This window comes from Sorangium sp. So ce321 (assembly GCF_051530195.1).
GTDB lineage: Bacteria > Myxococcota_A > Polyangia > Polyangiales > Polyangiaceae > Sorangium.
In genome coordinates this window covers 5620679-5677945 of the sequence record NZ_CP150329.1, presented here as the reverse complement: position 1 = coordinate 5677945, position 57267 = coordinate 5620679, and the positions used below count along the sequence as shown (strand labels likewise).

General features: G+C 71.9%; 48 protein-coding genes and 1 pseudogene (2 of these 49 only partly in view). 27 read left to right on the top strand and 22 right to left on the bottom strand.

Going from position 1 to position 57267, the window contains the following annotated elements:
- Together WME89_RS20880 and WME89_RS20875 are read right to left on the bottom strand one after the other, a co-directional pair.
- Positions 1-46 carry the beginning of an STAS domain-containing protein gene (locus WME89_RS20880; protein ID WP_438010882.1) on the bottom strand. 599 nt of this gene lie to the left of the window's left edge, so 46 of the gene's 645 nt are visible here — the first part of the coding sequence; the start codon lies at positions 44-46; its stop codon lies beyond the left edge, outside the window.
- 192 nt (positions 47-238) lie between these two features.
- Positions 239-1483, bottom strand: coding sequence for an MFS transporter (locus WME89_RS20875; protein ID WP_438010881.1), 1245 nt, complete (start codon positions 1481-1483; stop codon positions 239-241).
- A gap of 85 nt (positions 1484-1568) precedes the next feature.
- Here WME89_RS20875 and WME89_RS20870 point away from each other — a divergent pair, with 85 nt between their 5' ends.
- Both WME89_RS20870 and WME89_RS20865 read left to right on the top strand, forming a co-directional pair.
- Positions 1569-2708 carry a pirin family protein gene (locus tag WME89_RS20870; RefSeq protein ID WP_438010880.1) on the top strand — a complete coding sequence of 380 codons (1140 nt, stop codon included), beginning with the start codon at positions 1569-1571 and terminating at the stop codon, positions 2706-2708.
- A gap of 170 nt (positions 2709-2878) precedes the next feature.
- Positions 2879-3964 carry an endonuclease/exonuclease/phosphatase family protein gene (locus WME89_RS20865; protein WP_438010879.1) on the top strand — a complete coding sequence of 362 codons (1086 nt, stop codon included), beginning with the start codon at positions 2879-2881 and terminating at the stop codon, positions 3962-3964.
- Between the two features lie 218 nt (positions 3965-4182).
- Here the strand turns inward: WME89_RS20865 and WME89_RS20860 are convergent.
- From WME89_RS20860 to WME89_RS20850, 3 genes and pseudogenes are all read right to left on the bottom strand, one after another.
- Positions 4183-4395 (bottom strand): annotated as a pseudogene (locus tag WME89_RS20860) (GxxExxY protein); the annotation flags it as partial.
- A gap of 243 nt (positions 4396-4638) precedes the next feature.
- Positions 4639-6618, bottom strand: coding sequence for a serine hydrolase domain-containing protein (locus WME89_RS20855; protein ID WP_438010878.1), 1980 nt, complete (start codon positions 6616-6618; stop codon positions 4639-4641).
- A gap of 57 nt (positions 6619-6675) precedes the next feature.
- Positions 6676-7545, bottom strand: a complete 870-nt coding sequence (locus tag WME89_RS20850; protein ID WP_438010877.1) for a LysR family transcriptional regulator — start codon at positions 7543-7545, stop codon at positions 6676-6678.
- 74 nt (positions 7546-7619) lie between these two features.
- Here WME89_RS20850 and WME89_RS20845 point away from each other — a divergent pair, with 74 nt between their 5' ends.
- The gene (locus WME89_RS20845) at positions 7620-8636 is read left to right on the top strand and encodes a zinc-dependent alcohol dehydrogenase family protein (RefSeq protein ID WP_438010876.1); all 1017 of its coding nucleotides are present in this window, start codon (positions 7620-7622) and stop codon (positions 8634-8636) included.
- Between the two features lie 167 nt (positions 8637-8803).
- Here WME89_RS20845 and WME89_RS20840 read toward each other — a convergent pair whose 3' ends face one another.
- Positions 8804-9739 carry a LysR family transcriptional regulator gene (locus WME89_RS20840; protein WP_438010875.1) on the bottom strand — a complete coding sequence of 312 codons (936 nt, stop codon included), beginning with the start codon at positions 9737-9739 and terminating at the stop codon, positions 8804-8806.
- A gap of 82 nt (positions 9740-9821) precedes the next feature.
- On the opposite strand from WME89_RS20840, the gene WME89_RS20835 reads away from it, so the two are divergent.
- Complete coding sequence (locus WME89_RS20835) at positions 9822-10883, top strand: MBL fold metallo-hydrolase (RefSeq protein ID WP_438010874.1); 1062 nt, start codon at positions 9822-9824, stop codon at positions 10881-10883.
- 1009 nt (positions 10884-11892) lie between these two features.
- Positions 11893-13341 (top strand): glucose/sorbosone family PQQ-dependent dehydrogenase, encoded by a 1449-nt coding sequence (locus WME89_RS20830; protein WP_438010873.1) that lies wholly within the window; start codon positions 11893-11895, stop codon positions 13339-13341.
- Here the strand turns inward: WME89_RS20830 and WME89_RS20825 are convergent.
- The 5 genes from WME89_RS20825 to WME89_RS20805 all read right to left on the bottom strand — a co-directional run bounded on the left by WME89_RS20825 (position 13319) and on the right by WME89_RS20805 (position 18191).
- Positions 13319-14794 (bottom strand): pyridoxal phosphate-dependent decarboxylase family protein, encoded by a 1476-nt coding sequence (locus WME89_RS20825; RefSeq protein WP_438010872.1) that lies wholly within the window; start codon positions 14792-14794, stop codon positions 13319-13321. The two genes, WME89_RS20830 and WME89_RS20825, sit on opposite strands and share 23 nt — an antisense overlap.
- 90 nt (positions 14795-14884) lie before the next feature.
- Positions 14885-15373 carry an SsrA-binding protein SmpB gene (smpB, locus tag WME89_RS20820; protein ID WP_438010871.1) on the bottom strand — a complete coding sequence of 163 codons (489 nt, stop codon included), beginning with the start codon at positions 15371-15373 and terminating at the stop codon, positions 14885-14887.
- A 34-nt stretch (positions 15374-15407) separates the two neighbouring features.
- Positions 15408-16724, bottom strand: coding sequence for an RICIN domain-containing protein (locus WME89_RS20815; protein ID WP_438010870.1), 1317 nt, complete (start codon positions 16722-16724; stop codon positions 15408-15410).
- 280 nt (positions 16725-17004) lie between these two features.
- Positions 17005-17172, bottom strand: a complete 168-nt coding sequence (locus tag WME89_RS20810; RefSeq protein ID WP_438010869.1) for a hypothetical protein — start codon at positions 17170-17172, stop codon at positions 17005-17007.
- A 170-nt stretch (positions 17173-17342) separates the two neighbouring features.
- A complete protein-coding gene (locus WME89_RS20805) occupies positions 17343-18191 on the bottom strand; it encodes an SDR family NAD(P)-dependent oxidoreductase (protein WP_438010868.1) in 849 nt (282 codons plus the stop codon).
- Positions 18192-18535: 344 nt separating this feature from the next.
- Between WME89_RS20805 and WME89_RS20800 the strand changes: the two genes are divergently transcribed.
- Entirely contained in the window at positions 18536-19144 is a 609-nt protein-coding gene (locus tag WME89_RS20800; protein ID WP_438010867.1) for an acyl-CoA-like ligand-binding transcription factor, read from the top strand.
- A gap of 108 nt (positions 19145-19252) precedes the next feature.
- Here the strand turns inward: WME89_RS20800 and WME89_RS20795 are convergent, their stop codons facing one another.
- The 3 genes from WME89_RS20795 to WME89_RS20785 all read right to left on the bottom strand — a co-directional run bounded on the left by WME89_RS20795 (position 19253) and on the right by WME89_RS20785 (position 22813).
- Positions 19253-20260, bottom strand: a complete 1008-nt coding sequence (locus WME89_RS20795) for a helix-turn-helix transcriptional regulator (protein ID WP_438010866.1) — start codon at positions 20258-20260, stop codon at positions 19253-19255.
- A 322-nt stretch (positions 20261-20582) separates the two neighbouring features.
- Entirely contained in the window at positions 20583-21518 is a 936-nt protein-coding gene (locus WME89_RS20790) for an SMP-30/gluconolactonase/LRE family protein (protein ID WP_438010865.1), read from the bottom strand.
- A gap of 200 nt (positions 21519-21718) precedes the next feature.
- Positions 21719-22813 carry a hypothetical protein gene (locus WME89_RS20785; RefSeq protein ID WP_438010864.1) on the bottom strand — a complete coding sequence of 365 codons (1095 nt, stop codon included), beginning with the start codon at positions 22811-22813 and terminating at the stop codon, positions 21719-21721.
- 294 nt (positions 22814-23107) lie between these two features.
- Between WME89_RS20785 and WME89_RS20780 the strand changes: the two genes are divergently transcribed.
- From WME89_RS20780 to WME89_RS20755, 6 genes are all read left to right on the top strand, one after another.
- Positions 23108-24043 (top strand): PAS domain-containing protein, encoded by a 936-nt coding sequence (locus WME89_RS20780; protein ID WP_438010863.1) that lies wholly within the window; start codon positions 23108-23110, stop codon positions 24041-24043.
- Between the two features lie 317 nt (positions 24044-24360).
- Positions 24361-25233 carry an ABC transporter permease gene (locus tag WME89_RS20775; RefSeq protein ID WP_438010862.1) on the top strand — a complete coding sequence of 291 codons (873 nt, stop codon included), beginning with the start codon at positions 24361-24363 and terminating at the stop codon, positions 25231-25233.
- Positions 25230-26078, top strand: a complete 849-nt coding sequence (locus tag WME89_RS20770; RefSeq protein ID WP_438010861.1) for an ABC transporter ATP-binding protein — start codon at positions 25230-25232, stop codon at positions 26076-26078. Before WME89_RS20775 ends, WME89_RS20770 begins: the two co-directional genes overlap by 4 nt.
- Positions 26075-27124, top strand: coding sequence for an ABC transporter substrate-binding protein (locus WME89_RS20765; RefSeq protein ID WP_438010860.1), 1050 nt, complete (start codon positions 26075-26077; stop codon positions 27122-27124). The genes WME89_RS20770 and WME89_RS20765 overlap by 4 nt, the downstream gene beginning before the upstream one ends.
- Entirely contained in the window at positions 27121-27576 is a 456-nt protein-coding gene (locus WME89_RS20760) for a nucleoside deaminase (protein WP_437931515.1), read from the top strand. The genes WME89_RS20765 and WME89_RS20760 overlap by 4 nt, the downstream gene beginning before the upstream one ends.
- Before the next feature lie 453 nt (positions 27577-28029).
- Entirely contained in the window at positions 28030-29631 is a 1602-nt protein-coding gene (locus WME89_RS20755; protein WP_438010859.1) for an amidohydrolase family protein, read from the top strand.
- On the opposite strand, the gene WME89_RS20750 is transcribed toward WME89_RS20755, so the two are convergent.
- Complete coding sequence (locus WME89_RS20750; protein WP_438010858.1) at positions 29599-30582, bottom strand: asparaginase; 984 nt, start codon at positions 30580-30582, stop codon at positions 29599-29601. The two genes, WME89_RS20755 and WME89_RS20750, sit on opposite strands and share 33 nt — an antisense overlap.
- A gap of 302 nt (positions 30583-30884) precedes the next feature.
- Between WME89_RS20750 and WME89_RS20745 the strand changes: the two genes are divergently transcribed.
- The 9 genes from WME89_RS20745 (at position 30885) to WME89_RS20705 (ending at position 40332) form a co-directional block, all read left to right on the top strand.
- The gene (locus WME89_RS20745; protein ID WP_438010857.1) at positions 30885-31697 is read left to right on the top strand and encodes an SAM-dependent methyltransferase; all 813 of its coding nucleotides are present in this window, start codon (positions 30885-30887) and stop codon (positions 31695-31697) included.
- Positions 31698-31699: 2 nt separating this feature from the next.
- Positions 31700-31906, top strand: a complete 207-nt coding sequence (locus WME89_RS20740; protein WP_438010856.1) for a hypothetical protein — start codon at positions 31700-31702, stop codon at positions 31904-31906.
- Positions 31907-31925: 19 nt separating this feature from the next.
- Positions 31926-32117: a hypothetical protein gene (locus WME89_RS20735; protein WP_438010855.1), complete on the top strand. Its 192-nt coding sequence runs from the start codon at positions 31926-31928 to the stop codon at positions 32115-32117.
- A gap of 109 nt (positions 32118-32226) precedes the next feature.
- A complete protein-coding gene (locus WME89_RS20730) occupies positions 32227-32940 on the top strand; it encodes a DUF6796 family protein (protein ID WP_438010854.1) in 714 nt (237 codons plus the stop codon).
- A 401-nt stretch (positions 32941-33341) separates the two neighbouring features.
- Positions 33342-33992 carry an RNA polymerase sigma factor gene (locus WME89_RS20725; protein WP_438010853.1) on the top strand — a complete coding sequence of 217 codons (651 nt, stop codon included), beginning with the start codon at positions 33342-33344 and terminating at the stop codon, positions 33990-33992.
- Entirely contained in the window at positions 33983-35266 is a 1284-nt protein-coding gene (locus WME89_RS20720) for a FecR domain-containing protein (protein WP_438010852.1), read from the top strand. Before WME89_RS20725 ends, WME89_RS20720 begins: the two co-directional genes overlap by 10 nt.
- Before the next feature lie 156 nt (positions 35267-35422).
- On the top strand, positions 35423-35800 hold the full coding sequence (locus WME89_RS20715) for a hypothetical protein (protein ID WP_438010851.1): 378 nt from the start codon (positions 35423-35425) through the stop codon (positions 35798-35800).
- 411 nt (positions 35801-36211) lie between these two features.
- Positions 36212-39394, top strand: coding sequence for a DEAD/DEAH box helicase (locus WME89_RS20710; protein ID WP_438010850.1), 3183 nt, complete (start codon positions 36212-36214; stop codon positions 39392-39394).
- The gene (locus WME89_RS20705) at positions 39391-40332 is read left to right on the top strand and encodes an SWIM zinc finger family protein (protein WP_438010849.1); all 942 of its coding nucleotides are present in this window, start codon (positions 39391-39393) and stop codon (positions 40330-40332) included. Before WME89_RS20710 ends, WME89_RS20705 begins: the two co-directional genes overlap by 4 nt.
- 5 nt (positions 40333-40337) lie before the next feature.
- On the opposite strand, the gene minE is transcribed toward WME89_RS20705, so the two are convergent.
- Positions 40338-40655, bottom strand: a complete 318-nt coding sequence (minE, locus tag WME89_RS20700; RefSeq protein ID WP_438010848.1) for a cell division topological specificity factor MinE — start codon at positions 40653-40655, stop codon at positions 40338-40340.
- Positions 40656-40666: 11 nt separating this feature from the next.
- On the bottom strand, positions 40667-41494 hold the full coding sequence (gene minD, locus WME89_RS20695) for a septum site-determining protein MinD (protein ID WP_438010847.1): 828 nt from the start codon (positions 41492-41494) through the stop codon (positions 40667-40669).
- Between the two features lie 395 nt (positions 41495-41889).
- On the opposite strand from minD, the gene WME89_RS20690 reads away from it, so the two are divergent.
- Entirely contained in the window at positions 41890-45876 is a 3987-nt protein-coding gene (locus WME89_RS20690) for a protein kinase domain-containing protein (RefSeq protein ID WP_438010846.1), read from the top strand.
- Positions 45877-45934: 58 nt separating this feature from the next.
- Here the strand turns inward: WME89_RS20690 and WME89_RS20685 are convergent, their stop codons facing one another.
- Together WME89_RS20685 and WME89_RS20680 are read right to left on the bottom strand one after the other, a co-directional pair.
- A complete protein-coding gene (locus WME89_RS20685; RefSeq protein ID WP_438010845.1) occupies positions 45935-49249 on the bottom strand; it encodes a protein kinase domain-containing protein in 3315 nt (1104 codons plus the stop codon).
- A gap of 32 nt (positions 49250-49281) precedes the next feature.
- Positions 49282-50106, bottom strand: coding sequence for an FHA domain-containing protein (locus tag WME89_RS20680; RefSeq protein WP_438010844.1), 825 nt, complete (start codon positions 50104-50106; stop codon positions 49282-49284).
- Between the two features lie 331 nt (positions 50107-50437).
- Here WME89_RS20680 and WME89_RS20675 point away from each other — a divergent pair, with 331 nt between their 5' ends.
- Positions 50438-51253: a metallophosphoesterase family protein gene (locus WME89_RS20675; protein ID WP_438010843.1), complete on the top strand. Its 816-nt coding sequence runs from the start codon at positions 50438-50440 to the stop codon at positions 51251-51253.
- A 135-nt stretch (positions 51254-51388) separates the two neighbouring features.
- Here the strand turns inward: WME89_RS20675 and WME89_RS20670 are convergent, their stop codons facing one another.
- Positions 51389-52756 (bottom strand): serpin family protein, encoded by a 1368-nt coding sequence (locus WME89_RS20670; protein ID WP_438010842.1) that lies wholly within the window; start codon positions 52754-52756, stop codon positions 51389-51391.
- A gap of 573 nt (positions 52757-53329) precedes the next feature.
- On the opposite strand from WME89_RS20670, the gene WME89_RS20665 reads away from it, so the two are divergent.
- A complete protein-coding gene (locus tag WME89_RS20665; RefSeq protein ID WP_438010841.1) occupies positions 53330-54103 on the top strand; it encodes a S1 family peptidase in 774 nt (257 codons plus the stop codon).
- A 127-nt stretch (positions 54104-54230) separates the two neighbouring features.
- Here WME89_RS20665 and WME89_RS20660 read toward each other — a convergent pair whose 3' ends face one another.
- Together WME89_RS20660 and WME89_RS20655 are read right to left on the bottom strand one after the other, a co-directional pair.
- Positions 54231-55163, bottom strand: a complete 933-nt coding sequence (locus WME89_RS20660; RefSeq protein WP_438010840.1) for a hypothetical protein — start codon at positions 55161-55163, stop codon at positions 54231-54233.
- 56 nt (positions 55164-55219) lie between these two features.
- The gene (locus WME89_RS20655; protein WP_438010839.1) at positions 55220-55645 is read right to left on the bottom strand and encodes a hypothetical protein; all 426 of its coding nucleotides are present in this window, start codon (positions 55643-55645) and stop codon (positions 55220-55222) included.
- A 250-nt stretch (positions 55646-55895) separates the two neighbouring features.
- Here WME89_RS20655 and WME89_RS20650 point away from each other — a divergent pair, with 250 nt between their 5' ends.
- The 3 genes from WME89_RS20650 to WME89_RS20640 all read left to right on the top strand — a co-directional run.
- Complete coding sequence (locus tag WME89_RS20650; protein WP_438010838.1) at positions 55896-56267, top strand: hypothetical protein; 372 nt, start codon at positions 55896-55898, stop codon at positions 56265-56267.
- Positions 56264-56434: a hypothetical protein gene (locus WME89_RS20645; protein ID WP_438010837.1), complete on the top strand. Its 171-nt coding sequence runs from the start codon at positions 56264-56266 to the stop codon at positions 56432-56434. The genes WME89_RS20650 and WME89_RS20645 overlap by 4 nt, the downstream gene beginning before the upstream one ends.
- Before the next feature lie 194 nt (positions 56435-56628).
- Positions 56629-57267 carry the 5' portion of a YncE family protein gene (locus tag WME89_RS20640; RefSeq protein WP_438010836.1) on the top strand. It continues 600 nt past the right edge of the window, so the window shows 639 of its 1239 coding nt (coding positions 1-639); it begins with the start codon at positions 56629-56631; its stop codon lies off the right edge, out of view.

Here is a 57267-nt window from a genome sequence, read left to right as displayed (position 1 = left end):
CGCTCTCGCGAAGATCGTCCGGCGACACCCCGGGACGCTGGCTCATGGCGCTCTGGACAGGCGTTGCGCGGCCCCGTCAGCCTCTCCCGGCGGCTCGCTCCAGGGGCCTGCCCGGCGATCGCGTCGGGGGTCACGTCGGGGGCACATCGCGCGCACGAGATCGGGTGTACCTCGTTTCTGGAATGCGTGGCAATAAGGAAAGACAAATTACTTTGTATGCGAACGCGCGCCGGCAGGGCTAGGATCGCTGGGCGGCGGCGGCAGCGGCGACGGCGACGCGGCGCTCGATCCCGAGGAACAGGACCGGGAAGAGGAGCGTGAAGGCGATCGACAGCGCGGCCACCGTCGGCATGCCGTCGAGGCGCCGGTCCGGGAGCTCGTGGAGCATCCGCGCCGACGCGAACGAGGCGAGCGCGGCCGCCATGTGCTGCACGGCCGACTGGATCGAGGTGAAGCGCGCGCGCTCGGCGGGGCGCGGCACCTTCGATGTGAGCGTGTTGTACGAGACGTTGCGGAACGTCATGCCGAGCATGAACACGATGAAGATCCAGAGCACGGGCAGCCCCGGCACGTACGAGAAGAACCCCGCGTAGAGGACGGCCGCGAGCACCGCCGCCCCCACCGTGCCCGTCTGGAACGAGCCGAACCGATCGACGAGCGGGCCCACGGCGCGCATCGCCGCGAAGCTGACGAGGCCCCCGACGAAGTAGAGCAGCCCGAGCCGCTCGCGCGGGTACCCGAGGTTGTACTGCACGTACGCGGAGATGTTGGGGATCACCAGGAACGACGCCACGGTCACGATCGCGGTCGTCGCGAACGAGAGCATCACGATCGGCCGGCCGATGAGGGCGCGGAGCTCGCGCAGCGCGCCGCCCGACGGCCGCTCGCCGGCGAGGTGGCCTCGCATCGAGGGCAGGAGGAAGATCGCGAGCCCGGCGACGAGCAGGCCGAGCGCCGCGACGGCGAAGAACGGCAGCGGAAAGCCGCCGCGCCGGGCGAGCTCCAGCCCGGCGGGGATGCCGAGCACCGAGGCGACCGAGAAGGCGCCCATCACGACGCCCATCGCCTTGCCGCGCCGCTCGGGCGGGATGACGTCGGCGACGATGGAGAACGAGACGGACGTCGCGGGCCCGCCGAACGCCCCGGCGAGCACGCGCGCCGCCATGAGGCTCGGCAGGCCCGTCGCGAGGCCGCCGGCCGCGGTGCCGACGACGAGCCCGAGCATCGACACCGCGAGCGCGCTGCGCCGGTCGAACCGGTCGAGGAAGAACGCGCCCGCGAGGCCCGAGACCGCGGCCGCCGCCGTGTAGCTGCCGCCGATGAGGCCGATCTGGGATATCGAGATGCCGAGGGCGACGGCGAAGTCGGGCCCGAGCGGCATCACCATCACGAAGTCGAGGATGTTGATGAACTGGACCGCGGCGACAAGGAAGATGATGCTGCGTTCGGATCGCTGGCTGGGCACGATCGCCGACTCTACCATCGACCGCTGTGCCTCGATGGTTGCTTTCGGCGCAACACCACGTTGCGCGGCGGCGCCGTTGTCCATCTCGCAACCACACCTTACGATGCCTGCCATGGATCGCCGCACCGCCCTCGGAATTCTGGCCGTCGCGCCCGCCGCGCCCGTCGTCGCCGCGTGCGCCCGCACCGAGCCCTCGCCCACCAGCACCGAGGAAGCGGCGCTCGCCGCGCAGGACGTCGTCCGCGACGTCGCGCCGCTCGGGTCCCCGTGGGAGACGCTCGACCCGTTCCTCTTCTGCGTCCACCACGACGACGCGTACCCGGCCGGCAACGAGCGTATGGGGCCGGCCGCCTCGCTCGCCGGCCGCGCCATCGGGCGCGATTTCGCGGGCAAGGACGGGTGGCGCATGTACCACGGCGACGTGGTCCCCGGCTTCCCGCAGCACCCGCACCGCGGCTTCGAGACGGTGACCGTGGTGCGGCGCGGGCTCATCGATCACGCGGACTCCCTCGGCGCGGCCGCGCGCTACGGCCGCGGCGACGTCCAGTGGCTCACGGCGGGGAGCGGCATCGTCCACGCGGAGATGTTCCCGCTGGTGGAGCGCGACGCGCCCAACCCGCTCGAGCTCTTCCAGATCTGGCTCAACCTCCCGCGCGCGGACAAGCTCGCCGACCCGCGCTTCGTGATGATGTGGGGCGACACGATCCCGCGGCAGCTCGTGCGCGACGCCGCGGGCCGGTCGACCGAGATCACGGTCGTGGCCGGCCGCTTCGGCGAGCTCCGCCCGCCGGCGCCGCCGCCGCGGTCGTGGGCGGCGCGCGCGGACGCCGACGTCGCGATCTGGACGCTCAAGATGGCGCCCGGCGCGCGGTTCGCGCTGCCGGCCGCCTCGCCCGGCACGAACCGCGCGCTCTACTTCTTCCGCGGCAGCGAGCTGCGCGTCGGCGCCCGCCGCGTGCCCGCGGGCCAGCGGATCACGCTGCGCGACGGCGCCGCGGCGCTCCTCGAGAACGGCGCTGACGAGGCCGAGATCCTGCTCCTCCAGGGCCGGCCCATCGGCGAGCCCGTCGCGCAGCACGGCCCGTTCGTCATGACCTCGATGGCGGAGGTCCAGCAGGCCTTCCTCGACTACCGGCGGACCGGCTTCGGCGGGTGGCCGTGGCCGAGCGACGACCCCGTCCACGCTCGCGCGGAGGGCCGCTTCGCGCGCTACCCCGACGGGCGCACCGAGACAGCGGGCTGACGCGCGGCGACAGGCGGCGAGGGAGCGCGAGGGCAGCGCGCACGCCAGCAGCTCCCCGGGCGCCGTATCTCGCCGATCCTGGACCGGAGTCGGCTCGCGCGAGCTGATGGACGAATCTCCCGCTGCTGACTGCGCTTCTTGCCGCGAAGCGCTGGAAACGAGCCGAGAAGGTGGCCGCGACGACCACAGCGGCGCTGTCGGGCATACGGCGTGCATCGCTGTCCGCGATGCCGTTCCAGGTCGCCACGTTCAACGCCGGGCTCGCCGTGGGGGTGCTGCCGTACGCGACGGAGCGGGTGCCGCGGGTCATCGAGGCGCTCGCCGGGGTGGACGTGGATCTCCTGTTCGTGCAGGAGTTCTGGCTCGACGCCCACTGGGATCTGCTGCGCCGAGCGCTGGAGTCGCGGCTGCCGTACGCGCTCCGGCCGGAGCCCGCGCACGCGGCGGCGCACGGGGCGTGCAGCGCCTCGCAGGTGAGGCCGCTCGTCGCGTGCGCTGAGGCGAAATGCGACGGGCTCACGGACGAAGCGCTCGCGCGCTGTGTCGTCCAGAACTGCGCGAGCACCGCGCTCGCCCTCCCCACCCCGTGCCTCAACTGCATCGCGAGCCACCCTGTCGGCACGATCCACGAGATCGTCGACCGGTGCGTCGGGGAGCCCACCGCGTCGCAGGCGTCGCCGGCGGGCCGGTCGTCGCGCTATGGCGGGCTCATCGCCTACGGCGGCTCCTTCGGCACGGGGCTCCTCGCGCGCACGCCGCTCGAGGATCGCGACATCCTCGTGTTCGAGTCGACACTGAACGCCCGCGGCGCCCTGTACGCGCGCGTCGCGGCGCCAGGGCTCGGCGATCTCCACGTCTTCGCGGCGCACCTGTCGCCGGGCGGCGCGGAGCAGCCGCCCCAGGTCGAGCGCCTGCTCGCCTGGGTCGACGAGAAGGCCGGCGGCTCCCCGGCGCTGCTCCTCGGCGACCTCAACACCACGCCCGGCTCATCGCTGTTCCGGCGGCTGGAGGGCGCCGGCTTCCGCGACGCGGACGTGCCCGACCGCCGCGGGACCTTCTCGCACGACGGGCTCGGCACGGGCGACGTGGGGGACTCGGGCTGGCGGCTCGACCACGTGCTCCTGCGCGGCCTCGACGCGCGCCTGCGCGTGGGCCGCATCCTCGACGCGCCGGTCACGATCAGCGCCGAGGGTCGTCCGGTCCGGACGACCCTGTCGGATCACTTCGGCGTCCTGGGCACGATCGGCGAGCGCTGACGCGGGGCGCTCGCGAGCGGCCCTGGGCGGGAGTCCTTGGTTCCGCCGAGGTGCCGAGGGGGATCGAGACGTTGGGCGGATAGGAAGGTGGAGAGGGAGAGATTCACAGGGAGGCGGGGAGGCGGGGAGGCGAGAGCCGGGATCAGTCGTTCGAACCAGCAGTCGCAGCGCCGGCTGTTTCGGGTTGCGTCGATGCGGGGCGGCTGGCGGTGCCGGAGATACCCGCAGTCGAGCATGACTCCCTTGTAAGTCACCGGCAGCGGCCGTTGTCTGGCGAAGCTCAAACCGGTAAGCGACAGTTCATGGCACAAGCATTGTTCGTAGGCGGACTCCAGAAGCCCGGGACCGAGGTGGCGATGCACCTCGATGCACGCTCCGGGGACTCGCTCGGACAGATCCCACAATCTCCCTATCGCCAGCTCTGTGTTCATACCCGTATGTCGACGCGGGACCAGACCCAGTTGCACGGAATCGACGTCCCCGGCACCCGCCCTGCGAATGAGCGACATGGAGGCAGCCGGCCCCGAGCGACCGCGAACGATGGTCCCCATCTCTCGCCTCGACTCTTTCTTCTCTCGCCTCCCCGCCTCCCCGTGTACTCTCTCTTTCTCTGTCTCCCGCCGAGCAAGCCGCTGCAGACCGGCAGGACGATCGCCCGCGCGCGGCTCCCCTCCTCAGGGCTTCCGCGGGCACCTGCCCGCCTGCGGCGCCGTCTCGAGCTCGAGCTCGCGGACACGGCCGGGCTCGCCAGAGTCCAGCTCGAGCCTCATCACCATGTTCCCGCCGCGCTCGCACGCGAGCCGGAAGGCGTGCTCCTGCTCTCCATCCGCGTCGACCGAGCCGCCGAGCCTGCAACGCCCGTGTCGCTCTCGCAGGTCCTGGAGCTCTTGCTGGACGGCGCCCGCGTCGGCGGCCCGCGAGAACACCTGCTGGAGCGGCGTCCGCCGCTGGCCAGTCGCGAGCGCCACCACCTGCTCCGCCGCGCGCTTCATCGCCTCGGTGGGGGGCGCGACGGCGCTGAAGCGAAGCGTGTTGATCCTGGAAGTCTCGGTGTCGAGGGTGAGCTTCGCCACCATGCGCCCCCGCTCGCAGGCCATCGCGAAATTCGCCGCGCGCGGCCCCTTCGAGGAGAGCGCCGCGCCGGGCTTGCAGGCGCCGTGGTCCTTCCGCAGGCGCTGGACGATCTCCTCGAAGGCGGCTGGCGACACCCGATCGAGGAAGCTCCTGGCGAAGAGCTCCTCGTAGCGCGCCGGATCGAAGCGCTCGTAGAGGGCGACGGACGCCTGGAAGGCCGACTCCAGGCGAGGGCTCGGCCGCTCCCTCCGGGGCGCGGTGACGCCGGCCTGCCGGAGCGCCGCGCGCACCTTGCCGAGCAGCGCCTCCCTGTCGGTCTCGCTGTAGCTCGCCAGCAGCACGAGCCCCACGCCGGCCCGCGGATAGAGCTCCACCCACGCGGAGTATCCGTCTGCAGCCCCGCTGTGCCGGACGACCTCCTCGTCCTCGCAGCTCTCGTGGACTTGCCAGGCGAGCCCGATCGCGCTCGCCCGCGCGTCGACCGCATGGCGCCCTTCGTCGCTCGCCGGCTCGACCGAGAGGCGCGCCGGCCGCGCCGCCGTGTGGGCCTCCCGGATCGAGCTCCGCCGGAGGGGGCCTGTCTCCTCGCCGCTGCGCGGCGGGTAGGCCGAGAGCTGGAACGAGGCATAACGTGCCATGTCGCGCACCGAGGAGTAGAGCCCGCCGGCCGCCTCCGACGCGCCGAGCCGCCAGTGGGACTCCGGCTTCAGCTTGCCGTCCTTCTTGACGTGGCCTGTCGCCATGCGGCCAGGCGGGACGGCGCTGTCGTCCCATACCGAGGACGACATGCCGAGCGGCGCGAGGATCGTCTCGCTCACGTAATCGCGGTAGCGGCGCCCGGAGGCGCGCTCGACGACGAGCCCGAGGAGCGAGAACCCGAAGTTCGAATAGACGTCCTTCGTCCCGGGAACGTACTCGAGCACCGTGCCCGGCACCGCCGCGCGGACCTCGGCGGCGGTGACCTCGCGTGTCGCGTCCGTGTAATGGAATCTCCCGAGCCGCGGCAGCCCCGAGGAGTGGGTGAGCAGGTGGCGGATCGTGATCCGCGGCGAGTCGGCGGTCGGATAGACCACCTTCGCGAGCTCCGGGAGGTAGCGCGCCGCGGGGTCGTCGAGCGAGAGCTTGCCCTCGTCCCGCAGCCGCAGGATCGCCGTGGCGGTGAGCGTCTTCGTGATCGAGCCGACGCGGTAGACCGTATCGGCGTCCGGGACCGCCCCTGTCGCCGGGTCGCTGGCGCCGAATCCCCGGGAATACGCGAGCTCGCCGCCGATGACGACGCCGAACGAGAGCCCCGGCACCTTCTGCCGCGCGAGCTCGGCGGCGAGGTGGGCCTCGATCTGCGGGATGACGGCCTGGAGCTTCGCCTTGCGCCCGGGGTCGTCGCTCCACGACGGCGGCTCCTCCGCGACGAGGAGGGGCGCGTCCGTCAGCGCGGCTGGCGGGGCGGCCGGCGGCGCGGCGGGTGCCGCGGGAGCGAGGGCCGGCCGCGGCGACGCCGCCCTCGGCGCGGCGGGCGGGCTCGCGCCCGCGGCGCAGTGGCTGAGGGAGAGCAGGAGCGGCAGCAGGGCGGCGCGGCGCATGGGCGGGGCGCCGAGGCTATCACCGGTTCACCGGCGGGCAGCTGTGACCCCACCCCATCACCCCCGGAGCGCCTCGGCGCCCCACGCGAGCACCGCCTTCACGCGCGCGTTGCCGCGCATGTCCGCGTGGCAGACGCCCCACACGTCGCGCGCGGGCAGCGCCAGGCGCGGGAGCACGCGCACGACGCGCGGCTCGAAGCCCTGGAACGCGATCGGCATCAGCGCGAGGCCGAGCCCCGCGGCGCACGAGGCGACCAGCGCCGTGGTGCCGGTGGTCGTGACGGCGAAGCGCTCGGCCGGCACCCGGCGCAGGAGCCAGCGCATCTCCGGCGTGCCCGCGAGCGACGCCTCGAAGCCGACCCAGGTGTGCGCCGCGAGATCTGCGCTCCCGCGCGGCCGGCCCGCGCGCTCGAGGTACGCCTCCGAAGCGAAGATCCCGTAGGGCATCGCGCCCAGCCTGCGCGCCACGAGCGAGCCCTCCCTGGGCCGCGCCACGCGGAACGCGACGTCCGCCTCGCGGCGCGCGAGGTCGACGACGCGGTTGTCGCTGGCCAGCACCAGCCGCAGCCCCGGGTGGGCCGCGCGCAGCGCGCCGAGGCGCGGGACGAGCACGTACGTGGCGAGCCCGTCCGGCGCGCTCAGGCGGACCGACCCCTCGAGCTGCGCGTCGACGCCGCGCACCTCGCGCTCGGCCGCGACGAGCTCCGCCTCCGCGCGCTCGGCGCGCGCGACGAGCGCCTTGCCCGCCTCGGTGAGCGCGAGCGCGCCGCGGCGCCCGCGCACGAGCCGCGCGCCGAGCTCCTGCTCCAGCGCCGCGACGCGGCGCCCGATCGTCGTCGCCGCGACGCGCATCGAGCGCGCCGCGGCCGCGTGGCTGCCCCCGCGCGCCACGAACAGGAGGGTGCGCACGTCGTCCCAGCTCGGCATCCGTGCATCATCGCACGTTCGTGCTGCAGGAACGTGCGATGACGCAGCCCCCTCCCGGGCCCATGCTCCGGCGCATGAGAGCGATTCACCTGATCGATGGGCACGGCCCCGAGGCGCTCACCCTGGTCGAGCTCCCGGACCCGGTGCCCGGGCCCGGGGAGGTCGTCGTGCGCATGCGCGCCGCCTCCCTCAACAACCGCGATCTCCTCCTGATCGACGGCACCTACGCGCCCTTCCGGCGCCCCTTCATCCCCCTCTCCGACGGCGCCGGCGAGGTCGTGGCCGCCGGCGCGGGCGTCGCGCGGGTCGCCCCCGGCGACCGCGTGGTCCTCTCCTACGTGACCGGCTGGGTCGCGGGGGGCCCTACCGACGAGCGCGTCGCCCGCCGGCTCGGCGGGCCGGACGACGGCGTGCTCGCCGAGCTCGTGCGCGCCCGCGCCGACGCTGCCGTCCGGGTGCCCGCGGGCCTGAGCGACGAGGAGGCGGCGACCCTCCCCATCGCCGGCGTCACCGCCTACCGCGCGCTGTTCGTCGAAGAGCGCCTCGCGCCGGGGCAGTCGGTCGCCGTCCAGGGGACCGGCGGCGTCGCCTCCTTCGCCATCCTGCTCGCGAAGCAGGCCGGCGCGCGGGTGATCGCCACGACGCGCACGCGCGAGAAGGTCGGCCGCGCGCGCGACCTCGGCGCCGACGAGGTGATCGCGCTCGACGAGCACCCGGCCTGGGACCAGCGCGTCCTCGAGCTCACCGGCGGCCGCGGCGCCGATCGCGTGATCGACGTCGCCGGCGGCCGCGGGCTCGACCGCTCGATCGCCGCGTGCCGCACCGGGGGCACCGTGCACCTCGTCGGGTTCCTGGACACCCGCGAGGCCTCGTTCGACCTGACGCTCGCCATGCGGCGGGTCGTCACCCTGCGCGCGGCGTCCGCCGGCAGCTGCGAAGATCTGGAGGGCCTCGTGCGGGCGCTCGCGTCGGGGAGCCTCAGACCGCCGGTCGATCAGGTGATGCCGTGGACCGAGGTGCGCGCCGCCGTGGCGCGGATGCGCGAGCGGCGGCACGTCGGCAAGATCGTCCTGCGGTTCGGCGCCGACTAGCAGCTCGTCACTCGAGGACGAGCTGCGGCGGCGAACCGTCATGGTCCGTGGCCCAGGCCGAGGAGCGCCGGCAAGCTTGCCGCAAGCGCCTCCGCCCGTCGTATCGTGGGCGCCGTGCGGCCCCGCCCTCGCGCCTCGCCCTCCCGTCCTCGCGAGTACCTCCTGCGTCAGCCGCTGGGCCGCCTCGAGATTCTGGAGCGGCCTCTCGCGGCGGGCCTGGAGAACAGGCTCTCCCGGATGCGACGATGGCGCGGGTCGGTCGTCATGCGCGGGTGAAATACGGCGTGGAGCGTGAACGGCTCGACCTCGAACGGGATCGGTCGGGTCGTGAGCGGGAGCCCCGAGGCGCGGACAATGCGCGCAGGCAGGGTAGCAACGAGATCGGTGTCCGCCGCCAACGAGAGGGCGAGCAGCAGCGACGGCACGCGCGCCCGCACGTCCCGCGCTCGATCAAGCCGCACGAGCGCCCGCTGCACCGACGAGAACCCCGGCACCGAGTTGCCCACGACCACGTGCCCGCACGCCAGATACCGCTCGATCGTCGCGCGCCCGCGCGCGAGCGGGTGCCCACGTCGCGTCACGATCACGTACTCGTCGTCGACGATGGGGCGAAACACGAACTGCTCCAGCCCGTCGAGCTCCACCCGCGGAACGAGCGCCAGATCGACCTCCCCGCGCTCGAGAGCGCCGATAGCCTCCAGCGAGGACTGCACGATGCGCAGCGTCGTCATCGGTCGCGCCTCGAGCTGCTGCACGAGCCACGGCCTCAGCACGACCAAGGTGCCATAATCGGACGTCGCCACGCGCAGCGCGAGCGGCTCGTCCTCGCGCTTCTGGCGGACCATGGGATCGAACACCGCGCGCAACGCCGACAGCGCGCGCTCCACGTCGGGCTGGAGCGCGAGCGCCATGGGCGTCGGCTCGAGGGCACGACCGGTGGACACGAACAAGGGATCGCCGAAGACCTCGCGGAGCCGCGCCAGCGAGCGGCTCATGTTCGGCTGCGTCGTGCCGAGGCGCCGCGCCGCCTGAGTCACGCTCCGCGTCTCGAGCAGGTGGTAAAGCGCGCGCAGCCCGTTGAAGTCGACGTCCTCGATCCGCATCGCCGGCTCATATCATTTTTGACATATCAGGCATCACCCCTATGCATTGTTCGTATGCGATCCCGCGCCGTAGAACCGAGGCATGCGTGATGTTCCTCTCGACGAAGCTCCTTCACTGACGCCGCCCGGGCCGCCCCCCCTGCATCGCTGGACCTCCACGGCCACCCGCGCGTGGCTTCGCCGGCTCGGCGTCGGGCTCGGCGCGGTCGTCGCGCTCGGGGCGGCGTTCGTGATCTGGGCCGGCCTTGGCAGCCCCTCGAAGCTCCCGCGGGTGGAGCTCGCCCTGCCCCCGCAGCGCACCTCCTCGTGGGAGGACGTGTTCGCGCGCGGCCAGCGGGTGCGACTGTGCACCCTGGAGACGGGCGAGGTCAGCGGCGCGCGCTCGATGCTGCTCCGTGGCGACCACGTCGACTTCGATCGAGCCCGCGAGCACGATCCGCTGCCGATCTACGCACATCTCATCCGCCACCCCGCGCGCGGCGACGCGCTGATCGACGCCGGTCTCTCCGCCGCGTTCGAGCGGGATCCGTTCGGCAACATCCGCCCGCCAGCGAGCTGGCTGCACCGGGCGATGGGCACGCGGTTCACGCTCCCGGCGGGGCGCTCGATCGGTGCTCAGCTCGCGCGCCTCGGCTCGCGCCCGCGTCAGGTCTACCTCACGCACGTTCATGGCGATCACACCGCCGGCCTCGTCGAGCTGCCGCGCGACGTGGAGATCGTGACCGGCGCGCACGAGGCCGACGATCTCGCGGGGCGCCTGGGCTACGGGCACTTTGCCGAGGGAGCGACGCTGTCGGAGCTCCCGTTCGCGCGCGGCGTCCCCATGCCGCCGTTCGACGTGGCCATCGACGTGTGGGGCGACGGCGCGCTCTGGGCTCTCCCGACGCCCGGCCACTCGCGCGGTCACATCTCGTTCGTGGTCAACGCCGAGTCCGGCCCGGTACTGCTCGTCGGCGATGCGTCGCATTACGCCTGGGCCTTCGAGCACGGCATCGGCCCGCGCGGTCCCTCGGAGCGCGACGAAGCGGCGGGACAGCGAAGCCTGGATCGCCTGCGCGAGCTCGTCCGCACCCACCCGAATCTGCGCGTCGTCTACGGGCACGACGCGCCCCATTTGATCTGCGATATCTACCCCGCGCCGTGACGGCGTCGAGGCGCGCGGCGCCTGGAGCCTCCTCGGCCTCCACGTCGTGGTGTTCTCCCTGCACCTCTTCGAGGAAGAGCTCCTCTTCGGCCCTCCGGCGCGAGCAAATCGTCGTTGGTGCGGGCAGGCTATTGGATGCCCGTGGAGCGCACGGATGAAGCTCTTGCATACCGCCGAGGCCCACGGCCCGCGCCGACCGGGACGGCTGCCTGCGCCGGGACGGCGAGGCCGGCGTGGCGAGCCCGAAGCGCGCGCTCCTGGGCGCGCGGTAGCCTCTGCCGGAGGCCGCGTCGAGCCATCGCGCGGTCATCGCCGCGTCGCTTCGCGAGGAGGCCGGCTATTTGTCTTGCTCCCGACTCTCGTGCTTCGCCCCGGCGAGCGCCATGCCTGGATCGCGGCATCGCCCGATGGCGGCAGGGCGCCGCGGTCCCCAGGATCCATCCTGGGTGGCGGCGCGATCCAGGGCACAACATCGAGCGATCGTGATCGGATCCGGTTTTGTCGGAGCGGTCTCCGCCTGCCGACATCCACCAGGTAACCGTCATGTCCGCCATCGCAGCAGGACGCCGCGCGCGGTTCCTCGACCAAGCGCGAGGGCGCCGGCGCCCACGTGGCGGCCTCATGCGGAGGGCGGAGGCCGCGGCGCGCAGCGATTTCGCAGCGCGGCCGGCGGTCACGGCGCGCTCTGCCGCCTACCTGGATCACCTGACCTGCCATTGGTCAATTACCTGACCTGCTCGTGTGCGCGCCGGGCCCTTCACACTGCAATGCAACTTCGGCTTGACAATCGCTGCTTTTAGTAAAGACCACTGCCTTACCAGGGCACGAGTCAACGGCCGCCCTGCGATCCGCGGTATCACGCCGGAAGCTCGCTCAGCACGTCCACCGGGCCCTGGAACGGTGGGACCTGTTCAGCTCCGTCATCTGAAATAACCAGCGAGGTAGTCGTATGTCCACATTTGCCTCACATCACTCGGCTGTTTTCCTGGCTCAGTTCGGTTTGCTCTCCATGGCTTCGTGGAGTCTCGTCGGGTGCGGCCCCGAGGGGCCTCTGGACGGTCTGGCCGGAGCTCACGACCATGCCTTCGCCGCCGGCGAGCCCACCGCCGAGGGTGCGGGGCTCGCTGAATCCGCTGAAGAGGAAGCCACCTTTGCTTCGCGCGAGATCGTGCGAGGGCTGTCGTTTCCGATGCGGATCGTCTGGGGGCCAGACGGCTTTCTTTGGTTGACCGAGCGCGTGGGGAAGCGGGTCGTGCGTGTGAGACCGTCGGACGGCCAGAGGACGACCGCGGTCACGATCACGGAAGCGTATCAGTCGGGGGGGCAGGACGGGGTGCTGGGCCTCGCCCTGCACCCGGGTCTGCTCCAGGGCACGGGCAACGATCACGTGTACGTGTCCTACACCTATGACGCCGATCCAGGCTCAGCGGTGAACCGCAAGACGAAGATCCGCCGCTACACGTACAACCCGACGGCCGGGACGCTGGGGAGCCCTGTCGACCTCATCACGGGCCTGCCCGGGAGCGACGATCACAACTCCGCCCGGCTCCTGATCGGCCCCGATCTGAAGCTCTATTACACAGTCGGGGATCAGGGGAACAACCAGTTCAACAGGAAGTGCTACCCGGTCGGCTCGCAGGACCTGCCGACGGCGACCGAGGTCGCGGCGCAGGACTGGTCGAAGTACACCGGCAAGGTCCTGCGCTTGAACCTCGACGGCTCGATCCCGGACGACAACCCGCAGATCGCCGGCACCCGCAGCCATGTCTACTCGTACGGCCATCGCAACGCGCAGGGCCTCACGTTCCGCGGCAGCGCGCTCTATGCGAACGAGCACGGGCCGAAGAGCGACGACGAGCTGAACCTCATCCAGCCCGGCAAGAACTATGGCTGGCCGCACGTCGCCGGCTATCAGGACGATAAGGCTTACACGTACAACAACTGGTCGGCCTCGAGCAGCTGCGCGTCGCTCCCCTGGACCAACGACACGCCCCCCTCCTCGGTCCCCCAGCAGCAGGAGAGCGCCTGGAGCCACCCCGACTTCACGGAGCCGCTCCTCACCTTCTACACCGTCGAGAACGACTACAACTTCCACGATCCGGCTTGCGCTGGCAACGATTACATCTGCTGGCCGACGATCGCGCCCTCGTCGCTCCACCATTACGCCGCTGAGCCCGGCATCCCCGGGTGGGAGGACTCGCTGCTGATGACCACGCTCAAGAAGGGCGCGGTGTACCGGGTGAAGCTGGACGCGGCCGGGGAGCCCGTGGCCGGCGAGGCCGTCGTCCACGTCCAGACCACCAACCGCTACCGGGACCTCGCGCTGAGCCCGGACGGCCGGACAATCTATGTGATCACCGACAGCTCGGGAAACACGAGCGGACCGACAGGCGGGAGCACGACGGCCCTGAGCAACCCGGGAGCGATCCTGGAGTTCACGTACACGGGAACGAACTGACCCGGCGCTCTTCCAGCACCTCCGCGAGGCTCGACGCGACGTCGGCGAGCGCCGCGTCCACCCGGTCCGCGTGCGTCCTGAAGCTCAGGATGCACATCCGCAGCAGGAACCGCCCCCCGGCCATCACCCCCGTGAGCAGCACCCGCTGCTTCGCGTTCACCCGCGCCAGGAGGCGCCGATTCAGCGCGTCGAGCGGCGGCCCTTCATCGACGCCGGGCGGGCGCGCCCTGAACGCGAGGAGCGACAGCTCGGGCTCCGCCACCAGCTCGATATGGGCCATCCGCCGGAGCGCGTCGGCCGCGCCGCGCGCGAGCGTGAGCTTCTCGTCGAGCTCGGCGCGGAAGACGGAGGCCCCGTGCATCTTCAGCGGCAGCCACACCCGCAGCCCGCGCGCGTCGCGCGACAGCTCGGGGCTGATCTCGCAGAAGTCCACGAGGTCGTCCTCGGCCTGCATCGGCGGCATGTACGACGCGGAGAGCGCGTGCGCGCGCCGCAGCGCCTCGCGATCGCGCACCGCGAGGCAGCCCGTCCCGTACGGCAAGAAGAGGCTCTTGTGCGGGTCCAGCGTCACCGAATCGGCGCGCTCTATGCCCCGCAGCGCCGCGCGCCCCCTCTCGGTGAGCGCGAAGAAGCCGCCGTAGGCCGCGTCGACGTGCAGCCAGAGGCGCTCCGCCGCGGCGAGGTCGGCGAGGGCGGGCAGATCGTCGACCGCGCCGGTGCCCGTCGTGCCCGCGGAGGCGACGAGCAGGAAGGGCGAGAGGCCGCGCGCCCTGTCGCGCGCCACCGCCTCCGCCGCCGCGTCGGGCCGCATGCGAAAGCGCCCGTCCACCGGGATCTCGCGCACGGCCTCCGGCGGAAAGCCGGCGAGGAGCGCGGCCTTCTTCACCGAGTGGTGCGCTTCCTCCGAGGCATAGAGGGTCCCTCGCAGGAAGTCCGGCGGGAGGCGATCGCGGCGCGCGGTGATCACCGCGACGAGGTTCGCGAGCGAGCCGCCCGTCGTGAGGATCCCCCCGGAGCCCTCGGGCAGGCCGAGCATGGCGCAGAACCAGGCGATCACGTTCGCCTCGGTCTGCACGAGCAGCGGGGCGGCCTGGAAGACCCCGACATACCTGTTCACCGCGTCGGCGATCAGGTCGGCCACCGCCGCGTGAAAGAGCCCGCCGCCCGGGATATACCCCATGTAGCCGGGCGACGCGGTGTTCAGGCTCATCGGGATGAGCTTGCCGAAGAGCCTCCGGAGGAGCTTCTCGTAGGGAACGCCGCGCTCCGGCAGCGGCTCACGGAGCGAGCGCGCGAGCCGCTTGCCCCCCCGCGTGGCGTGCATCGGCTGCTCCGGCAGGCTCTCGATGTGCTGCACGATGCGGTCCATCGCGAGCTCGACCATCTCGCGCATGACGTCGCCCGGCAGCTCGAGCGGGTGCGGGCCTGGTTGCGGGCGCTTCGGGCGGGCCAACGCGCGCCATCCTACTTCATCGCGCGCTCCGGGTGGCGCCGCGTCGATCTCGTCCGAGCGTGGGGTACGCGCCGCCGCGCGCGCCCTGCGTCACGCGCGTCCGTACTGTCGCTGTCCGTGCACCACCACGGCGCGCCTCTCGCGCTCGGCGTCTTGCTCCTTGATGGCCTCGCGCTTGTCGTAGATCTTCTTCCCCCTCGCCAGCGCGATCTCGACCTTGGCCAGGCCGCTCTTGAAGTAGAGCCGGGTAGCGACGGCGGTCATCCCCTCCCGGGAGATCGAGAGGTCGATGCGCTCGATCTCGCGCCGGTGGAGGAGGAGCTTGCGCGCGCCCTTCGGCAGGTGGCCGAAGGCGGCGTCGGCCAGCGCGGCGATGCTCACTCCTTGCAAGAACACCTCGCCTCGAACGACAGTGCAGAACGAGTCGGTCAGGTCGGCCTTGCCGGCGCGGAGCATCTTCACCTCGCTCCCCTTGAGGACGATCCCCGCCTCGAACCGGTCGCCGAGGTCGTAATCGAAGCCCGCGCGCTTGTTGCGCGCGATGAGCGTCTCGCCCGGCCTGGCCTTTTCCTTCGGCACGAGGGGGGATCGTAGCACGCCCGGGCGCCCACCATCACGGGTTGAAGTACGGATCGTTGGCCATGCGCACGAAGGCGGCCAGCGACTCGCTCGACGAGCGGATGCGCCAGTCCGTCTCCTTGTTGACGTCGAACCAGATGACGCCCTTGATCAGCGGGTAGTCGGAGCGCAGCGTCGGAATGATGTCGTCGATCCACTGCGCCTTGTTGCCGCCCGACTGGGCAGAGGCCATCTCGCCGATCATGATCGGCTTGCCCTTCGCCGCGAGCTTCGGGTAGATGTCCTCGAACACCTCGCGAAAGCTCTGCCAGCCGCCGGCGGAGCCCCAGTTGTACCCGTCGACGCACGTCCAGTCCACGTAGTCATCGCCCGGGTAGTAGCCCATCGCCCGGTTCCACGACTGAGCTGGCTCATCCGTCACGTTCGGGCACCAGACCCACACGATGTTGTCCGCGGACCGGAGCGCGTCATGCACGTGCCGGTAGGCCGCGATGTACTTGTCGGGGCTCCTCCCGTTCTGCGCCCCACCCCACGGCGACCATTCGCCGTTCATCTCGGCGCCGAAGTCCACGAAGAGCTTCTTGCCAAGCGCCTTCGCGTCGCGCGCCCGCTGCGCCAGCATCGCGTCGTGGGAGCCGTCGATGATCTCGTCGAGGCCTGTATCGAAGACCTCCCAGTTGACGAACGGGATGCGGCCTGCGTTGAGATCGGCCTTCGTCTCGCTGCCCACCCAGTTGTGGGTGAAATCGTAGTACGTCAGGTGCAGCTTCAGCGTCCGCCCGAGCCTGGCGCTCGTCTGGGCGATGCTCCCGTCACCGTAATACTGCCCGAGCCACGCGCCCGACGCCGGAACGAGGATCTCGTCCCCGCCCGGAGTCGGCGGGGTCGGGTCGGTGGTACCGCCGTCCACCTTGTCGAAGGTCCATCGCTGGTTGGCGCCGCCGCGCCATGACCTCTGGATGACCGCCGCCCCGTCCGCCGTGCTTCCCCGGTAGATATCCAGGGCCATGCCGGTGTGCGCCGCCTGGACGCTGATGTCGTTGCCGCCCCGGTTCACGAAGGTGAACCGCTGATGCTCTCCCTCGACGTAGTCCCCTTGGCCGAGCGGGGCGCCTGCGTCGAGGCGCCCCTCCGTGACCTCGAGGACCTTCCCGCTGCCGACGTTCGCTATCTTGAAGAGGTCGCCCCCGACGCTGGAGACCCGGAACCTCTGCGTATCCGTCCCGTTGCAGGACCGCACCTGCGCCCTGCCGCCGGTGATGTCGAGGCACTTGCCGCTCTGGACCGACTTGATCACATACGTGCCATCCGAGACGCTCGACACGACAACCGGGTTGCTATCGTTCTGCACATTGTCGGGAAATGCCTCCTCACCTGCGCCCCCGCACGCTCCCAGCAGCAGAAAAATAGAACCGCATCCAATTCCTCGGATCATTGTCATAAGCTTCTCCAGGCCAGCGACGAGGCGATGCGCCCTATCGCGTCGATTCGAACCATCGTCGAAGCTCGTGCCGAGCTACCTGCGCGCGGCGGCGCTCGACGCTCGCCAGCAGGGCCAACCTCGGGTCACTCCCCGGAGCCACAGACGAGCCCGGACGTATTACAAACACGCAATACAATGACAAGAATTGTCAGATCCGGACGATCGCGACAGTCCCATGTTTGTAGCCAGCCACGCATTGACTGGCAATCACAAATCGACGCTTGACTCTCACTTTGCTTACAACCTCGACACCAAATACCTTCGCCGCCACCCCGCAAAGCATCGCATCCAGCAGCTCGAAATTTACAGATTCCACGCTCGTTCTCGCGCGAATCCGCAGGGAAATGGGCCCGGCAGGAACGGCGCGGGTACGCGATGAAGACCGGAGGGCGCGCTGGCCGGCGAACCGCTCATCAAGGAGCTGGTCGTCTGTGGAGCGGCGAAAGGAAGTTATGGGACCACATTTCACGACCCGGAGCGAGGGCGTCAGAGCGCGGCGAACTCCCGCTCGTGGATGGATCGCACCTTCTCGAGCACCCTCGGGCCGTGCTCCCGGAACGGGAGGTCCCTCGCGCGGTCCTTCCGCAGGTAGACGCCCGAGAGCTCCCGGCTCGCGCCGAAGGCCGCCTCGTACAGCCGCGCAGCGCCCTGGGTCGGCGGCGGGAAGAAGAACCGCATCAGCGCCTTCACGAAGAGCGGCAGCCCCGACCGCTTCCCCTTCCTCAGCGTGTTGTTGGCCCCCGGATCCACGCTCCGGATCTTGATCCCCTCCCCCTCGAGCAGCGGCGCCACCTCGCGCGTCCAGAGGGAGAGCGCGAGCTTGGAGGTCGCGTACGGGCCGAAGAGCTGCTTGAACGACGCCGGACGCTCCAGGGCGTCGGGGTCGAAGCGCTTCGTCATGTCGAACGCATTGGAGGAGGTGTTCACCACCGTCTTCAAGGCCCCGCTCCGCAGCAGCTCCCTGAGCTCCATCGCGATGACATACGGCACCACCGTCTGGAGCTCGAAGTGCAGCTCGCGGCCTTGCCTGGAGAAGGTCAGCTCCGGGACGCTGCCGCCAGCGTTGTTGAAGAGCACGTCGATCTTCTCCTCGCTCGCCTTGATCGCGCCGAGCGCGCGCCTGAGGCTCTCGAAGTCGGAGAGATCCGCCCTGTGGACACGGAGCCTCCGGCGCTCGAGGCTCCCCCGGATCAGCGGGTCTTCTTCGGAGAACGCCGAGCGGTTCAGCGCGACGACCTGAAAGCCCTCCGACAGCAGGCGGCGGGTGAGCTCGAGGCCGATACCGTGGCTCGCGCCCGTGATGAGCGCGACCTTGTCGTGTTCCATGGTCTTCATCGTGGATCCTTTGAGGCCGCCTCCCCGCGCTTGCGCCGGGGAGAACGACAGTGGGCGCGCGCCGATCGCCCAAGCCGATCGGCGCGCGCGCAAACACCTGGATCCGCCGCAGAGCGGGCCTCCGGCGCCGCGCCAGCGCGCGACGGCCCGCGCGCGACGACCGCGCCGAGGCCCCCGCCGCGCCCCGGGAGGCAGCGCTGGATGGACTCCGACCCTGAGACGGCGCGCTCCCTCGCCCGAGATCGCTCGCGACAGGCGGGGAGCCGCGACAGGTGAAGAATGTGCCACTGAGTAGCATTTGTCAAGGAGAGGCACATGGATCCCGCGCGTGGTAGCGTGGCGGCATGACGGAGGGTCAGGCGCCGGGGCTCCGGGAGCGCAAGAAGGAGCGCACGCGCGCCCAGATCATCGAGGCAGCGATCGACCTGTTCCTGAAGGATGGCTACGAGCAGACGACGCTCGATCAGGTGCTCGGGGCGGTCGAGATCTCGCGGAGGACGTTCTTCCGCTACTTCGAGTCGAAGGAGGACCTCCTCATCGCCTGGATGGACCAGCTCATCGAGGTGGCGCGCGAGGCGGTCCGCGCGCGCCCTCCGAGCGAGCCGCCGCTCGTCGCGCTGCGCAACGCGATCCGGGACACGCTCGGCCGCCTCCACGAGGGGGACCAGCCGCGGTTCGTCGCGGTCCAGCAGCTCGTCGCGAGGACGCCGGCGGTCCGCGCGCGGCAGGGCGAGCGGCTCGACCACTGCGCGGAGGCCATCCGCGAGCCGCTGGCCGCGCGGATGAGCCTGGATCCGCGCCGCGACCTCGCGCCGCAGGTGCTGGCGAGCTGCGCGATCGCCATCATGAAGTGCTCGATCGAGGCGTGGATCGCCCGCGGGGCGACGGGCGATCTGCTCGAGCTCGTGGACGAGGGCTTCCGGGCGCTGGCGCGCGATCACGAGCGCCCGTGACAGGGCGAGACCTGGCGGTCCGCCGCGCGGCTCGAGAGGCGGTCCGCCGCGCGGCTCGAGAAGCGGACGACTCGAGGAGCTACGGGGTCGGGTCTCCGGGCAGATCCATCACGGCACCTCGGCGGCGGCCGGCGGCCCGGGCGGGTCGCTGAAGCAGCCGTCGTCCGCGCCCGCCCGGTGCCGCGCGCGGTACTCCGAGGGGCTGATCCCCTCGGACCGCCGGAACTGCTCGGCGAAGCGCGACGCCGAGTCGTAACCGCAGGCGGTCGCCACCTCGAGCACCCCGTGGCGCCCCGAGCGCAGGAGCGTCTTCGCGAGGTCGAGCCGCTCCTTCCACAGGAGGACCCGGAACGAGACGCCCTTCGCGCCGAGCCGGCGCCGCAGCGTCGCGTCGCTCACCCCGAGCGCGCGCGCCACGTCCGGGGCCGCCCAGGAGCGCGCCGGATCGCGGCGCACCAGCGTCCGGACCGCGAGCGTCGGATCGAGCGCCAGCGTCGAGGAGGCGGCGCGCGCCGCCTCGAGCTGCTCCCGGTGCTGCAGGAGCAAGGTGAGGATGACGTCCTCCAGCCGGTGCTCGATGAGCAGCGCGTGCGCGCCCGGCAGGAGGAGCGTGTTCACGAGGTGGATCAGCGCCTGGATCGACGGCATCGCGGAGCGCAGGAGGTGCGGCCGATCCGCCTCGAAGCCGCCGAGCCCGCGCTGGACGCAGAGCGTGGGGTAGCGGCGCTGGAGCCGCTCGTCGACCTCGCTCAGCAGCTCGACGGAGAAGGAGCGGTAGACGCCGCGCTCCGGATCCGGCTCGTTCACGAGCTCGAGGGGGATGCCCTGCGGCACGAGCAGGATCTGCCCCTCGCGGGCGACGAGGCGCGTGTTGCCCTCCGGTCCGTCGAGGAAGAGCCGCTTCGTGCCGTCGAGGATGAGCACCACGAGCGGCCGGGAGAGCCGCTGGATCGACACCCGCTCGCGCGCGCGGGAGAAGACGTTGATCCATCGGGCGAGGCCGGCGCCGCCGGTCGACGACGCGCGCTCCAGCCGGGAGATGGCTTCCCGGAGCGCGCCCCAGGCCTGGGCCTGGTCGGCGGGCTCGAGCAATCGGGTGAGCTGGGTCTTCATCATCACTCCTGGTCAGGAAGGGCGGCGCCCTCGACTGGCACCAAACGCTTCCAGACGATCTTTCTTTATCAGAACACTCTTCCGGCTGTGCCCCTTCGCACGACGATACCGTCAGCGTGCGGACCAAGTCTTCGAAGAGAAAATTTGAACCACAGAGGCACAGAGGGCACAGAGGAGAGAGAAAGAAGAGAACTATTTCTCCTCTTCTTCTCTGTGCCTCTGTGCCTCTGTGCCTCTGTGGTTTGTCTTCTATTCTCGGGCTTTCCGGGTTGACGATGGAAGCCTCTGGTGAAGAGGCACCGCGGGTGCGTCTGGTGCTAGCGGCTCATTTCATGTCGAGCAGGACGACCTCGCCGTCGTTGAAGAGCGGGACGAGCAGGCGGCCCCTCGCGCGGTCCCAGCCCAGGTCGGCGGGGCTCGGGAGATCCGCGGCGAGGGTGGAGACGCGCGGCGCCCCGTCCCCGCGGGGGTCGACCTCGAAGATGGCGCTCGCGTCCCAGCTCGACACGAGGAGCCGGCCGTCGTCGAGGCGCACGATGCCGTCCAGCGAGCCCGCCGGCAGGGAGAGCTCGCGCCGCTGCTCCCCCGAGGCGCCGCGCGCGTCGACCCGCGCGGCGCCGAGGTAAGCCACCCAGATCTCGCCGTCCGCGCGCGCCACGCCGTTCGGGTGCGGCAGCGCCGGGTCGGCCACGAGCCGCGAGATCTCCCCGCCCGGGTCGATCGCGACGAGCGCGTCGGTGCCCGTCGGCTCGATCGCGCCGTCGGCGATGGTCACGCCGGTGTCCGAGACGACGAGCGACCCGTCGGGCAGGGCCGCGATGTCGTTGAGCAGGCTGGCGCCTGGCACCTCGATGCTCGCGATCGGCGCGCCGTCGCCCGCGTCGAAGACGCGGATCGCGTCGATGTCGGCCACGTAGAGCTTGCCGCCCGCGATCGCCATGCCCTTGGGGGCGCTCAGGGTGACGCCCTCGGAGGCGCCGTCGATCCACTTCAGGTCGAGGACCTCGCCGTCGGGCGACACGCGCGAGATGAACCCGCTGTCGTCCTTGTCGACCGGCGAGCCGACGATGTTCGAGACGAGGTACACGTCGCGCTCCTCGTCGTGGAGCACGGACTCCGGGGTCGAGAAGCCGCCGACGCGGCGGCGCTCGGGCGCGGCCGGGGCCGCGGGCGCGGCCGGGGCCACGTCCTCGGCGCACGCCTGGAGGACGGCGGAGCAGCAGACGAGGAGCGCGGCGGCGAGCTTCGGGTGCGAGTTCATGGGCGATCCCTCTCGGTTGAGCGGGCCCGGCGACGCGCCGGACCGTGCGCCTACCGTGCGCCCGCCCGCCGCGCCGCGCGCGCCCGCGGCGCTCATCGGCGCGCCCGAAACGCTCACGCGCGCCCCGCCCACGCGCGCGCCCCGCCCCCGCGCCCCCGCGCCCCCCCGCCCCCGCGCCGCCACGCCCCGCGCGCGGCGGCTCAGCTCGAGACGAGCACCCGGTGCCGGTGCAGCACGAGCAGCACCTCCTCGTCGAGGTCCGCCTGCTTCTGCTCCCTCAGCCTGCGCCGCACCCCGCTCACCGGCTCCTCCCCGGTGAACTCCACGAGCAGCGCATACGCCTCTCCCGGCAGGCCGATGGCGTCGTACTCGCTGTAGGCCCCGAGCGCGACGCTGCCGTCCGGGAGCCATTGCACCGTCGCCTCCGGGTTGAAGCGCAGGACCTCGGGCAGCTCCGGCGACACGGCCGCGCCGTAAAGCCGGTCCAGGATCGCCTCCTCCAGCGTCCCGTCCAGCCCGAGGAACCGCTCCAGGTCCGCCGCCGAGAGCTTCCGGACCTCGTCGAAGCAGGCGCGGTAATACTCCGCCTCGCGCCCGGTCCACTCGCGCCACATGGCCCTGTACTCGGCCTCGGGCGGCGCCTCCTCGTCGAGCTGGTCCACGGTGAGCGGGCTCGACTCGGCCTCTCCGCGGCTCCGGTTGTGGTGAATGTACTCGGGGTGCAGCCGGAAGAGCGCATGACGCGACAGCTGGATCTCCACGAGGGAGAGGAACGTCTTGATCGACATCCACAGCTTCCGCCCGTCCGCGCCGGCGACGTATTTGCAAAAGAACGTCGAGCAGACCGCCTCGCGGTAACGCCAGATGGTGCAGCTCCCCGGCCCCACATCGTAAAAGGGGCAGCGCAGCGTGGCAGAGCGGCCGAACGCGCGCCGCGAGCTCGTGTACAGCAGATCGAACTTCGCCGGCGCCTTCAACCACTGTGGCGTCGCGCCGATCCGGGCGGCGATCTTCGCCTCGACGCGCCGCCGCCCCTCCGCCATGCTCGGGTCGTCGTCCGACAGCAGCGCGCCGACCAGGTAGTTGGGCAGCCGCGGGTGAAAGGTGCAGCACTTGGTGTCGGGCCGGAAGAGGCGGCTCCTGCCGTCCACGGGCGCGACGGCGCCCTGGCACGAGGTCTCGCACATCGCGCATGAGGCGCAGGTGGCCTTGGTCTCGGTCGGGATCTCCCGCTCGAAGAAGGCGGGGAGGAGGCCCCTGTAGAGGGCGGGCAGGCTGTCGAGGATCCGGGGCATGGGCTGGGCTCCGCAGGGCGCGGCACCTTAGCACCGGGCGCAACGCCTTCCGCTCCGATCGCGCGCGGCGCGCGGTGCGCGGAGCGCGATCAGAGCGCTCGCGCGCCACCGCCCGCGCTCGGCCGCCCGGCGCGAGGACGCTCGCAGTCTCGACACGACCGTGCCGACGAGCGTTGCGCCTGGAACCATCCTCGGGTAGATGTGACAAAGCTAACAGGCACGGTACCCTGAATGCAGCCGGACCCAGAGAACGAGATTCCCCCTGGCGAGCAGATGGTCGCGCTTCGAAGGCGCGTGGCAGAGCTGGAGCAGGAGCTGGCCGAGGCGCGGCTGGACCAGGAGAAGCGGCGCGACGAGATGCAGGTCGACCGGGGAGACGCGCTGCTGTCCAGGTTCTTCTCCGTGGAGCCCTCCGGCCAGATCGCGCTGCTCGACGCGATCCCGGCGATGGTCTTCTTCAAGGATCGAGATCACCGGTACCTCGCCGTCAACAAGGCATACGCCGAGCACTACCGCATCTCGGCCGACAGGATCATCGGCAAGCGCGACGAGGACATCTTCGTCCCCGAGGTGGCGCGCAGCTACCACGACAACGACGAGGCCATCATGGCGGACGGGACCCCCAGGCTGAACGTCGAGCTCCGGTGGCGGCTCGAGGACGGGAGCGACGGGTGGACCCTGGAGAACAACGTCCCCTTCCGTGACGCGGACGGGCGGGTGATCGGGATGGTGGGCGTCGTCGTCGACATGACCGCGCGGAAGCGGATGGAAGAGGCGCTGCGACGCACCGAGTCCGATCTCCTCGCCAGCCAGTGGCGCCTGCTCGAGACGATCACCGCGCTGTCGACGCCGCTCCTGCCGATCGACCACGGGGTCCTCGTCCTGCCGATCGTGGGTCACCTCGACTCGGCGCGGAGCAGCCAGCTCATGACGACGCTCCTGCAAGGCGTGGAGCGCCACAACGCCGAGTTCGTGATCATCGATCTCACCGGCGTCCCGCTGATCGACAGCGCGATCGCGTGCCACCTCCTGCGCACGGTGCAGGCGGCGACCCTGCTCGGCGCGCAGTGCGTCCTCGTCGGCATGTCCGCGGCCACCGCGGGCTCGCTGGCGAGCACCGGCGAGGCGCTGGAGGAGCTCATCCTCCTGCGAGACCTCCGGGCCGGCGTGCGCTACGCGATGTCGCGGCGCCGGGCCAGGGCCCGCCCCCGATCCATGACGCTCCGGTAGGCGACGGGCGGCGCCGCGGGCATCACCCGCGCTCCGCGCCACGCGCGCCCGCACCGGCTGGAGTCGACTCCCCTCCTCCTCGCACACTCACCCAGGCTGCGCGACCCGAGGCGCAGACATGCGCGGCGGTGGGCTCGCCCGCGCCGTCGCGCGCCAGAGGATCCCGCTTGACGGTCCGTCTCGCGGCTGATGACATCGATATCCGGAGCATCCTGATGCAGGCCAGTCGAGCGCCTGCTGCACAGGCACCGACGTCAACCCACCTTGGGGTCAGCTCCCCTCCTGTCCGGCTCGGTCTGTCTCGAAAGAAGTTCACGATGGAAGGCACGGAGGCCTTCACGCGGATGCTCGTCGACTCGAACCTGCGCGCGCCGACGCGCCAGTGCGGACAGGCGCCGCCCCGCTGGCTCGCGCTGGGCCGCGCCATCCCCGGCCGGGCGCGCCTCGTCCTCGGCGCCGCGAGCTTTCTGCTGATGGTCGCGGCCTACGCGTGGCTCCCGGACCGGAGCGGCCAGGCCGCCGCGATCGTCCCCACGCTCGCGAGCATCGCGCGCGCCACGGCCGACGCGCTCGCCTCGAGGGAGCTGTGGATCGACGTCCAGCACAGCTTCCTGCGGGTCACGGCGGGGTTCGCGGCCGCCGCGGTCCTGGCCGTCCCCCTCGGCGTGCTCGCCGGCGCCTTCCGCTCGATCGCCGCGCTGCTCGAGCCGCCGGCCGATTTCCTCCGCTACGTCCCGGTGCCGGCGCTGATCCCGCTGGTCATGATCGCGGCCGGCATCGGCGAGGGCGCGAAGGTCCTCCTCGTGTTCCTGGGCACCTTCTTTCAGCTGCTGCTGATGACCGCGGACGAGGTGCGGCGGGTCCCGGCGCCCCTCGTGAAGATCAGCCAGAGCCTGGGGGCGACGCGGCGCGAGATCGTCTGGCGCGTCCTCACGCCGGCCGCCCTCCCCGGGATCTGGTCCGCGCTGCGCATGTGCAACGGCTGGGCGTGGAGCTACGTCGTCGTCGCGGAGCTCGTGGCGGCGACCGAGGGCCTCGGCTTCCGCGTCCTGCGCTTTTACCGCTTCCTCCAGACGCCGAGCATCTACGCCTACCTGCTCGTGCTGGGGCTCCTCGGCCTCGGGCTCGACTGGGTGTTCCGCGCGGCCTCTCGCCGGCTCTTCCGCTGGGCGCGGGGGGGCGCGACATGAAGCTGTCGCTGCGCGGCGTCGGCAAGTCGTACTCCGGTGAACGCGGCGAGACGAACGCGCTCTGCCCGCTCGACATGGATGTCCGCGAGGGCGAGTTCATCAGCCTCGTGGGCCCCTCCGGGTGCGGCAAGTCGACGCTCCTGCACATCGTCGCCGGGCTCGAGCCGGCCACGGTCGGGACCGTCGACCTCGACGGTGAGCGCGTCCGCGGCCCCGGCGCCGAGCTCGGCCTGATGTTCCAGCAGCAGACGCTGTTCCCCTGGCTGAGCGTGCGCGAGAACGTCCGCTTCCCGCTGACCCTGGCGCAGCACCGCCGCGCGCGCGGGGGCGCGGGCGACGCCGACCGGCAGGCGGGCCAGGTCGAGGGGCTGCTGCGCCTCGTCGGGCTCTGGGACTTCCGGGACAGCTACCCCGCCGAGCTGAGCGGCGGCATGCAGCAGCGCGCCGCCCTCGCGCGGGCGCTCGTCGGGCAGCCCGAGGTGCTGCTGATGGACGAGCCGTTCGGCGCGCTCGACGCCCAGACGCGCGAGCAGATGCAGGAGCTCCTGCTCCACCTCATCCAGCGCCGCCGGATCACGACGCTCTTCGTCACGCACGACGTGGACGAGGCCCTGCTCCTGTCCGATCGCGTCGTAGTCTTCTCCGAACGGCCGGGCCGCGTCCTGGCCAGCCTCGATGTGACGTTCGCGCGCGCGGCGCGCTCGTCGGAGCTCAAGCTCGACGAGGCTTTCCTGCACCAGAAGCGCGAGATCCTGGCGCTCTTGCGCGGGCGCCCGCGCTCGGCGACGCAGCGCGATCGCCTGCTCCTCGGCCTCACCAACACACGAACAGAAGGGGGATCATGAAACGAAGGACCGTCTTGCAGGAGCTCGGGGCGGCGCTCGCCTGCCTCGTCCTCTCCGTGGGCTGCTCGAAGCGGGACGTTGGGCCGGACCAGGCGCCCTCCGCCGCCCCCGCGGCGGGCGAGCGCGCGGGGGCCGCGGCGCCGCCCGCCGAGCCCGCGAAGCTCACCGTGGGTCACGACCTGTGGATCGGCTACTCGGGCGTCTTCGTCGCGAACGAGCTCGGCTACTTCAAGCAGGCCGGGCTCGACGTGGCGCTCAAGCCGTTCTCGAACCCCGGGGACACGCTCGCGGCGCTGGCCTCCAGCCAGCTCGACATGGGCCTCACGACCCTGCAGAACCTCGCCGTGCTGAACGGCAACAGCGAGACCGACGTGGTGGCCATCGCGCTGGTCGACAGCTCGAACGGCGCGGACGCCGTCGTGGCGAAGGACAGCATCTCATCGATGGCCGAGCTGAAGGGCAAGACGGTCGCCCTCACGCTCGGCGAGGTGAACCACATGCTCTTCCTCTTCGGGCTCGAGAAGAGCGGGGTCAGCCCGGACGCGGTGAAGATCACGAGCATGAGCGCCGACGACGCCGGGGCGGCGTTCGTCGCCGGGAAGGTCGACGCCGCGGTCACCTGGGAGCCGTGGATCACCAAGGCGACGAAGAGCGGCGGCCACGTGATCTTCACGAGCGCCAGCATGCCCGACACCATCACGAACTCGGTGGTCGTGCACAAGTCCACGCTGGAGGCGGGGAGCGGCGCCTATACGAAGTTCCTCGTCGCCGTCGACCGCGGGGTCCAGACGCTGCGCAGCGAGCCCGACAAGGCGTACCCGATCATCGGCAAGTACCTGAACGCCTCGCCCGAGGACGTGAAGGGCATGCTGGCCGGCGACAAGATCTACGACCTCGCCGACAACAAGCGGCTCTTCGGCTCGGCGGAGGCAGCCGGCCCCGTCTACGCCTCGATGAAGTCCGTGGTCGACTTCGCGGTCCAGTCGAAGCTCGTCAAGAAGGCGCCCGCGCCGGCGTCGATGTTCGACGCGAGGCTCGTCCGATGAAGCGTGACGAGGAGCTCATGGGGCGCGCGCTGGAGCTCGCGCGCGGCGCGATGAAGGCCGGCGAGCCGCCGTTCGGCGCCCTGGTGGCCGCCCCGGACGGCACGGTCGTGGCCGAGGCGACCGACGAGGTGAACGCCCAGCGCGACTTCACGTGGCACGCCGAGGTGGGCGCCGTTCGCCGCGCCTGCGCGGCCGTCGGGCCGGACTTGCAGGGGTACACGCTGTACACGACCGTCGAGCCGTGCCCGATGTGCTTCACCGCGGCCTGGCTCGCCCGGATCAGCCGCATCGTCTTCGGCTGCACGATGGCGGAGGTCACGGAGGCGACCGGCGGCGCGCAGCGCGAGCTGGCGGTCCCCGCGCAGTGGATGAACGAGCGCTCCGGCGCGCCGGTCGATCTCGTCGGCGGCGTCCTCGACGACCAGTGCCTCGCGCTGTTCGGCAAGGCATAGCGGCGCTCGACGGCCCACGCGGGCAGGCTCCGGCCGCCTCGCCGCGGGCCCGGGCGCTCCAGCGCTGCTGCTGAGGCAGCAACAGCGCTGGAGCGCTGCTCGGATCCGTGCAGCGCGCGGGGGGGCGAGCGCCGCGCGGCGCGGAGCGCGAGCGCCGGAGCGGCGCTGAAATCGAGAGTCAGGGCGGGAGTCGGGGGGCGAGCGCGCCGGGGGCACGCGTGTTGCAGTGTGCTGCGCGCCAGCACGGCCAATCGTTGTTCCACGGCGACCTCGGCGCGCCCCGAGGAATCCCCTCATTTGCAGCCCTTTTCAGCGGAGAAATTGAACAGGGAGGCGGGGAGACAGGGAGTATTTTGAAGATTTTACTCCCCGTCTCCCCGCCTCCCTGTGAATTTTCCGATGAATTCAAGGGGATGCCTCAGCGGCGCGCCCCTACCCTCTCCGGAGTCTTTCATGACTGACCGTATCGCTCGTCTCAAGGCCTCGCCCTCCGTGGCGGTCAAGGAAAAGCTCGATTACCCCGTCATCGACACGGACATCCACACCAACGATTACACGCCGGCGCTGGAGGACTTCGTCGCCACGTACGGGGGCGCCAAGCTCGTCGACGATCTGCGCAAGGCGATGAGCTCGCGCCGCCGCAACGCCGAGAACAGCAGCGGCAAGGACTGGTACACGCAGACGCCGGAGGAGCGGCAGCACTACCGCACCGTGAGGTCTCCGTGGTGGGCGCGGGTGACGCGCAACACGCTCGACGTGGCGACATACCACCTCCCGTCGCTGCTCGCCGAGCGCCTCGAGGAGCAGGGCTCCGACTACTCGGTGCTGTTCCCGAACAACACCCTCGCGCCGCTCGCGGTGAAGGACCCGGGCGCGCGGCAGGCGCTCCAGCGCGCGATCAACCATTACCACGCGGACCTGTTCCGCAAGTACAGCGACCGCCTCACGCCGGTCGCCGGCATACCGCTGAACACGCCGCAGGAGGGCATCGAGGAGCTGGAGTTCGCCGTCAAGAAGCTCGGGCTCAAGGCGATCAACATCGCCGGCGGCGTGCGCCGGCCGATCAAGGCGATCGCGGAGAAGTACCCGGCGGACCAGCACCCGGAGATCGCCAAGTACGCGACGTACATCGATTTCTACGGCATCGACAGCGAGCACGATTACGATCCTTTCTGGGCCAAGGTGGTCGAGCTCGGCGTCCCTGTGCTCACCCATTACGGGAGCCAGGGCTGGACGGGGCGCTCGTCGATCAGCAACTACATGAACAACCACATCGGCCACTTCGCCGATGGCTCGGAGGCGTTCGCCAAGGCGCTGTTCTTCGGCGGCGTCACCCGCCGCTTCCCGGGGCTGCGCATCGGCATGCTCGAGGGCGGCGCGGACTGGGGCGCGCGGGTCTACATCCACCTCGTGGACCGCTTCCAGAAGCGCGGCCCGGAGGGCCTGAAGCACTACGACCCGGCGGCGACCGACCGCGCGCTCCTGGCCGAGCTGTTCCGGCGGTACGGCAGCGATCTCGTGAGGGGCCGCTCCACGGAGGGCGAGCAGCTCATCGCCGACACGCTGGGCGCCGGGTACACGAGCGACGCGCGCCAGCCGGCGCCGGAGTACCGCAACGACTTCGCGGCGGCCGGCATCGAGAAGGTGGAGGACATCCGCGACCGCTGGGTGAACAACTTCTTCTTCGGGTCCGAGTCGGACGACCGCACCATCGCCTCCGCCTTCAACAGCAAGGCGAACCCGCTCGGCGCGAAGATCAACGCCATCTACTCCTCCGACGTCGGCCACTGGGACGTCCCCGACCTCACCGAGGCGCTCGCGGAGAGCTGGCACCTCGTGGAGGAGGGCGTCCTCAGCGCCGAGGACTTCAAGGCCTATGTCTTCGAGAACCCGTACAAGCTCTACACCGAGGCCAACGCGAGCTTCTTCAAGGGCACCCGCGTCGAGGAGAAGCTCAGGCGGCAGGCGGCGGCGCACGGCTCCAGCGACGAGCGGCGCGCCCCGCAGCCGCGGGCCGACGGCTCAGCCGGCAAACCGGTCGAGATAAGCGCGTAGGCCCCCGGGGTCGAGCCCGGCGCCCAGCGCGAACATCAGCGCGAGCCTCGCCTTCGGCCCCGAGAGCGCGCCCGCGGGGATCACCCCGAGCTCGCGGAGCCGCCGCCCGCCGCCGGGCGCGCCGTACGTCGGCGTGACCCGGCCGCCGGGGCAGCGCGAGGTCAGCACCACCGGGGTGCCGGCCTGCACCAGCGCACGGATCACCCCTTCCCAGCTCCCGCAGACGTTCCCCGCGCCAGAGCCCTCGATCACCACCCCGCGCGCCCCGGCTTCCAGGAGCGCGCGCAGGAGGAGGTCGTCCATCCCGGCGGCCATCTTGACCAGGTAGACGCGCGGCTCGGGGTCGGCGAGCGGCAAGGTCGGCGTCCGCGCGGGGCGCGCGTGGATGCGCACGCCCTCGCCGTCGACAGAGCCGAGCGGCCCCGCGCCCGGCGAGGCGAACGTGCCGAGCGCGGTCGTGTGGGTCTTCATCGCGCACCGGGCGGCGTGGATCTCGTCGTTCATCGCGACGAGCACGCCGAGCCCGCGCGCCGCGGGATCGATCGCCACCCTGGCCGCGGAGACGAGGTTGCGCGGGCCGTCGGTGCCCGCCGTGCTCGCGTCGCGCATCGCGCCGGTGAGCACCACCGGGGTGTCGCCGTCGAGCAGCAGGTCGAGCGCGAAGGCGGTCTCCTCCAGGGTGTCGGTGCCGTGGGTGACGACGACGCCGGTCACCGCGGGGTCGGCCTGCAGGTCGCGCGCGACGCGCGCGAGCGCCGCGATCCTGTCCGGGCCGAGGTTCCAGCTGCTCTCGAGGCAGTGCTCGGTGACCGCGATCTCGGCGACGCGGCCGAGCGCGGGCACGCTGGCGACGAGCTCCTCCGCGCGCACGGCGGGCACGGCGGCGCCGGTCTGCGGGTCGACGCGGCTCGCGATGGTGCCGCCGGTGGTGACGAGGTGAACGCGAGGCATGGGGTGGCTCCGGGTCGAGGGGGGCGCCGGCGAACGGCGCGGCGCACCTTACTACGTCGCGCCCCCCGGCCTCTCGCGGACGAGCTGCTCACCTGGGTCATGCCGATCCTGTGCGAAGCCCCATGATCGGCTCCGCGCGGTCTGCTAGCCCACACGGGCTGCGACCCGAGCCGGGTCGCAGAACGGATCACGGCTGTGCAACCCGACCCGGGTCAGGTCTCGGCTGCGCTCGGGTCGGGTCGCGACGAACCTGGGTCCGGGCGCGTTGGTCTGACCCGAGGAGCGTAGTATGCTCGGGAACGATGGGCGGCTCCCTGATCATCGTGGGCACCGGGATCCAGTGGGGCGGCCAGATGACGCTCGCGGCGCGCCGGGCGATCGAGCAGGCCGACCGGGTGCTCTTCGCGGTCGCCGATCCCTGGAACGCGCGCTGGATCCGGAGCCTGAAGCCGACGGCCGAGTCGCTGCCATACGCGACGGGAAAGGGGCCGCGGCGCGACATCTATGCCGAGATGATCCGGCGCATCCTGGCCCCGCTCCGTGAAGGGCTGCGGGTATGTGCGGTGTTCTATGGCCACCCGGGTGTGCTGGTCCGCGCCGCGCACGCGGCCATCCAGGAGGCTCGCCGCGCCGGGTATCCGGCGCAGATGGCGCCCGGCGTCTCGTTCCTCGACTGCATGTATGCGGACCTTGGCGTGGATCCAGCGCGCGATGGTTGCCAGATCTACGAGGCGACCGATTTCCTGGTGAGGCGGCGGCCGTTCGACATCCATACGCCGCTCGTGCTCTGCCAGATCGGGGTGATCGGCAACACGGGCTTCTTCGACGCCGCCGACGCCGGCCGCATCCAGCGCGGGCTCCGGGTGCTCTGCGACGTGGTGACGACCCGATTCCCGGCGTCGCACGAGGTCGTCGTTTACGAGGCTTCCGTGCTGCCCATCGAGCCGCCGCGGGCGTCACGCGTCACGCTGGCAGAGCTCCCGGCGACGGCCGTATCGGAGGTCTCCACGCTCTACATCCCCGCCGTCAGCCCTGCCCCCCTGGACGACGCCATGATGGCGACGCTCGGCATCGACCCCACTGCGCTGCATTCAGACAACATCATCGAGGAATGACCATGGATCGTATTTACGAGTTTCTCACCGAGCTGAGCGTCGACCCCTTCCAGCAGCTGGCATACGCCCAGGATCCCGCGGGCGTGGCCGCGGCCGCCGGGCTCGGCCCCGACGAGCAGGCGGCGCTCACGCGTGAAGCGCTCGCGGAGCTCGCGAGCGGCGCATCGAGCGACCGCTATGAGCGCTGCGCCTGCATCTGGCAGCCCTAGACACGTCCTCCGCTGGAGCGTGGAGAGCGCGCGCGGCCACCCCGACCGGCCACGACGCGCGCTCGACGCGCTCGACGTGCTCGATATCCCCGGCGCCGGGCGCGACGCGCAAATTCCGGTCCTGCTCGAAGATCACACCCCCGCGGAAACGATCACGTCACGCCGACGTGTCACGATCGGCGCTATCGCGCGTCAGGAATCCCTGGCGTGATTTCTGACGCGCGATACTAGACTGCCGCGGTCGGTGCTCCCCTTCCCTACGCATGCTTGCAGCTCCCGCAGGTCGCGCCGGAATGGCGCCTCTGCGAGCGAGATCCCCGATGGATAGTGACGTCCTCCCGTTCGTTCGTATCAGCGGTGTATCCGCCGCCCTGGGATCGTTGATCTACGCGGTCGGCGACGTGCTGTTGCTCGCGCCGAAGGTCGGCCCGACCAGCGGCGCCCCGCTGGCGATCGACACGGTGTCGCGCCCTGAGCTGCGGCGGCGCGCGGCGCTCCTGGCCAACCTCTCCATCCTGCCGCCGAGGCGGCTGATCTGGGGCGGGCTCCTCGGCGTGTTCGCGGCGCCGCTGGTGCTCGCGGGCGTCTTCCAGATCTACCAGGGGCTCCGCCCGGCGGGCGTCGCGTGGGCGCTGCCGCCGGCGCTGCTGTTCGCGTACGCGATCGCGATCGGCCCGTTCGTCCACGGCTCGTTCATCTACCTGGGCGAGACCGCGCAGGCGCTCCGCGCCGGCGGCCCTACCCGCGAGGCGCTCTTCCGCAGCTTGCAGCGCCAGCACGGCGTGATGCAGCTCGGGTATGCGGTCATCTTCCTCTGCACCCTCGTCGCCTCGTTCTGGTTCTCGGCCGTGGTGGCGAGCGGGCGCACCGCCTTCCCCGCCTGGATGGCCGCGGTGAACCCGGTCGTGGCGACGCTGGCCTGGCTCGGGGCGAAGCGGGCGCTGCCGCAGCGGGCGCGGGACTGCACCGAGGGCGCGGGGTTCAACATCGCCTACGTGATCTTCTTCGCGCTGACCACGGCGACGCTCTGGTAGCGACGGCAGAACAGGCGCCGAGCTTCGCGCCAGCGCGGGGCTCGGGCGTGGCCGGCGCGGTGATCGGGGTGGTGAGGACCGTCAAGGATCAAGGGCGTAGAGGACGCCGAGGACGACAGTGTCGTGGCTACGGAATGGGCCTCGATGGCGGTTCAAAGGGTTCACTCCCGTCCGGCCAATCGCTCTTTCACCTCACGATGGGCGAAGGCCCCCCTTGTCCTGCCCGGTCGTGCGGTGAATCTGCGCCCGCCCCGCCCCCGGGGGCTTGCACCCGACCGTGCAAACGATCCAGGGGCGAGCCAGAGCGGCCCGGCGCAGGCGGCCGCCCATGGCTCAGGGCGACGCGGCTCGCCCGGGATGAGCCGCCGCGGCGGGGTCCGGCCATCTAGAGGGCTACCGGCATGTCCGTGCACCTCCGCATCGTCCGAAAGCCCCGTCCAGCGCCGCGCCCTGCCGACGCGCCGCGCCCTGCCGACGCGCACCCCGCCTCGCTCGACTTCCTGTGTGGCCTGCACGCCCGGAATCCCGCGGCGGAGCGCCGCCTGGTCGACGCGTACGCGGGGCTCGTCGAGCGGATGCTGTTTCGCATCCTGGGCGACGTCCGGAGCCTGGAGGACCTGGTGCAGGACGTGTTCGCCCGGGTGTTCTCCCGCATCGACGACGTGCGCGAGCCCGAGGCGCTGAAGCCCTTCCTCATGAGCGTCACCGTGTTCGTCGCGCGCGAGGCGATCCGCAAGAGGCGGCGGCACCGCTGGCTCGCGTTCTTCGCGAGCGACGAGCTGCCGGAGATCTCGGCCAGCGTCGATCCAGAGGCCCGGCAGGGCGTGCGCGCCTTCTACCGCGCGCTGGAGACGCTCGACCCCGACGAGCGGCTGGCCTTCACGCTGCGGTTCGTCGAGGGCCAGGAGCTCGCCGACGTGGCCGCCGCGTGCGACGTGTCGCTGGCGACCGTCAAGCGCCGGCTCCACCGCGCGGAGCTCGCGTTCGTCGAGCGCTGCAAGAAGGACGACGTGCTTGCCACCTGGCTCGCGGAGGGCGACCGATGGACGTGAGGACCAAGGACGTCGCGGCCCTGGGGCGCCGGGTCGCCGCGCACCAGGACGCCGCGCTCGAGCGGCTGGCGCGGCCCCCGGCCGAGGAACGGCTCCAGGGGATCTACCGCAAGGAGGCCGCGCTCTCGCTGCGCGGGAGGGCGGCTCCCTCCCGGCGGCGGCTGGGGATCGCGCTCGCGGCGGCGTGCGCCGCCGCCTTCGCGCTCGTCTTCGCGTTCGCGCTGCCGCGGCCGGGCGACCCGTTGACCTACCGGGTCGAAGGCTCGCCGGGCGCCCTCGGCCGGTGGGTGGCCGCGGATGCGTCGCAGGTCGGGCTCGACTTCTCGGATGGGTCGCGCGTGGACCTCGCGCCGGGGACGCGCGCCCGCGTGACCGAGGTCGGCCCGCTGGGCGCGGGCGTCCTCCTGGAGCGCGGCTCGCTGCACGTGCGCGTCGTGCACCGCGGCGACACCCGGTGGGTGGTGGCGGGGGGGCCGTTCGAGGTCCACGTGATCGGCACGGAGTTCGACGTCACGTGGGACACGGAGGCCGAGGAGCTCGCGGTCTCGATGATCGCCGGCCGGGTGCGCGTCCTCGGCCCCTGCGTCGAGCCGCCGGGGCGCGCCGTCGCCGCCCCCGGGTCGGTACGGCTGACGTGCGCGGCCCCGCGCGCCGCCGCGCCGCAGGCTCCGCCCCCGGCGATCGCTCCGGAGGCGAGCCCGCCCGCTCCGCCCCCCGCCCTCCTCCCGGGCGCGAGCGCCGCGGCGCCCGCTCCGCTTCCCCCGCCGCCGGTCCGCGCGGGGGCGCCCCCGGCCGAGGCTCCCTCCGGCAGCTGGCGCGCGCACCTCGCCGCGGGGAAGCTCGGCGAGGCGCTCGCGGACGTGGAGCTCCTGGGCATCGACACGGTGCTCGGGCGCGCCAGCGGCGCGGAGCTGGTCGATCTCGGATCTGCGGCGCGGTTTTCGCGCAAGCCGGACGTCGCGGCCCGGTTCTACGAGGCGGCGCGCCAGCGGTTCGCCGGGAGCGACGCGGCGGCCGCGGCGGCGTACCACCTCGGCCGCATGGCGTTCGACGGGCGCGGCGCGTGGGCGGAGGCCGAGCGCTGGTTCGCCGTGTACCTCGCGGAGCGGCCCCGGGGCGCCCTCGCGCCCGAGGCGCTCGGCCGCTCCCTGGAGTGCGCGAGGAACCTGAAGCTCCACGCGCGCGCCCGGGAGCTCGCCGCGCGCTACCTCGCGGCCTACCCGAACGGCGCCCACGCCGGGCTCGCGGCGACGCTCGCCGGCGGGGCCGATTGAGCCTGCGCCCGCGGAGGTCACGGGAGGCGGCCCGGCCCCGGCGGAGCTCGCCGGCACCGCGCGCCGTAGGCGCCGGGCGCGTCGCTGGCGCTCGACGCCTCGCTCCGGATCTGGCCCTCGGCCCGGGTCGGTGTCGGGCTCCTGGCGGACGTGCCGGTGGTCGGCCCGACGATCGACGCGCCGGAAGGTGAAGTCCGCTTTCGCTCCACGCTCCTCGGCGCCGAGCTCGTCCTCGCGCCCGTCTCGAGGAGCGGTCGTGTCGGGCTCGTCCTCTCCCCCGGCCTGGGTCTCGGCCACGTGAGCGCGTCCGGAGACGCCGATCCGCCCTACGTCGACAGCGACGAGTCCACGTTCACCGCGATCGTGTATGGCCGAGCCGAGGCGCGTTTCCGGCTCATCGATTCCCTGGCTCTCACCGCGGGCGCGCTCGGCGGCGCGGCGATCCCGCCCGTCGACATCCGGTTCGTGGGACGGGTGACCTCGACCTTCAGCCCGCTCGCGTCGCTCTCGCTCGGCGTCGTCGTCGAGCGGTGAGCCGCCGGCACGACACCCTGGATGCCGATGGCCATGCGATCGTCATGGGAGCGGCGGTCAGCGAGCCGGTTCAGGGCGGCGCGTGACGCCGAGGGCGTCGCCCCGGCAGGAGCGACCGGACCGAGCCGCGCTGGCTCAGCGCGACAGCGGCGGACTGCCGATCGAGCAACACCCCACGCATCACACATTCCCTTGAGCCATGTTGTTTTCCACGATCCCTGGCGTCGAGTCGGTTGGGCACCAGGGTTTCCAAAATAAACTGGCAAACCGAGACATCGTTTTGCAAAGGGTCACAGGGTCGCAGAGACGATGTCGACGGGTGCGCTCCTGTCCGGTCCATCGGTTTTTCGACATCGCGACGTGCGAAGTCCCTTTTCCTCTCCGTCGGTTGTGCAATGAAGTGACGCGCCGATGCCGCTCGTCTTTTTGCCCGACGATGTCCGGTTGTTCTTCCGGGGCGACACCGACGCTGACCGGCTCGCGGCCCGGTGGCTCGGCGCGACCACCCCGGCGGAGGCGATCGTGGTGTCCGAGGCGGGCCGGGTCGAGCGGAGGGCGGGCGAGGCCGCCCCGCTGCTCGACGGCGTCGCCGCGCTCGCCAGGATGGCCCGGGACGACCTCGGGCGGGCGCCGCCGTCGGTCGCCGCGTGGAGCCTGGCGAGCAAGCTGGCGCTCGACCTCGTGGTGCGCGAGCGGGTCGTGCCCCGCGTCACGCCCGGCGACGGCGGCGGCGGCGGCGTGGAAGCGCGCTGGGCGGTGTCGCTCGCCGCCCCGGAGGACGCCGCGCGCGTCGCGGCGCTCGCCCGCGCGATGCCGCCCGCCGCGCACGCGGTGCCTGCGGCCGCGCACGCCGAGCCGGCCGCCGCGGGGCGCGGGCGCCCTCGGGCGACCTCCGCCCCGGAGGTCTGGTCCGCCGAGGCCCTGCTGCGCGCCTTCCTGGACGCCGTGGCCGACGCGCTCGCGCGCGGCAGCGCGACGAACCCCCCGAAGCCGCCGCAGCGACCGGCGCGCGCGCCCTGGGAACACCGGCTGGTCCTCGCCTTGACGGGCGACCGGCGCTCCTTCGCCACGGAGGGGCTCGCCGAGCGCGCGCTCGCGGCCGACCTCGACGCCTGGGTCCGGCCGGCCCTCGGCGCCTGCGACGCGCTGCGCGCCTGCTTCCGGCTGGAGCTGCCGGAGGGAGACCGCGGCTTCGCGCTCGGGTTCCTGCTGCAAGCCACGGACGATCCGAGCCTGCTCGTGCCCGCCGCCGACGTGTGGAAGGCCAGGGGGCGCACGCTGAAGGCGCTCGGGCGCGCGTTCTCCGACCCGCAGGAGGCGCTCCTCGGCGCGCTCGGCACCGCGGCGCGGCTGTTCCCGCCGATCGGGCGCGCCCTCGGCGAGGCGAAGCCGGAGCGCGTGGCCCTCGATCCCGCGGAGGCGTGGGCGTTCCTCGCGCAGGCCGCCCCGGCGCTGGGCGAGGCCGGGCTCGGCGTGATCGTGCCGGCCGAGCTCCTCGGGTCAGGGCAGCGCCGCCTGCGCCTCCGCATGCGCGTCGGCGCCACGCGCCGCGCCGCCGGCGTCGTCGCCGGCAGCGCCGGGCTCGGCCTGGACGAGGCGCTCGACTTCCGGTGGGAAGCGGCGCTCGGCGACGAGGCGCTCTCGGCGCGCGAGCTCGCCGCGCTCGCGCGGCAGAAGTCGCCGCTCGTCCGGCACCGCGGGGCGTGGATCGTCGTGGTCCCCGAGGAGCTCGCCGAGATCCAGCGGCGCCTCGAGGCCGGCGGCGGGCGCGTCCCGACGCGCGAGGCGCTGGAGGTCGCGCTCGCGGGCGAGGCCCAGGTCGACGGCGTGGCCGTCTCCGTGGTCGCCGAGGGGGCGCTCGCGCAGGCGATCGCGCGGCTGCGCTCGGGCGCGGAGCGCGCCGCCGCGCCGCCGGAGGGGTTCGCGGGGACGCTGCGCCCGTACCAGGCGCGCGGCGTCGCCTGGCTGCAGACGATGGCCGGCCTCGGCCTGGGCGCGTGCCTCGCCGACGACATGGGCCTCGGCAAGACCGTGCAGCTCCTCGCGTTTCTGGTCGGACGGCGGTCGGCCGCGCCCGGCGACGCGCGCCCGACGCTGCTCGTCGCGCCGACGTCGGTCGTGGGCAACTGGGAGCGGGAAGCGGCGCGCTTCGCCCCTGCCCTGCCCCTCGTGCGGCACTTCGGCGAGGGGCGCGCCCGCTCCGCCGAGGAGCTCGCGGCGCGCGCGTACGGCGGCGACGGCGCGGCGGGCGGCGCGGCGAACGACAACGGCTATGCAGACGACGACGGCCGCGCGGGCGGCGCTGGCGGCCCGAACGGCGCTCGCGCCGCGCACGGCGCGCTCGTCATCACCACGTACAGCCTCTTGCGCCGGGACGCCGCGATGCTCGCCGGGGTGGACTGGGCGGCGGTCGTGCTGGACGAGGCCCAGAACATCAAGAACGCCGCGTCGCGCACCGCCAGCGCCGCGCGCGCGCTCCGCGCCTCGCACCGCTTCGCGCTCACCGGCACGCCCGTCGAGAACCGGCTGGCCGAGCTCTGGTCGATCCTCGAGTTCGCGAACCCCGGTCTGCTCGGCCCCCTGGAGGCGTTCCGGCGCGCCTACGCCGTGCCCATCGAGCGGTACGGCAACCGCGAGGCGGCGGAGCGGCTCCGGCGCGTCGTCGGGCCGTTCTTGCTGCGGCGCGTGAAGACCGACCCCGCCGTGGCCGGCGACCTCCCGCCGAAGGACGAGGCCAGGGTCTACTGCACGCTCACGCGCGAGCAGGTGACGCTCTACCAGGCGGCGCTCGACGAGGCGATGCGCCGCATCGAGGAGGCCGAGGGCATGGCCCGGCGCGGGCTCGTGCTCGCGCTCCTGACGATGCTCAAGCAGATCTGCAACCACCCCGCGCAGTGCCTCGGGGAGGCGGGGCCGCTCGCGGGCCGGTCCGGCAAGCTCGCGCGCCTCACCGAGATGCTCGAGGAGGCGCTCGCGGCCGGGGATCGCGCGCTCGTGTTCACGCAGTTCCGCGAGATGGGCGACCGGCTGGTCCGGCACCTCGCCTCGGCGCTCGACACGGAGGTCGCCTTCCTCCACGGCGGCACGCCGCGGCTCGCGCGCGACGAGATGGTGCGGCGGTTCCAGGACGAAGCGCGGGGGCCGCGCGTCTTCGTCCTCTCGGTCAAGGCGGGCGGCGCTGGGCTCAACCTGACGGCGGCGAGCCACGTGTTCCACTTCGATCGCTGGTGGAACCCCGCGGTCGAGGACCAGGCGACCGACCGCGCGCACCGGATCGGGCAGCGGCGCGCGGTGCAGGTCCACAAGCTCGTCTGCGCGGGCACCGTGGAGGAGAAGGTCGACCGGATGCTGGAGCAGAAGCGCGATCTGGCGGCGCGGGTCGTGGGCCAGGGTGAGGCGTGGATCACCGAGCTCGACGACGCGGCGCTGCGCGAGCTGTTCGCGCTGTCGCGGGACGCGGTGGCCATCGCGGGCGAGCTGGACGACCGTGACGAGCCGGAGGGCGACCGAGGCGATGACAACCGCGTGCGAAAGGCGCGGCGCGCCGGGAGCCGGCGGCCGGGCGCGAGGCGCGCGCGGGAGGCGTCAACATGAGCTCGCCGGCGCGCTGGGTGCCGTTCCGCCGCGAGGCCGGGCCGAAGCCGCCGCCGCCAGCGCGAGGGATCCGGATGAAGCGGGCCGGCACGACGTGGTGGGGCAAACGCTGGGTCGAGGCGCTGGAGCGGATGGCGCCGGACGAGGCGGGCCGCCTCGCGCGCGGGCGCACGTACGCGCGCGCCGGGCGGACGCACGATCTGGAGGTGAAGCCGGGCCTCGTGGTCGCGCGCGTGACCGGCTCGCAGCCGAAGCCGTACAAGGTGATCCTCACCCTCGCGAGGCTCGACGACGCCACGTGGGCGAAGGCGATCGCCGCCATGGCGAAGCGGGCGAAGTTCGCGGCGGAGCTCCTCGCGGGCCGGATGCCGGACGATATGGACAGCGCGTTCCAGAATGCCGGCGCGAGCCTGTTCCCGGAGAGGCCCGAGGACCTCACCACCGCCTGCTCGTGCCCCGACTGGGTGAACCCCTGCAAGCACGTCGCGGCAACCCACTACGTGCTCGGCGAGGCGCTCGACAAGGACCCGTTCCTGCTGTTCGAGCTCCGCGGGCGCACGCGCGAGCAGGTGATCGAGGCGCTCCGAGCCGCGCGGGCCGGCGCGCCCGGCAAGCGGACCGGAGCCCGCGCCGGCGCTCCCTGCGCAGGCGACGCGCCGGCCATCGCGACGGTGACGCTCGGCAAGATGGCGGCGCGGGACTTCGATGCCTGGCGCGAGGCGCCGCCGGCGCTCGACGTGGCCCTGGAGCCCCCCGCGGCGCACGCGGCGCTCCTGTCCCAGCTCGGCGAGCCGCCGGGCTGGAGCGAGGAGCGATCGCCAGCCGAGCTCCTCGGCCCGCTGATCCGCGCGGCGTCCGAGCGGGCACGCGAGATCGCGATGGCGGAGGCGCCCGGACGCAGAGGCGGCCTGCGCGAGCGCCCCCTGCACCGCCCGTAGGAGCGCTAGCAGTTCCGCGCGGCCGTGGCGCTCGCCCGCGTCGCCACGGCGGCCCGCACCGCCGCCTTCTCCGACTCGGAGAGGACGACGTTCAGCTCGAGCACGTCGCAGTCGCCGCTCCGCTCCACGTTCACGCTCACCTGATCCAGGTCGATCCGCTCGTATTTCGAGATGACCTGGAGCAGCTCCTGCTTCAATCGCGGCAGATAGTCTGGCTCGCCGGTCGGGCGCACGCGCTCGCGCGCCACGATGATCTGCAGACGCTCCTTCGCCACGGCCGCCGACTTCGGCTGCGTCTTCCGGAAATAATCCATGATCGACATGGCAGATCCCCCTAGGCGGTCGCCGCCTGGCCGCCAAAAATCCGGCTGAAGAACCCCTTCTTGACAGGCTCCAGGAAGCGGTGCGGGCGCTCCTCGCCGAGGAAACGCTGCACCACGTCGAGGTAGGCCTGCGCCGCGTCGCTCGTCGGGTCGAGCACCACGGGCGTCCCGGCGTTCGACGCCTGGAGCACCGCCGTCGACTCCGGGATCACGCCGAGCAGCGGGATGCCGAGGAGCTCCAGCACGTCCTGGTGCGCCAGCATCTCGCCCTTGGCCACGCGCGCCGGCGCGTACCGCGTCAGCAGGAGGTGCGTCTTGATCGGCTCCTCGCCGAGCTCCGCCCGGCGGGTCTTCGCGTCGAGCAGGCCGAGCACGCGGTCCGAGTCCCGCACCGAGGAGACCTCGGGGTTCGTCACCACGATCGCCTCGTCCGCGAAGTACATCGCCATCTGCGCGCCCCACTCGATACCAGCCGGCGAGTCGCAGAAGATGTACTCGAATCCAGCGGCGCGCAGCTCGTCGAGGATGCGCCCCACGCCGTCGAGCGTGAGGGCGTCCTTGTCCCGCGTCTGCGACGCGGGGAGCACATAGAGGGTCTCGATGCGCTTGTCCTTGATCACCGCCTGGCGGAGCGTCGCCTCGCCGCGGATCACATTGACGAGATCGTAGACCACCCGGCGCTCGCACCCCATCACGAGGTCGAGGTTGCGCAACCCCACATCGAAATCGATGGCGATGGTCTTGTAGCCGAGAGCCGCGATACCGGACGCGAGGTTTGCGGTCGTGGTGGTCTTGCCGACTCCGCCCTTGCCCGAGGTGACGACGACTACCTTTGACACCAGAAACCTCCTTAGATGGTTCGAAAGACGTGGCTGTCCGACGGCCGAGCCCGCTCGGATGCCCGTCCTCCCGGCGTCCAGTCGGCGCCGTCGACGTGATGGGAGCTCGGCGTCCACCCGATTCCATTGAGGCCGGGGACGCGCTCGACTGGGTACGTCATCGCGAACCGAACGAACAACTTTTTCGCGGAGAAACTTCGGAGCTTAATCCGGTGCGAGGAACAGATCCAAGTTACCTACATGTAGGTACGCGCCCTGCGCGCTGTACGCCGCGCGCGAGACGCCAGGTCCCCGAGGTGGAGACGGCCCGTCGCTGGTTCGGTCGAGCCGCGCGACCGCCGTGCCTGTGAGCGCCAGAACGGCGGCGAGCTCCGCCATGCAATACTGCGGCGCGCATGACGCCGGGGCAGCGGATCGGACCGCATCACGTGGTGGAGCGGCGGGCGGGGGCGGGCTCCCTCGGGACCGTCTACCTCGCGCGGCACCTCGCGACAGGGGAGCCGGCGGCCATCAAGGTGCTGAGGGATCCGAGCGACGAGGCGCGCAGCCGGTTCGCCCGCGAGGCGCGCGCGCTGGCCGCGCTGAGCCACCCGCACATCGTCCGGTACATCGACCACGGCGTGATGCCGGACGGCGAGCCCTACCTCGTCATGGAGTGGCTCGAGGGGGAGGACCTCGCGGCGCGGCTCGGCCGCGGCCCGCTGGAGCCGGCCGCGGCGCTCCGGCTCGCGGCCACGGTCGCCGACGGGCTCTCCGTCGCGCACGCGCAGGGCGTCATCCACCGCGACATCAAGCCGCAGAACCTCTTCCTCCCGCAGGGCGATCTCGATCAGGTCAAGATCGTCGACTTCGGCCTCGCGCACCTCCACGACGCGACGTACGCGCTGACGCGCGCCGGCCAGACGCTCGGCACCCCGTCGTTCATGCCGCCCGAGCAGGTCACCGGCGAGCAGGAGATCGACCCGCGCGCGGACCTGTACTCGCTCGGGTGCGTCCTCTTCGCGTGCCTGACCGGCCGGCCGCCTTTCGCCGCCGCGCAGCTCGTCGCCACGCTCGCCAAGGTGGTGTTCGACGAGGCGCCGCTGCCGAGCTCGCGCTGCCCGGGGCTGCCGGCGGCGCTCGACGCGTTCGTGGCGCGGCTGCTCGCCAAGAAGCCCGCCGCGCGGCCCAGCAGCGCCGTCGCCGTCGCCGAGGCGCTGCGCGCGCTGGAGGTCAAGGTCGCCGGGCCGGCCTCGTCGAGCGCGCCGGCCTCGTCGGCCGCGCTCACCGGCCGCGAGCGGCGCGTCGCCAGCGTGATCCTCGCGGCCAACGTGGGCGACGTCGGGCGCGGCCTGCTCGCCGCGGACCTGCTGCGCGACCGGACCGCGCCGCTCGGTGACGCGCGTGACGCGCGCGACGCGGACGACGCGCGCGCGCTCGACAGCGTGGGGCTGACCGCGCAGGCGCTCCGGCAGGTCGTGACGCGGCACGGCGCGCAGCTCGAGCTGCTCGGCGACGGCTCCCTCGCGGCGGTCGTCCCGGGCGCCGGCTCGCCCACCGAGCTCGCCACGAGCGCCGCGCGCTGCGCCCTGGCGCTGCGCGGGCTCCTGCCGAGCGCGCGCGTGGCCCTCTCGACGGGCTGGGACGAGATCGAGCGGATGCAGCCCATGGAGCAGGTCATCGACCGCGCCAGCGCGCTGCTGGAGGGCCGCACGGGCCGCGAGGGCCGCGCGGAGGGCCCGGCCGACGGCGCCCCGCCGATCCTGCTCGACCCGATGACCGCGGCCCTGCTGAGCGACAGGTTCGAGGTCGCGCGCGACGACGACGGGCTCGTCCTCGTCGGCGAGAACGAGCCCGCCGACGAGGCCCGCAAGCTGCTCGGAAAGCCGACGACGTGCGTGGGCCGCGAGCGCGAGCTGCTCCTCCTCGAGGCGACCTTCGACGAGTGCGCCGGGGACTCCGCGGCGCGCGCGGTGCTCGTCACGGCCGGCGCCGGCGTGGGCAAGTCGCGCCTGCGCCACGAGCTCGTGCGGCGCCTCGGCGCGCGCGCGGAGCCCGTCGAGATCTGGACGGCGCAGGGCGACTCGATGCGCGTGGGCGCGCCGTTCGGGATGCTGGGCCAGATCGTCCGGCGCGCCGCGCGGCTGCTCGACGGCGAGCCGCTCGAGGCGCGGCAGCGGAAGCTCGCCGCGCGCGTCGCGGCGCACGTGCCGGAGCCCCTCCGGCGGCCCGTCGCCGAGTTCCTCGGGGAGATGGTGGGCACGCCCTTCCCGGACGACGACAGCGTGCTGCTCCAGGCGGCGCGGCAGGACGCGAAGCGCATGGGCGACCAGATGCAGTGGGCGTGGGTGGAGTTCACCCGCGCCGAGTGCGCCGACCGGCCGGTGCTGCTCGTCCTCGAGGACCTCCACTGGGGCGACCGGCCCACGGTGGAGTTCGTCGACGCGGCGCTCCGGCTCCTCGACGACCAGCGGCTGATGGTGCTGGCGCTCGCGCGCCCCGAGGTGCACAGGGCGTTCCCGGCCCTGTGGGAGGCGCGCGCGCCCACCGAGCTCCGGCTGAAGGAGCTGTCGCGCAAGGCGTGCGAGAGGCTCGTGCTCGAGGCGCTCGGCCCGGCCACGCCGGCCGCCGTCGTCGCGGAGCTCGTGGGGCGCTCCGCGGGCAACGCCTTCTTCCTCGAAGAGCTCGTGCGCGCGGCGATGGAGGGCCGCCCGGACGGCGTCCCCGAGACGGTGCTCGCGATGACGCAGGCGCGCCTCGCGGGGCTCGTCCCGGAGGCGCGGCGGCTGCTCCGCGCCGGCAGCATCTTCGGGGAGGTGTTCTGGCGCGGCGCGGCGAAGGCGCTGCTCGGGGCGCCGGTGGACGAGCCCGAGCTCGACGCCTGCCTCGCGGACCTCGAGCAGCGCGAGCTCGTCACGCGCCGGCCGGACGCGAAGTTCCACGACGAGGTGGAGTACGTCTTCCGCCACGCGCTCCTGCGCGACGCGGCGTACGAGATGCTGACGGACGACGATCGCTCGCTCGGCCACCGCCTCGCGGGCGCGTGGCTCGCGCAGGCCGGCGAGACCGACGCGATGGTGCTCGCCACGCACTTCGAGCTCGGCGAGGAGCGCGAGCGCGCCATCAACTGCTACCGGCGGGCGGCCGAGCAGGCGCTCGGCGGGAACGACTACGCGGCCGCGATCGAGCGCGCCGAGCGCGCGGTCGCGTGCGGCGCGGCCGGCGAGGAGCTCGGGGAGATCGCGACGATCGAGGCGGAGGCGCACCGCTACCGGGGGGACTTCGCCTCGGCCGAGCAGCACGCCGTCGCGGCGATGGGGGCGCTGCCGGAGGGGAGCATCCGCTGGTACCGCGCCGCGAACCTCGTCGCGCTGGCGGCGTGCCCGCTCGGCCACGAGGAGACGGCGACGGGGCTGGCCAGGGCGCTGTGCGAGCGCTGGTCGGAGCGCGGGGCGCGCGGGCCCGAGGTCATCGTGATGGCGCAGGCGGCGAGCGGGCTCCTGGTCCTGCGGGGCGAGTGCGAGGACGCGGCGGCGCTGTGCCGCCGGATCGACGCGGTGGCCGAGCGGTTCCGGGCCGATCCGGCCGTGAGCGCGGCGGTCCTGCGCCTCGGCGTGCACCGGGCGATCCTGGCGGGGGATCTCGGCACCGCCCGGGAGCGCTGCGAGGCGGCGGCGCAGCGCTTCGCGCAGGCGGGCGACGCGCGCATGGCCTGCAGCTCGCGCAGCAACGCCGGGCACCTCTGCAACGAGCTCGGCGCGTACGCCGAGGCCGCGGTCCTGATCCGCGCCGCGCTGGCCGACGCCGAGCGCCTGGCGCTCGCGAACACGGTGGCGCACGCGAAGGAGAACCTCGGCCGCGCGCTGCTCCACCTCGGCGCCCTCGAGGAGGCGCGCGCCCTGGAGGTCGACGCGCGCCGGCACTTCGTGGCCGCCGGGCAGCGGCGGCTCGAGGGGGGCACGTACATCTACCTGACCGAGGCGTACCGGCTCGCCGGGGACCTCGCCGCGGCCGAGGCCGAGGCGCGCCGGGCGTGCGAGCTCCTCGCCGACCTCCCGCCGCTGGCGCCCTGCGTGCTCGCGACGCTCGCGAACGTGCTGCTCGCCCAGGGGCGCGCCGCCGAGGCGCTCGGGCTCGCGCAGCGCGCCGCGGAGCTCGCCGCCGCGGCCGTGACCTCGCTGGGCCACCTCGAGACGGGCGAGTCGCTCGTCTACCTGGTGCACGCGGAGGCGCTCCAGGCCTCGGGCGACGCGCCCGGGGCGCGCGCCGCGATCGCGCTCGGCCGCGACCGGCTGCTGGAGCGCGCCGCGAAGATCGCGAACCGCGCGTGGCGCGCGAGCTTCCTCGAGAACGTGCCCGAGAACGCCCGCACGATCGAGCTCGCCCGCGCGTGGCTGGGGTAGCGCGACGGGCGGAGAGCTCGCCGAGGCGCGCGCGCGACCGGATCAGGACCCCACGGCGCTACCCAGGCGGCTCGACGGCAGCGCGAATCACCGCCGCATCGGCACGAGGCGAAGCGAGGTGGATCGACACGGCCTCCCGCATCATCGCCTGACCCTCGGGCTCGGCATCGCTGAGCCCTTCCGTCATGAAGTCGAACATCGCGAGGCTCATCGGGTCGAGCAGCTCGTCCTCGTGCCTGAGCACAGCTCGCCTCTTGTCCTCCCAGCGATAGCAGAAGAAGAACTCCTGCACCGCTCGGTTCATCGAGCCGCCTGGCATCATGCGAGCCAGGAGATCGCCCGGGTCGATCCCACCCGCATACCTGTCCTCCAGCCTCATCTCGCGCAGCTTTCGCCGCGCGAGCGCGAGGTCTCGCTGGAGATGTTCCGGGACCGCCATCTTGCCCTGTGCAACCGCCTCATCCGCTGCCGCCACCCCCCGCTCCGCCAGCACCCGTCCGGCCTGTGTTCGCTCCATGGCGAAGCAGGCGAACGCGCTGTACAGGCACGCTTGGACGAAGAACGGCACCAGGTGGACACCTCCGTCGCGACAAACAGGTCCGAGCAACGACGCGGCCCGGCGGTAGCTGCGCGCGGTCTCTGGTACGCGCTGCAGCTTCCCGAGCGCATTGCCCAGGTTGAGATAGATGAAGGCCAGATTCTCCCATCGCTCCCGGTGGCCTTTGCAGAGCGGTCGCAACAGGCCGATGGCGCGCTCGTAGTAAGGCAGCGCATCGTCGAGCTCACCCCGGCGGGCGTGCAGGTTCGCCTTGCGTTGCAGAGCCTCCGTCCAGTCGACCACGGCGCAGCGGGAGAGCGTCCTCGGCTCGTGGCCCTCCACGAGCTCCAGGACGCGGTCCACCGCGGACTCCGCAGCGAAGGCGTCGCCCTTCTCCGCCGCATTCCGCGCCTTTTTCAGGTACAGGCCGGCGAGATCGGGGAGCAGCTCGGCGCGACCGCCGTCCTTGAGCTGAACCTCGTAGAGCCAGATGGCCTGCTCCAGATCGGGATCCCTCTCCGCACCGGCCCTGTCAGCGAGCCGGCGGGCCCGCTTGCCGTACAGCAAAGCAAGCTCTTCGTGAACGCGGCTGGGGTTGTGAGCGTAGAGGTGCCGGAGCATGGCCTCGCTCTTGCCGAAGGCCGCACGGGACTCGTCGCGCCTGCCAGCGCTCGCCAGGATCTCTGCGTAATTCTGATAGGAGCGGCTCAGGTTGAGCCCGAGCTCCATCCGCCCTTCATCGACGACCAGCTCCTCGCACCATGCCACCGATTGCGCGGACAGCGCCAGGGCCTCGTCGAACCGCCCCAGGTCGGCCAGGATGCAGCCCCTGGTCCCGGCGATGGCGCTGCGCCCCTGTCGGGCTTCGACCAGGCCAAGCGTCACATCCCACTTCACCTCTTCAGGCCATGTACCGTCGACGAGGCGGTCACAGAGCCCCGCGGCGTGCTCCAGCAGGCGCAGCGCACCTTCGTTGTCATGCAGCCTCCGCAGGACCATGGCCCGGTTGTAGGACGCCAGGGCAAGCTCCTGTACCGCCGCGGGTGTGTCGCCCCCGACCGCGAGGCGTCGCTCGCGCGCGTCGACGACGACAGCGAGGATCGCGTCCGCCTCGGCGTGGCGCCCGAGGTCGTCGAGGACGCAGGCCTTGTTCATCTGCCAGACTTCGCCTTGATGGTCGAGCGTCGCGCACACCTGCTCCAGCGCTTCTCGCCCCGCTGGCGGCGCTGCGGCGAGGCGCTCTCGGGTGAACTCGCTGAAGTTGCTCACCGCCTGCAGCGCCCGATCGCAGACCGAGAGCGCCCCGCGGAGGTCGCGCGCAATGCTCAGGGCAGAGAACTCGGTCATGAGCAGGGATGGCACGTGGACCCCCAGGTGGTCCCAGCCCTCCGCGCGAATCAAGGGCACGATGGTGTCCCGCACGCGCTCGAAGTGCTGGTGGGCAAGATCGCTGCGGTGGAGCTTGCTGAGGATCAGTCCTTGAAGCGAACAGGCGCCCAGCAAATTGCCGGCGATCTCAGGATCCCGCCGTCGCTGCAAGAGAGCTTCCCACCTCGCGATGGCGTGCGCCGTCGCGGCGCTGGCGCCGGGCAGGTCGTCGACGATCGCGTGGGCCCAACCCTTCTCCTCGAAGAGCTCTGCAGCGGCCCGCTGCACTGCCGGCTCGTCCTGCCCCGGCAGGCCTTCCAGGAGGGTCCGCGCTTCCTCGTAGAGCGAGAGGGCCTCGATCAGCTGGGCCCGCTGGGAAAGCGATGTCTCCCGCGCTGGCGGGCCGACGTCCGGGGCGCCGCGTCCAGCGAGCTCCATGGCGCGAGCGAGGTGCACTTGCGGCTGGAGCGGCTTGCTGGGCCGCGGAATGTCGCGGGACGCCCCGGTCGACACGGCAGGGAGGGCCGGTGATTCCCCGAGCAAGTCCTCGTGCAGCCGCGAGAGCGCCACCCGCACCTCGGCGCCGCTGGACCAGCGATCCTCGGGACGCGGCGCAAAGCAGCGACGCAGGATGCCGGCGAGCCCGTCCGGCATCGGCGCGAGGCCGGTGCGCTGCCCGCCGTTGCGCAGCAAGGCGTCCAGCACGTCCGGCGCCTCCACGCCGCGGTTCCATGTCGCCCCGCCTGTGAAGACCTCGAGGATCGAGAGGCCGAGGCTCCAGACGTCGGTCTGCGGCCCGAGAGACCGCCGCGCGTATTGCTCCGGCGAGCAGTAAGCCAGCGTCAAGCCAGCATGTCTCGCCAGCCCCGTCCCGTCCTCCGCGCTGATGATGGTCCGGGCGCGGGCGAGACCGAAGTCAGAGAGCTTCACCTCGCCGACGCCGGTGAGCAGGAAGTTCCCCGGCTTGACGTCCTGGTGGACGATGTTGGCACGGTGCGCGGCTTCCACGCCATGGGCCAGCTGCACTGCCAGGCGCAGCGCCGCGGGCAGCCCGTCCAGGCGGTGTTGCCGGATCCAGTCCGCCAGGGATCCGCCGTCCGCATGATCCGTGAAGAGCAGCATCTCCTCGGAGATCGTGCGCGCGAAGCGCAGCTGCATGAGGTTGGGGTGGGACGGTAGATCGATCCAGGACCGCAGCTCACCAAGGAACCTGCGCCGCTGAGCCGTACCGCTCACGCGGGCGCGCTTGACGGCATACCGCTCCCGGGTGAGCAGGCTCTCGACGAGGTAGACCTCGCCCATCCCGCCTCGACCGAGCAGGCGCTCGACCACGAAGTCGTCCAGGAGCACGTGGCCGCGAGGCCATGCCTCGCCTCCAGCCATGCCGGTGAGCCGGCAAGCGTCTCCGGCCGCCGCTGTATCGGTCTGCGTGCGTACCGGAGCGGCGGCGTCGGGGTGACCTGTCATGAGCTTCTCCTGCTTCCCTCGCGCCTGCTCGCTCAGCTGGCAGGCGCTGTCTTCGCGATCGTGGTCGAGTCCTGGTCCTCGCTGGGCGGCGCTCCGATGGCCGAATCAGTCTCTGTGGCTGCTGTCACTTCAGGCGTCGCTGGGGCCTCGTACCCCGGGATCGAGATACGGAGAGAGGTGCGGCCGATGCGCAGTCGGTCGTCTGGCTGGAGCACAGCGGTGGTGACGCGACGCTCATTGACATAAATTCCATTCTTGGACTGCAGATCGCGCGCAATGATGGCGCTGGACGTGACATCTATCAGCGCGTGGCTGCGCGAGGCCTTGGGATCGTCGTCAGGGAGCTGCAGGTGGGCGCGCGCATCGCGGCCCAGGACGTAAGTCCTGCCAGCTTCGAGGACGAGAGTTTGTCCCTGGAGGGGCCCATCCTCGATGACCAGAGACGGCGCGCTTCCCTGCCGCGGAGCGTCCATGATACGGCGCAGGCCGGTCACCACATCGAGCCATGCGTCATCTTGATCGGACCAGCGGCTGATCGGCACGCCATTGGACGGCAAGGGGCGGAGATCAGCGAATGGGCTCATCGAGTAGTCTACCGGACGGATGAGCACGGGCACGAGGCGGAGCGAACGCGAACGGTGCCTCGTCAGCGCGCGCGGCACGAGGTGTTCGGTGAAGAGCGCATCGGCGAGCAGATCCGCGCTGAGCAGGAAGACCGCGACGTCCGCGTCGCTCAATTGCTGGACGAGGGTGCCGATGACCACGTCGCCGCCGAGGAGCCGGCTCTCGGCGTCGATCACCAGGACGCCCTGGCGCTCCAAGGGCGAAAGCCGCAGCTCCAGCGCCCTCTGGAACACGCCGTCACCAGGCGCCGAGCCACAGAATACACGGAGCGGTCTACCCATCGGGGCTTCGGCTCCGACCCCGCCCCCTCGCGCCGGTCCCACCCATCGTGGACAGTAGCGTACCCGACGGCCAACCCGCCTTGTCAAGCATCCGCGCCTCCGAGGCGAAGGCGCCCTCCTGCGACGGGCAGACGTCCCCCGAGGCCGCCGCGATGATGCGCGACGTGGACTCGCTGCCAGGGCTCGGTGCAGAGGCGGCTCCGATCCCCGCCGCACCCCCGACCCGGCACGGAACCGGCGACCGCGGCTGGCTCCCCCTCCCTTCCCCGCCTACCCTGACCTCATGGCCGCGCCGACCCCGCTCCGCCTCGCCTGGGCGACCGACGTCCACCTCAACTTCCTCTCTCGCGAGGAGCTCGCCGACTTCTGTTCGACCCTCGCGGCCACGGCCTCCGACGCCGTCCTCTTCACCGGCGACATCGCCGAGGCCACGAGCCTCCGCCCCCTCCTGGAGACCGTCGCCAGGGCCATCGAGCGCCCGCTCTACTTCGTCCTGGGCAACCATGATTTCTACCGCGGGAGCATCGCCGCCGTGCGCGCCGAGGCCGCCGAGCTCTCCGCCGCTTCCCCCTGGCTCAGGTGGCTCCCATCGATTCCCCCGGTCGAGCTCGGCCCGGACACCGCTCTCATCGGCCACGACGGCTGGGCCGACGCCCGACTCGGCGACTACGAGAGGTCGCCCGTGATGCTCAACGATTACGTGCTCATCAAGGAGCTCGCCTCCCCCGGCCGGCGTCGCCGGAGAGAAGCCCTGCACCGCCTCGGCGACGAGGCAGCGGCGTACCTCCGCCGTGCCCTGAGCGAGGCCCTCGACCGCTATCGGCGCGTGATCGTGGCCACGCACGTCCCCCCGTTCAAGGAGGCCTGCTGGCATGAAGGCCAGATCTCCAACGACGACTGGCTCCCGCACTTCACCTGCAAGGCCGCAGGCGAGGCGATCCGCGACGCTGCCGAGCAGCACCCGGAGCGGCGGATCGAGGTCCTCTGCGGCCACACCCACGGCGCCGGCGTGGCGGAGATCCTCCCGAACCTCGTCGTCCGCACCGGCGGCGCCGAGTACGGCGAGCCCGCGGTGCAATGCGTGATCGAGGCCACGTAGGCCGGGATCACGCCGCGATCCGTGCGGCGGCCGCGTCCAGCGCTAGATCCTTCACGTGGTGCAGGATGAACGAGGTCGCGCCCGCCACGCGCGCGGTCGCCCGCTCGGGCAGCTCCTCGGCGTGGCCGAGGCGCGTCAGTGCGCTGTCGGATCGTTGACGCGTCCCGCGAAGAGGATCGCCCCCGTCGGCACGTCGCTGATGAAGAAGAAGAACGGGCGATCCAGGACGATCGCCGCCGGCTCGGGGAAGAAGCCCGTGCTCGTGGCGCCGAGGATGACCGCCGTCGCCGCCGCTGCCTCGGTCCCGGCCTCGTCCACGTCGATGACCGCCTGGTGAATGACCTCCTGGATCCCGATGCCTCCCTCCGCGACGATGCCCGTGAAGTCGGCGTCGTCGGGATCGAAGGCGACCTCCATGCCGAGCCCCGCGAGCGCTCCCGTGAGAGAGGTGGACAAGCCGAACGAGAACTTCGGCATCGTGATATCGACCGAGTAGTCCTGCGTCGACGCGATGATCTCCTCGAGCGCCGCGCCGTCGAGCGACGCCTCGAACGCGTCCGCGGTCCCCTCGGCAGGCAGCACGACGAACATCGAGACAGGGGTCCCCGCATAAGGGATCTCCACCGCTTCCCAGCCGTCGCCGGCGCCGTAGCCCGTCTGCTGCTCGCCGCGCATCATCGGCACGGTGACGCTCGTGCCGTCGCCGCGCCGGAAGGTCCCCGGCTTCGTCGCGTCCTCCTTGAACGGCGCGCTCCACGCGGCGTCGAAGTAGACGGCGTTGGCCAGCACGACCAGCGTCTCCGCGTTCACGTCGTTCACGAGGAGCTTCGGGATGTTGCCTTTCGTCTGGTCCTTCACCCACGCATTGATGAGGGCCTCAGCCTCCTTCGGGGCGGTGAAGTCCGCGAGCCGCATGCTTGTCCCATAGCTCTCGCCGAGCACCTTCAAGAATGGCTGCTCGATCGGGAGGCCGACCTGCGACCAGATCGCGTTGGCCGTGTGGAGCCGGAAGCCGCTTCCCTTGACGGCGCTGGAGCCCTCGGAACGCTTCTTTAGATCGAGGTCCACGTGGTTGAACGCCGGATGCAGCCGCGCCTGCGGGAGCTCGAATCGCATCGCCGTGGCAATCGCCTGTTCCGTCGTGGTCCGCGCGCCCGCGTAGGCCATCGCGAGCGCCGTCGAGATGCTGAAAGGCGAGTAGATGACGTTCTCCGTCGAGCTGTGGAGCGCGCGGCCGAGGTCCAGCGCGAAGCTCGCGTTGTTGCGCGAGAGCGACGCCTGATCCTCCGCCGAGACGTCCGGGTTCTCGATTCGCGTCGCGCTCGAAGGCAGCACGCAGCCAGCCTTCCTCTCGAAGCACTCGACGGGCGCCCCGGTCGAGCCGCCCCCGCCCTGGCCCGAGCCGCCGCCTCCCGTACCCCCGCCCTGGCCCGAGCCGCCGCCTCCCGTACCCCCGCCCGGGCCCGAGCTGCACCCCACCAGGACCGACATGAGCATGGCCATCAGGCCAGTTGCCTCGCGCATGACGCCGGGGCCAGGCAGGCCGCATGCCAGAGCGCCCCGCGTGAAAATTGCGTCATCAGCCCCGGGGGTGTGCCGCGCGCGGCCCGGGAGTCAGGACCAGATTGTGCCACGATGAGCCGCAGGACAGCTGCACGAGCGGACACGCCAGAAGAGGCGCCACCTTGCGGCCGAGCCTCGCTGAATCGCGTCTTCCCGCGGGGTGACGGCCCACCGAGAGCGCTGCGCTTCATCCGGCGGGCGGGCTCGGCAATAGGTGATCGCTGGAGCCTTCTGCTCTGGATCGATCGCCGTGATGCGTGGTCGCGCACAGCCGGACAACGTCGTGTCGGGTGCGGTTCGAGCGAAGGACGACCGAGGGTGCCGGCATCCACCAGGTGACGGTCGAGCGGCGACGCAGGATCCATCCGCGCCTCGCGGATCGAGGATCGAGGCCGGAGTCACGGCAGGAGCGTCGTTTCCGGTCCCCGGGAGCGCACGGGGCAGCTCGCGCCCATTCCTGGGGCCCGCTCGGTCACCTGGACCACACGACTGCACAACGCGACGGAGCTTATCATGAGAACAGGCATCATTTTATTGCTGGCGGCAACATCTCTTTCAGCGTGCGCGGGAGAGGTGGACGACCTGCCCACGAGCGAGATGGACGCCGCGCCCGCGGGCATCATCGGAGGCACCATCGACGAGGGAGACCCGGCCGTGGTGCGGCTGCAGGTGAGCCGACCGCGAGGAAACGACTTCAGCGTCAGCTACTGCACCGCTTCGGTCATCGCCCCGACGGTGCTCCTGACCGCAGCCCACTGCGTGCAGCCCTCGCAGGTGAACGGCGCGACCATCAGGGCCTTCTTCGGCACCGACGCCCTGAGCGAGGAAGGTACCTGGGTCAACGTGACAGAGACCCACTTCGACCCCGCGTACGACGGCTCGAACATCCGCGCGGGGCACGACATCGCGGTGGCCATCCTCGAGGAGCCCGTCTCGGTCCAGCCGCTGCCTTACAACCGCGCGCCGATGACCGAGGCCACGGTCGGCGAGCCGGTCCGGCTGATCGGCTTCGGCGCTGATGACGAGGGGTGGGACGGCGTCAAGCGCCACGTCTCCACCACCGTCAACACCGTCACCCCGCTCCTGCTCGGCCTCGGCGACGCGGCCCACCACACCTGCGTGGGAGACTCGGGCGGGCCCGCGCTGATGGATGTGAACGGCGTCTCCACCATCGTCGGGGTGACGTCGTTCGGCACCTCGAACAACACCACCATCTGCGCGGACGGCTGGGATACACGGGTCGACCTCTACCTCGACTTCGTCGACCAGTTCGTCGACGCGCCCTAGGCCGTTTTCTTCGCGGCCATCGCGCAGGCGCGGCGCGCTTCGGCCGTCGCGGCGCGGTCCTCCATCGACCAGTCGAGGAGCGCTTTGAGCGGCTCGAGTGCGAGGAGCCGGTGTGCCTACCCGCTGCTCAGGGACAGGTCGGTCGCCATGCGTCGTCGGCGAAGTACCTGGCGATGAGATCGTGGAGCGGGCGATCGTAGTCGCGCAGCTCGGCCCGGGTGTTGATCTCGTTGTGGATCCCGTTCCCCGGGATCGCTTCGATGTTGGTGTCGAACCAGTCCTGGACCCCTTCGGCCCAGTATTCGTCCTTGTTCGTCGCGGCGTAGGTGTTCGCCCATTTTCCGGCCTGCAGCGCGCCCTCGAACACGTCCGCGAGCTCTCGGTCGAAGGTCGGCTCGGCGAACGCGATGCCCATGATCGCGATGGCGTGCGAGAACTCGTGCACCAGGATGTCCTCGCCGATGTACCGATCGCTCGGGTAACACAGGACGTTCTCCTCGGCGCAGGAGCTCGCCGGGCGGGCGGGGGTCGCGCCGAGGCCGCGGGCCCGCGTGTCCCAGTCCGTCCCCGGGAACGCCTCGTAAAGGTCGCTGTGCTCGGGGATGTCGGTCGTCACCTCGGTCTCCGCCATCACGGCGACCCGCGTGTGGTTCGCGATCATCGCCTGACGCACGTCGTCGCGATGGCCGAGCATGCGCAGGATGACCGAGCACGCGCGCAGCAGCGCCGCGTCCGGCGTCTTCTCGGAGCTGATGACGGGGATCCCCGTGGCGTCGATGTACTTCTTGTAGAAAGGGTCGAGCCCCAGCTCGGACGGCACGTCCGAGACGCTGGCGCACGCGCTCTCGGGTTCCCCGCCCCCGCCCCCGTCCCCGCCCCCGGTGCCTGTCGCGGTGCTGGACGTCGTGCCTTCCGCCGCGCTCGAGCTGGTCTCCGCGGTGCTGCCGGAGCCGCCGCTGCCGACTGGCCCCGTGCCACCGCCGCCCGCGCTGTCGTCGATCGGCGACTCCGAACAGGCAGCCAGGGCACAGGCGAGGACCGCGACGCATCTTGCACGCATGCTCGCGATCTTACATGAGCTCATGCCAGCGTCCAAGTTGCTCGCATGCCGGCGGGTCAGCCGACGCTGCGCTGGACGCCCTGCGCCAGGGCCTGTCGGCGGAGATCGAGGCTGAAATGCTGGAGCACCCAGCGCTCCGCGTCGGTGACGGACGAGAAGACCTTGACCGGATGCGGCGGCGGCTTCACCCAGTTGAGCGCGGTCAGGATCCCGTTCACCAGGCTGGAATCGCCCACGATGCCGGACGCGAGCAGGTGCGCGCGCGTCTGGCGCTCGTAGTCGACGTACATCTGCGCGACGGCTCGCCGCTGCACGGCGTTCGGCATTCTGCTGCCGCGCGTGTCGTTGATCAGACCGAACGGCCCCTTGACGATGAGCTGAATCATGCCCCTCATCAGCACGTCCCAATCGTCCTGGGTGTAGTGCTTGCCGGCTCGCATGACGACCAGCGGATAGCGCGAACGATCCAGCTCAACCCCCACAGCCAAGACCGGCTCCGTCTCGAAGGATGCTACTCTGGCACGAGGCGCGGCTTGGTTCGCACGAGAGGGTGATCCTGGAGCATGCAGGGGTCATCGACGTCCCGCCCGGTTCAGGAGGGCGGCATTCAAATGAAGAGCAAAGCGACGCGATGATGTCAACAAGAATCACGGCGCCGACCCGAGGGCGTGCCGTCACCGAGAACGAGATGGACGTCGCAAAGCATGGCCTTGCTCATCTGTCGAAGGCGTCATGCGAACCGAGGCCCTCTTCCCCCTGCTCGTGCTCCAGCTCCTGCCCGCCTGCGGCCCCGCCTCCGAGGTGAAGGCGCCCCCCTCAGGCGGGCAGACGTTCCCCGAGGCCGTCGCGATGATGTGCGACGTGGACGCGCTGGCCGGGCTCGATGCAGAGGCAGATCCTATCAGCGTCGGGCAGCAGCGCTCGGAGTGGGTTGCGCAGCATGTGTCCAATCCGGACGCGATCGAGCTCCGCACGCTGCTCAGCGTGAAAGGGGCCGCGGAGCAAGGCGGGATGCTGCGCGAGGAGGCCAAGCAGGTTGGGCTCGCGCGCTGCGCGCTGGCCGACGCGCTGGAGAGGGACGGGACGGGAGGGCTGTCGCCGTGAAGGCGTCGAGGGCCAGGCCGGAGCAGCACCCGGAGCGGCGGATCGAGGTCCTCTGCGGTCACACCCATGGCGCCGGCGTGGCGGAGATCCTCCCGAACCTCGTCGTCCGCACCGGCGGCGCCGAGTACGGCGAGCCCGCAGTGCAATGCGTGATCGAGGCCGCGTAGGCCGGGAACACGCTTCCGAGCGAGCTCGAGAGCGCTCATGGCGCCGCAAAAGCGCCTGTCCGAGAAATGTTCATCGACGCGGTAGAGTCGGTGTCGATGGTCGGCGCGAGGGCGCGAGACCGGATGGTCCGGAACGAGTATGGTGCGCCTCCTACGGCGTGCCGGGGCTGGCGGCGCTCGTCTCGAGGTCATCCATGGTCATCGCGCGATTCCTGGGTTGCGCGCTCGCGGCGGCGACGCTGGCGAGCTGCAGCGACCCCGATCCCATCATCGAAAACCGCTACGGCGCCTACGAGGGCGACGCCTATCCGGACCGCCGTCAGGAGATCGTGATTCCGGACGGCGGGATGGGCGTGGTGACCGATAGCCTCTCCGACACGATCTCCCTGATCGCGCTCGCGACAGGCGAGCGGTTCGGCGTCCGCCCCGTAGGCCGCGATCCCGTGACGATCGACGGGCCTCATCGCGTGGCCGTGGACGCCGCGGGCGGCGCGCTCTACATCGCCCTGTCGTACCCTTCCACCGCCGGCTCGAGCGGCCCCCATGCGGTGCACGGCGGGAGCACGGTGGCCGGCTATGTCCAGAAGCTCGCGCTCGACGACCTGCGCATCCTCGGGCAGGTGCGGGTCGAGGCCAACCCGGGCGACATCGTGATCTCGGAGGACGGCGGGCGCGTCGTCGTCTCCCATTTCGATCTCAAGCGCGCGCTCGACAACCCGGAGAACCTCGCGGCGGCGCGCTCATCGCTCGCGGTCCTGGATCCGGACGCTGTCTTGCCTCAGGGCTCGGCCGCGCCGACGCTCATCCCGGTCTGCAAGGCCGCGAACGGGATC

Excerpts from the sequence above, each read along its gene's own strand:
- WME89_RS20875 (WP_438010881.1), bottom strand. The coding sequence starts at position 1,483 with ATGGTAGAGTCGGCGATCGTGCCCAGCCAGCGATCCGAACGCAGCATC.
- WME89_RS20870 (WP_438010880.1), top strand. The coding sequence starts at position 1,569 with ATGCCTGCCATGGATCGCCGCACCGCCCTCGGAATTCTGGCCGTCGCG.
- WME89_RS20855 (WP_438010878.1), bottom strand. The coding sequence starts at position 6,618 with ATGCGCCGCGCCGCCCTGCTGCCGCTCCTGCTCTCCCTCAGCCACTGC.
- WME89_RS20850 (WP_438010877.1), bottom strand. The coding sequence starts at position 7,545 with ATGCCGAGCTGGGACGACGTGCGCACCCTCCTGTTCGTGGCGCGCGGG.
- WME89_RS20845 (WP_438010876.1), top strand. The coding sequence starts at position 7,620 with ATGAGAGCGATTCACCTGATCGATGGGCACGGCCCCGAGGCGCTCACC.
- WME89_RS20840 (WP_438010875.1), bottom strand. The coding sequence starts at position 9,739 with ATGCGGATCGAGGACGTCGACTTCAACGGGCTGCGCGCGCTTTACCAC.
- WME89_RS20835 (WP_438010874.1), top strand. The coding sequence starts at position 9,822 with ATGCGTGATGTTCCTCTCGACGAAGCTCCTTCACTGACGCCGCCCGGG.
- WME89_RS20830 (WP_438010873.1), top strand. The coding sequence starts at position 11,893 with ATGGCTTCGTGGAGTCTCGTCGGGTGCGGCCCCGAGGGGCCTCTGGAC.
- WME89_RS20805 (WP_438010868.1), bottom strand. The coding sequence starts at position 18,191 with ATGAAGACCATGGAACACGACAAGGTCGCGCTCATCACGGGCGCGAGC.
- WME89_RS20800 (WP_438010867.1), top strand. The coding sequence starts at position 18,536 with ATGACGGAGGGTCAGGCGCCGGGGCTCCGGGAGCGCAAGAAGGAGCGC.
- WME89_RS20795 (WP_438010866.1), bottom strand. The coding sequence starts at position 20,260 with ATGATGAAGACCCAGCTCACCCGATTGCTCGAGCCCGCCGACCAGGCC.
- WME89_RS20790 (WP_438010865.1), bottom strand. The coding sequence starts at position 21,518 with ATGAACTCGCACCCGAAGCTCGCCGCCGCGCTCCTCGTCTGCTGCTCC.
- WME89_RS20785 (WP_438010864.1), bottom strand. The coding sequence starts at position 22,813 with ATGCCCCGGATCCTCGACAGCCTGCCCGCCCTCTACAGGGGCCTCCTC.
- WME89_RS20775 (WP_438010862.1), top strand. The coding sequence starts at position 24,361 with ATGGAAGGCACGGAGGCCTTCACGCGGATGCTCGTCGACTCGAACCTG.
- WME89_RS20770 (WP_438010861.1), top strand. The coding sequence starts at position 25,230 with ATGAAGCTGTCGCTGCGCGGCGTCGGCAAGTCGTACTCCGGTGAACGC.
- WME89_RS20765 (WP_438010860.1), top strand. The coding sequence starts at position 26,075 with ATGAAACGAAGGACCGTCTTGCAGGAGCTCGGGGCGGCGCTCGCCTGC.
- WME89_RS20760 (WP_437931515.1), top strand. The coding sequence starts at position 27,121 with ATGAAGCGTGACGAGGAGCTCATGGGGCGCGCGCTGGAGCTCGCGCGC.
- WME89_RS20755 (WP_438010859.1), top strand. The coding sequence starts at position 28,030 with ATGACTGACCGTATCGCTCGTCTCAAGGCCTCGCCCTCCGTGGCGGTC.
- WME89_RS20750 (WP_438010858.1), bottom strand. The coding sequence starts at position 30,582 with ATGCCTCGCGTTCACCTCGTCACCACCGGCGGCACCATCGCGAGCCGC.
- WME89_RS20745 (WP_438010857.1), top strand. The coding sequence starts at position 30,885 with ATGGGCGGCTCCCTGATCATCGTGGGCACCGGGATCCAGTGGGGCGGC.
- WME89_RS20740 (WP_438010856.1), top strand. The coding sequence starts at position 31,700 with ATGGATCGTATTTACGAGTTTCTCACCGAGCTGAGCGTCGACCCCTTC.
- WME89_RS20730 (WP_438010854.1), top strand. The coding sequence starts at position 32,227 with ATGGATAGTGACGTCCTCCCGTTCGTTCGTATCAGCGGTGTATCCGCC.
- WME89_RS20725 (WP_438010853.1), top strand. The coding sequence starts at position 33,342 with ATGTCCGTGCACCTCCGCATCGTCCGAAAGCCCCGTCCAGCGCCGCGC.
- WME89_RS20720 (WP_438010852.1), top strand. The coding sequence starts at position 33,983 with ATGGACGTGAGGACCAAGGACGTCGCGGCCCTGGGGCGCCGGGTCGCC.
- WME89_RS20710 (WP_438010850.1), top strand. The coding sequence starts at position 36,212 with ATGCCGCTCGTCTTTTTGCCCGACGATGTCCGGTTGTTCTTCCGGGGC.
- WME89_RS20705 (WP_438010849.1), top strand. The coding sequence starts at position 39,391 with ATGAGCTCGCCGGCGCGCTGGGTGCCGTTCCGCCGCGAGGCCGGGCCG.
- minE (WP_438010848.1), bottom strand. The coding sequence starts at position 40,655 with ATGTCGATCATGGATTATTTCCGGAAGACGCAGCCGAAGTCGGCGGCC.
- WME89_RS20690 (WP_438010846.1), top strand. The coding sequence starts at position 41,890 with ATGACGCCGGGGCAGCGGATCGGACCGCATCACGTGGTGGAGCGGCGG.
- WME89_RS20685 (WP_438010845.1), bottom strand. The coding sequence starts at position 49,249 with ATGACAGGTCACCCCGACGCCGCCGCTCCGGTACGCACGCAGACCGAT.
- WME89_RS20675 (WP_438010843.1), top strand. The coding sequence starts at position 50,438 with ATGGCCGCGCCGACCCCGCTCCGCCTCGCCTGGGCGACCGACGTCCAC.
- WME89_RS20670 (WP_438010842.1), bottom strand. The coding sequence starts at position 52,756 with ATGGCCATGCTCATGTCGGTCCTGGTGGGGTGCAGCTCGGGCCCGGGC.
- WME89_RS20665 (WP_438010841.1), top strand. The coding sequence starts at position 53,330 with ATGAGAACAGGCATCATTTTATTGCTGGCGGCAACATCTCTTTCAGCG.
- WME89_RS20660 (WP_438010840.1), bottom strand. The coding sequence starts at position 55,163 with ATGCGTGCAAGATGCGTCGCGGTCCTCGCCTGTGCCCTGGCTGCCTGT.
- WME89_RS20650 (WP_438010838.1), top strand. The coding sequence starts at position 55,896 with ATGCGAACCGAGGCCCTCTTCCCCCTGCTCGTGCTCCAGCTCCTGCCC.